Origin of the sequence: Brevundimonas sp. C43, from assembly GCF_030732185.1 — a bacterium.
GTDB lineage: Bacteria > Pseudomonadota > Alphaproteobacteria > Caulobacterales > Caulobacteraceae > Brevundimonas > Brevundimonas diminuta_C.
On the sequence record NZ_CP132231.1, the window covers coordinates 3,119,806 to 3,175,331 of the forward strand.

The window sequence follows — 55,526 nt, forward strand, 5'->3', positions numbered from 1 at the left end:
GGCCAAGACGGTGACGATCGGCCCGAACGTGCGCATTTCGGACGGCGGCACGGGCTTTGTCCTGACTACGCCCGAGGCGGTGGTCGATACCTCGACCGGAAACGTCACCGGTTCAAAGGGCGTTCAGGGTTCCGGCCCTATTGGAACCATCAACGCATCGTCCTATGCGATCTACGATCAGGGACAGCGCGTCGTGTTCGACGGCGCAGGCGACAACAAGGTGAAGGGCGTTCTGACGCCCAAGGGGTCAGGCGGATGATCGTAACGAAGATTTCGAAGACGTTGGCTGTCGTCGCTGCGGCCGCCGTTGTGGGCATGCCAGCGCTGGTGGACGCCCAGGCCCAGGCGACCAATCAGCCTGTCGCCTATGGCGCGGACTCGGTCGAATACGCCCCCAACCGCATCATCCTGCGCGGCCGGGCCGAGGCGACGCAGGGCGGCAATCGCTTTCGCGCCGACACCCTGACCCTGGTCAGCGGCGAGGGCGGCGATCTGCAACGCGCCGAGGCCAGCGGCACCGTCTATTTCGTGACGCCGGACCAATCGATGCGCGGCGACCGGGCCGTCTATAATCTGGGCAATGGCGAGATCGTGGTGACGGGCAATGTCATCCTGACCCAGGGCAAGAACGTCCTGACCGGCTCGCGCCTAGTCTACAACATCAACACCGAGACCGCCCGCATGGACGGCGCGCCGCGCGGTGCCGCCGGAAGCCGCGTGCAAGGCGTCTTCTATCCCAACTCGAACTGAGGCCGTCTGGCCGTCACGGACCTGAGCATTTGGCGCGCAAGGAACTGTCAGCCCTGAATCTGGACGAGCGGCCGCAACCGGCCGCCGTGACGCCCGCGGCTGCGGAAAAGGGCCTGCGGGTGATGAACCTGGCCCGGTCGTTCGGCCAGCGTCAGGTGGTTCGCGACGTGTCCCTGACGGTGCAGCGCGGCGAGGTCGCGGGCCTGCTGGGTCCCAACGGCGCCGGCAAGACCACCTGCTTTTATATGATCACCGGCCTGATCCCGCCGGATTCGGGCGCGATCTGGCTGGACGGCGAGAACATCACCGGCCAGCCGATGTATCAGCGCAGCCGCATGGGTCTGGGCTATCTGGCGCAGGAGGCCTCGATCTTTCGCGGCATGACGGTCGAGCAGAACGTCAAGGCTGTGGTCGAGCTGAACTATCCCCGTGACCAGATCCGCGCCGAGACCGACCGGCTGCTGAACGAACTGCACATCGACCATCTGCGCCATGCGCGGGCCACCGCGCTGTCGGGCGGCGAGCGTCGGCGGGTGGAGATCGCGCGGGCGCTGGCGGGCCGGCCGTCCTTCATGCTGCTGGACGAACCCTTCGCCGGCATCGACCCCCTGGCCATCGCCGACATCCGCACCGTGATCCGCTATCTGGCCAGCCAGGGCATCGGCGTGCTGATCACCGACCACAATGTGCGCGAGACCCTGGACATCACCGACCGGGTGTCGATCATCTCGAACGGCGCGGTGCTGTTCGAAGGCACGTCCGACGAGGCGATCCACGACGCCGAAGTGCGCCGGGTGTATCTGGGCGAAAACTACATCTGACGATTAGCGTCTCCTCCCTGCGAAGCGGGGAGGGGGACCGCGCGCAGCGTGGTGGAGGGGTTCTTTGAGTCCTACCGGCGCTAGCGATGCGCTGAAGACCCCTCCGTCACGGCGCTTGAAGGAAGCGCCGCGCCACCTTCCCATGAAATGGGGAGGAGACAAAAGCGCGTTCGTCTCGCGTTAACCGGTTCGGCGACATTCTGTCCCAGCAAGTTCCGGGCCACTCGGCGGACCGGTGGGAAGATTTCGGACGTGATCGGGCAAAGGTTAGAGGTCAGGCAGGGGCAGGGGCTGGTCATCACGCCCCAGCTGCAGCAGGCGATCAAGCTGCTGCAACTGTCGAACCTCGAGCTGGAGGACTTCGTCGAGGCCGAGCTGGAGCGCAATCCGCTGCTGCAACGCGAGGAGCCGGAGGGCGAGATGTCCGAGCCGGTCGAGCGTGTCGATGCGGCCTCGGATAGCGAAATGTCCTTCGGCGACGGGGTCGCGGACGCAGCTGCGTCTTCGATGGACGCCGGTTCCGACGACGTCTACGGCGACGCCGCGCCGGGCGAGCGCACCAGCGACCGGATGACCGACGAGGCCCAGCCGGGGCTGTCGGACTGGTCCAGCGCCGGCAAGGGCGGCCAGATGTTCGAAGGCGAGGGCGAGCGGCCTGACGCGCACGAGCTGACCCTGTGGGAACATCTTCAGGCCCAGGCGTCGAGCGCGGGCCTGTCGCCGGCCGACCACGGCATCGCCCTGACCCTGATCGATGCGACGGACGAGGGCGGCTATCTGCGCGGGGAACTGACCGAGTTCGCCGACCGGCTGGGCGTGCCGCTGGCGCGGATCGAGGCGGTGCTGGGCGTTTGCCACGGATTCGAGCCGACGGGGATCATGGCGCGGTCGGTGCCGGAATGCCTCAAGCTGCAGCTGATCGAGCGCAACAGGTTCGATCCGGCGATGTCGGCCCTGCTGGACAATCTGGGCCTGCTGGCCAAGCGTGACCTGGCCGGACTGCGCCGCGTCTGCGAGGTCGATGGCGAAGATCTGACCGACATGATCGCCGAACTGCGGGCGCTGACGCCGCGTCCGGGCGCAGGCTTCGGCGGCGAGCCGGCCCAGACGGTCGTGCCCGATGTGCATGTGCGGCCCGATCCCGCCGGCGGCTGGCGGGTCGAGCTGAACGCCGACACCCTGCCGCGCCTGTTGGTCGACAAACGCTATCACGGCCTGGTCCAGGCCGGCGCGCGATCGGATACCGAAAAGACCTTCGTCGCCGACTGCGCCGCCCAGGCCAACTGGCTGGTCAAGTCGCTGGATCAGCGGGCCAAGACCATTCTTAAGGTCTCATCCGAGATCGTGCGCCAGCAGGACGCCTTCCTGGCCTTCGGCGTCGAGTTTCTGAGGCCGCTCAATCTGAAGACTGTCGCCGACGCCATCGGGATGCACGAATCCACGGTCAGCCGCGTCACCTCGAACAAATATATCGCCACGCCGCGGGGCGTGTTCGAGCTGAAATTCTTCTTCACCGCCGCCATTCAGTCGGTTGACGGCGCGTCAACCCATTCGGCCGAAGCCGTCCGTCACAAGATCAAATCCATGATCGACGGCGAGGGGCTGGAGGGCGACGTTTTGTCCGACGACCGGATCGTGGAAATCCTGAAGGAAACGGGCATCGACATCGCGCGCCGCACCGTGGCCAAATACCGGGAAGCCTTGAGGATTCCGTCCTCGGTCGAGCGCCGGCGGATGATGAAGACGGGCTGACATCCACAGCCAAGCGTGACCACAAATCGGTGATCTGGATTGACACCAAATCGGGTCGGGCGCGTTCTATCGGCATGCAAGTCCAAGTCAGCGGCAAGCAAGTGGATGTCGGCGAAGCGTTAGGCTCGCGCATCTCCCAGGAACTCGAAGACGGGGTCGGAAAATACTTCGCCCGAGGCGGTGAAGACGCCGAGGTCGTGGTGTCCAAGGACGGCCACAACTTCAAGGTGGACTGTTGGGTCCGCCTCGCGTCGGGCCAGACCCTGGTGACGACCGGAATGGGCGGAGACGCCCACTCGGCCTTCACCGAGGCGCTGGATCGGCTCGAAAAGCGGGTTCGCCGCTACAAGCGCCGGCTCAAGGATCACCACATCGGACCCAAGGGTCTGTCGCCCGAGAAGACCGAAAACGCCGCCCGCGAAGTCGCACGCAGCATCGTGCTGCGTGATCCCGACAGCGTGGAAGACGATGTCTTCGGCGACACCGGCGAGAACGACGGCCCGCCGCCGGTGGGCATGGTCATCGCTGAGACCGAGCACGAAATCCGCACCATCACGGTCGGACGGGCCGTGCTGGAGCTGGACATGACAGGCTATCCGGTCGTGCTGTTCCGCAATGCGGCGCACGGCGGACTGGCGGTCGTCTATCGGCGTCCGGATGGCAATGTGGGATGGATCGATCCCGAACGGACGGCCAAGTCCAACGGTTCGGTGAACTAAGCCTCAGTTTGACTTCGGCGCGGTTGTCTCTAAACGGGCGGCCGCGCCGTTGTCTGCTGCGTGTATCGAGGTTGTGTAATGGACATCGGTGATCTGCTCGCGCCGAAGGGCGTCGTGCTGCGCAGCGGCGCGTCGTCCAAGCGACAGGCGCTTCACGCGCTGGCCGAGGCGGCGTCGCATGCGCTGGGTCTGGATGAAGCCCGCATCTTCGACGCCTTGATGGAACGCGAGACGCTGGGATCGACCGGGCTGGGGTCCGGGGTCGCCGTGCCGCACGCGCGTCTCACGGAGGTCGAGAAGGTGACGGCGGTGTTCGTGCGGCTGGATACGCCTGTGGCCTATGATGCGGTGGACGACCGGCCGGTCGATCTGATCGTCGGCCTGTTTGCGCCGCCCAAGGCGGGCGCCGAACATCTGCGCGCATTGGCGGCGGTTTCGCGCGCGCTACGGTCGCCCGAACTGCGGGAGCAACTGAGACAGGCGCGCACGACCGATGCGATCCGCGCCCTTTTCGTCAAGGACGCCACAGCCGCGACAGCGGCCTAATGTCGAAATGAAAGGCGGCGCCTGCGCGCCGCCATCCATCAGATCAGTGAACGGAAACCGGCTCCAGCTCGTGCGCCACGGCGGCGGCGAAGGCGGTGTCGCGATCGATCATGACCGCCAGACGCTCGCCATCGGCGCTGTGGACGGCATAGAGCATCTGGCCGGGATTCAGATCCACGTCCTTGATCTCGACCGCCTCTTCAAGCAGGTCCGAGGCCTTGATCTCGCGCACATACACCAGGTCGGGGGCGCCCAGTCCGGCAAAGTCTTCCTTGGTCATCGTCATCGGCGTCATTAGGACCGCCTCCTTCATATTTGACAACGCCCGGATCGCCGGGCGGTTCGAATGGCTGTGGTTTTCAGCCAGCCGTGATTGGAATACGTCGCACCTGACGCTCGGCCTCGGGCCGGATCAGATCGACGTGCAGCAGGCCATGCTCCAGCCGGGCGCCCTCGACCTCCAGCCCGTCGGCCAGGACGAAGTTTCGCACGAAGCCGCGCGCCGCGATGCCGCGATGCAGAAAGGCCTGTTCGCCCCTGCCCGCATCGTCGCGCTTGCCGGCGATGGTCAGCTGGCGGCCGTCCAGGGTGATGGCCAGTTCTTCGGGCGCGAACCCGGCGACGGCCAGGCTGATGCGGACGCCCGCATCGCCGATCTGTTCGACATTGTAGGGCGGATAGCTTTCCGCCGCGGCCTTGGCGGCGCGGTCGATCAGGGCGCGGGTGTGGTCGAAGCCCAGCAGAAAGGGGCTGTCGAACAGGAGGGTGCGCGTCGTCGTCATCTGGGGTCCTTGCGTCAGCGACCGAGCGGTCGGTCTCCCGCAATCGGCAAGACCGTCCGTCACAGATGAAGATGGGGGCTGGCGAGGGCGGGATCAACCGGCAGCGCCTGTGGGGTCAGTGGATGGCCTCGCCGTGCTGGGTATAGTCCAGCCCCTCGACCTCTTCGTCCTTGTTGACGCGCAGGCCCGTGGTGAACTTGCAGATCATCAGGACGACGAAGGTGCCGACGGCGCTCCAGGCGATGACGCCGACCAGGCCGACGGCCTGTTTCCACACGGTCGCCCCCTCCGACAGGGCGTTGACGGTCGTGGTGGCGAAGACGCCGGTCAGCAGGGCGCCGACGATGCCGCCCACGCCGTGCACGCCAAACGCGTCCAGACTGTCGTCGTACTTCAGCGCGTGCTTCAGCCAGACCGCGCCCGCATAGCAGGCCGGACCGCCGATCAGGCCGATGAAGAAGGCGCCCTTGGGATCGACGAAACCGGCGGCGGGGGTGATGGCGACCAGACCGCCGACGACGCCCGACAGCAGGCCCAAGAGGGTCGGGCGCTTGCGATCGAACCATTCGAGGGTCATCCAGCCCAGGGCTGCGCTGCCGGCGGCCACAATGGTGTTGAAGGCGGCGGTGGCGGCCAGCGCATCCGCCGCGCCCGCCGACCCCGCGTTGAAGCCCAGCCAGCCGACGAGCAGCAGGCCGGTGCCGATGGCGCTATAGACCAGGTTGGCGGGGGCCATGTTGTCGCGCCCGAAGCCGTGACGCGGCCCCAACACCAGGGCGCAGACCAGGCCGGCGATCCCGGCGTTGACGTGGACCACGGCCCCGCCTGCGAAATCTAGCACGCCCAGCCCGCCCAGATAGCCGCCGCCCCAGACCTGATGGCAGATCGGCGCATAAACGATCAGGTGCCACAGGCCAAAGAACAGCACGCTGGCCGAGAACTTCATCCGCTCGGCGAAGGCGCCGGCGATCAGGGCCGGGGTGATGATGGCGAAGGTCATCTGGAAGGCGACGAACAGCAGTTCGGGCAGGCCGGGCAGCAGGCTGTGGGCCGTCTGGGCCGTCACGCCGTTCAGGAAGGCCGCCTGCACCCCGCCGATGAAGCCATTGATCGCGTCCGGCCCCTTGCCGAACGACAGGCTGTAGCCGACCAGGAACCACAGGACCGAGACGATGGCGAAGGCGGCCGCCGACTGGGCGACGACGCTGATGATGTTCTTCTTCCTGACCATGCCGCCGTAAAACAGGGCCAGGCCCGGCAGGGTCATCAGCAGCACCAGCGCCGTCGAGGTCAGGATCCAGGCGGTCGCCGCCGTATCGATAACCAGCGGCGCCTGATGCGCCAGCAGGGCCGGGGCCGCCAGGGCCGGTGAGGCGAAGGCCGCCGCCCCGGCGACGAGCGTGACGGCGAGGGCGGCGGATCGGGTCATGGCGGCTTTCTACGGCAGGCGGTTCGGTGTCAGGCGGAGGTCTTCAGGCGTTCCGTGCGGGCGGCGATGTCGGTCAGGGGCACGATGCGGACGAAGCGTTTCAGGCTGTTGTCCCAATCCGCCAGCAGACGCCGCGCCAGGGGCGAGGCCGTCGCGGCCAGATGGGCCTCGATCAGGCCCTTCAGTCGATCGGCCGCCTGTGCGTCAATGTCGGTCACGCCCGCAAGGTCGCCGTTCAGGGCGCGCTCGGCATGGCCCGGCTGGTCCAGCACGAACAACTCGCCGCCGCTCATGCCCGCCGCCAGGTTCCAGCCGACCGACCCCAGGACGACCACGCGCCCGCCGGTCATATATTCGCAGCCGTGCGCGCCCAGTCCCTCGACCACGGCCTCGGCGCCGGAGTTCCTGACCGCAAACCGCTCGCCCGCCGCGCCGGCGACGAACAGCCGGCCGGAGGTCGCCCCATACAGGGTGGTGTTGCCGCAGATCAGCTGATCCTCGCGCCATTCGGGCGTGCGGATCGAGATTTCGGCGCCCGACAGCCCCTTGCCGACATAGTCGTTGGCCTCGCCCGTCAGATGCAGTTCCAGACCCTTGGCGGCGAAGGCGCCGAAGCTCTGGCCCGCGATGCCTTCCAGCCGCAGCTTCAGACGGCCCGCCGGGCCTTGCGCGCCGAAGCGGCGCACGATGGCCGAGGACAGGGCCGCGCCGACCGTGCGCTGGGTGTTGTTCAGCGGATAGGACAGCTCCAGCGTCTGGCCGCGATCCAGGAAGCGCACGGCGTCCTTCAGCACGGCGGCGTCCAGACTGTCGGCGATGGGCTTGCGGGTCGTTTTGTCGGCCCATTTGCCGGCCGCGCCCTCGTCCACCTGAACCAGCAGGGGGTTCAGGTCCAGGTCGTCCAGATGCGAGCCGCCGCGACGAACCTGACGCAGCAGGTCGGTGCGTCCGATGATCTCGTCCATCGTGCGTGCGCCGATGGAGGCCAGGATCTCGCGCGTCTCCTCGGCGATGAAGGTGAACAGATTCACCACCTTGTCAGGCGTGCCGGTGAACTTCTCGCGCAGCCGCTCATCCTGGGAGCAGACGCCGACGGGGCAGGTGTTCGAATGGCACTGACGCACCATCAGACAGCCCATGGCGATCAGGGCGGCGGTGCCGACGCCGTATTCCTCGGCCCCCAGCATGGCGGCGATGACCACGTCGCGACCGGTGCGGACCCCGCCGTCGGTCCTCAGCGTGACCGAGCCGCGCAGATTGTTCAGCGTCAGCACCTGATGGGCCTCGGCCAGGCCGATCTCCCACGGCAGGCCGGCGTGCTTGATCGAGGTCTGGGGCGAGGCGCCGGTGCCGCCGTTGTGGCCGGCGATCAGGATGGCGTCGGCGTTGGCCTTGGCCACGCCCGAGGCGATGGCGCCGATGCCCGATGCGGACACCAGTTTCACCGTCACCCGCGCATCGGGGTTGATGGCCTTCAGGTCGTAGATGAGCTGGGCCAGATCCTCGATCGAATAGATGTCGTGGTGCGGGGGCGGCGAGATCAGGGTCGTGCCGGGGACGGCGTGACGCATCCGGGCTATGAACTCGGTGACCTTGAAGCCGGGCAGCTGGCCGCCCTCGCCGGGCTTGGCGCCCTGCGCGACCTTGATCTCGATCTCGCGGCACTGGTTCAGATATTCGGCGGTGACGCCGAACCGGCCAGAGGCGACTTGCTTGACCGCCGAGTTGGCGTCGTCGCCGTTCGGACGCGGATGATAGCGTTCCGGATCTTCGCCGCCCTCGCCCGAGACGGAGCGGGCGCCGATGCGGTTCATGGCGATGTTCAGCGTCTCGTGCGCCTCGGGCCCCAGGGCGCCCAGCGACATGGCCTGGGTCAGGAAGCGGCGGCGGATGTCCGACACGCTTTCGACCTGGTCCAGCGGAATGGGCGTGCCTTCGCGGAAGTCCAGCAGGTCGCGCAGGGACAGATCGGCCTGGGCGCGGACGACCTCGGAGAACTGCTTGAAGCGGCGATAGTCGCCCCGGTTGCAGGCGTCCTGCAGCAGGTGGATTGTCCGGGCCTCGTGGGCGTGAGCCTCGCCGCCCGAACGGATCTTGAAGAAGCCGCCGATGGCCGGGGAGGGGACAGCCTCGCCCCAGGCGATCCGGTGCCGCTTCATCGCCGCCTGTTCCAGACCGGCCAGGCCGATGCCGGAGATGCGCGACGGGGCGCCGGGGAAGAACTCGGCCGTCAGGGCGCGCGACAGGCCCAGCACCTCGAACTCGCAGCCGCCGCGATAGGCGGAGATGACGCTGATCCCCTTGCGGGCCAGGGTCTTCAGCAGGCCCGCCTCGATGCCGGCCTTGTAGTTCAGACAGGCGTCGCGCAGCGTCAGGCCGGGATACAGACCCCGGTCCAGACGCTCCTGGAACAGGTCCTGGGCCAGCCAGGCGTTGACGGTGGTGGCGCCGACACCGACCAGCACGGCGAACCCGTGCGGGTCCAAGGTCTCGGCGGTGCGCACCACGATGGAGCAGTAGGAGCGCAGGCCCGCCTTGGTCAGGCGGCCGTGAACCCCGGCCGTGGCCAGGATCATCGGCGCGGCCAGGCGATCCGCCGAGCCGGCCTGGTCGGTCAGCACGATCAGGGCGGCCCCGTCGCGGGCGGCCGCCTCGGCCTCGTCCATGATGCGGTCCAGCGCGGCGCGCAGGGCCGCGCCCGCCTTGTAGGTTTTCTGGGCGTCGTCGGACGGCAGGGCGTAGCTGCAGTCGATGATCACGGTCGAACCGGCGCCGACCGTGTCGATCATCCGCTCGTACATGCCGTTGGTGAGGACGGGGCTGTCCAGCACGAAGACGTCAGTCTGGGCCTCTTCCTCGGCCAGGATGTTGCCCAGGTTCTTGAACCGGGTCTTCAGGCTCATGGCGCCCGCTTCGCGCAGCGGGTCGATGGGCGGATTGGTGACCTGGCTGAAGTTCTGGCGGAAATAGTGCGACAGCGGGCGCGGCAGGGCCGACAGCACCGCCGGCGGCGCGTCGTCGCCCATGGAGCCGACCGCCTCCTTGCCGTCGCGCACCAGGGCGTCCAGCAGCAGGTCCAGGTCCTCGCGGCTGTAGCCGGCGGCGATCTGGCGACGGGTCAGGGCCTCGCCCGAGGCCGAGCGCGGTTCGGGTCCAGGGCCGATGATCGGCTCCAGATCGACCATATTGTCCAGCCACGCCTTATAGGGGTGGGCGGCGGCCAGGGCGTCGACGGCCTCATGTTCGTCGTACAGACGGCCGTGCTTCATATCGACGGCGATCAGCTTGCCGGGGCCGATGTGCAGGCGGCGCTTCACCCGGCTCTCGGGGATCGGCACCAGACCGGCTTCCGAGCCCGCCATCAGCAGACCATCGACGGTCTCGACGGCGCGCAGGGGACGCAGGCCGTTGCGGTCCTTGCCCGCCACGATCCAGCGGCCGTCGGCGGCGCAGATGGCGGCCGGGCCGTCCCACGGCTCCATCACCGCATTGCAATAGGCGTAGAAGGCGCGGTGTTCGGGCGGCATGACCACGTCGTCCTTGGCCCAGGCCTCGGGGATCAGCAGGGTCTTGGCCATCGGCGCGGGGCGACCGGCGTGGACCAGCACCTCCATGACGTTGTCCAGGGCGGCGGAGTCCGATCCGCCCGGCTGGACCACCGGCTTGACCTCGCCGTCGCGGTCGCCAAAGGCGCCGGCCGCCATGCGGATCTCGTGCGACTTCATCCAGTTGAGGTTGCCCTTCAGCGTGTTGATCTCGCCGTTGTGGGCCATCATGCGGAAGGGCTGGGCCAGCTTCCATTCGGGGAAGGTGTTGGTCGAATAACGCTGGTGGAAGACCGCGTAGGCCGAGACGAAGCGCGGGTCCTCCAGATCGGGATACAGGTCGCCCAGCAGTTCGGCCCGCACCATGCCCTTGTAGGCGATGGAGCGCGCGGACAGGGTGCAGATATAGACGCCGGCCAAGTTCTCGGTCTTGACCGTCTTTTCGATGCGGCGGCGGCACAGATACAATTCGCGCTCCAGCGCCTCGCCGTCCAGCGGCCGGCCGGCGTCGTCCAGGGGCGGGGCCAGCATGATCTGTTCGATCTCGGGCCGGGTCGCGCCGGCCTTGGTCCCCACGACCGACAGGTCGATCGGTGTCTGGCGCCAGCCATAGATCCAGAAGCCGGCGCGCAGGGCCTCGGTCTCGACGATGGCGCGGGCGCGGTCCTGGGCGCCCAGGTCGGTGCGCGGCAGGAAGACCTGGCCGACGCAGATGGGCCCGGGACGCAGGGACTGGCCGATGGAGGCCACCTGTTCGGCGAAGAAGCCTTGGGGGAGTTCGGCCATGATGCCGGCGCCGTCGCCCGACAGGCCGTCGGGATCGACCGCGCCCCGGTGGGCCACGGCCTTCAGGCTGCGGATCGCATATTCGACCACGTCGCGGCGGGGGGTGCCGTCGATGGAGCAGACCAGGCCTACGCCGCAGGCGTCGCGTTCCGAACTGCGGTCATAGGCGTTGCCGGCTTCCAGCCGGTCGCGGGTGTCGTTGTACTTGTCTAACCAGGTCATGCCGCGACCTCCTCGGTGCGGGTCTTGAAGTAGCGGTCGATCTCGGCGGCGGCGTCCTGGCCTTCGCGGACGGCCCAGACGACCAGGGAGGCGCCGCGCACAGCGTCGCCGGCGGCGAAGACGCCGTGCAGGCTGGTGGCGAAACTTACCGAGCCAACCTTGATCGTGCCGTCGTCACGCAGGCGTAAGTTCGGCTCATGCGCCGCGAACGGCTCGGGCGAGAAGCCCAAGGCCTCGATGACGATGTCGGCCGGCACGTCGAAGTCGGCGCCGGGAACCGGCACGATGTCGCGACGCTGGCCGGGCAGGCCTTCCGTCAACTGCATACGCGCAGCGCGTACGCCCGTGACCTGGTCGCCTTGCGACAGCAGGGCCTTTGGTGCGGCCAGCCATTCGAAGACGACGCCTTCTTCCTCGGCGTTGACGACTTCGCGGGCCGAGCCCGGCATGTTCTCGCGATCACGACGATACAGGCAGGTGACGCTGGCTGCGCCTTGCCGGACGGCGGTGCGGACGCAGTCCATCGCGGTGTCGCCGCCGCCGATGACGACGACCCGCTTGCCGCGCGCCTCGTGCCATCCGTCCTGTTCGGCGTCGCCCAGGTCGCGCCGGTTCTGATGGGTCAGATAGGACAGGGCGGCGACGGTCGAATCCGGCCCGCGACCGGGCGCGGACAGGATGCGCGGCTGATAGACGCCCATGGCCAGCAGGACGACGTCGTGGCGGTCGCGCAGCTCCGTCAGGGTCACGTCCTTGCCGACCTCGCAGCCCAGCACGAACTGGACGCCGCCGTCGATCAATCGGTCCACGCGGCGCTGCACGACATGCTTTTCCAGCTTGAAGCCGGGGATGCCGTAGATCAGCAGCCCGCCGGCGCGGTCGTGGCGGTCATAGACCGTGACCTGATAGCCCTCGCAGCGCAGTCGGTCGGCGGCGGCCAGACCGGCCGGGCCGGCGCCGACGATGCCGACGGTTTCGCCGCGTTCGGCCGCCGGGCGGATCGGCTCGACCCAGCCGTTGGAGAAGGCCTGGTCGCCCAGCCAGGCCTCGACCGAGCCGATGGTCACGGCGTCCCAGCCGGACTGGTTCAATGTGCACGATCCTTCGCACAGCCGGTCCTGCGGGCAGATGCGGCCGCAGATTTCGGGCATGGTCGAGGTCAGGGACGCGACGCGCCAGGCCTCGCGCGGCTCGTTCTCGGCCGACAGGCGCAGCCAGTCGGGAATGTTGTTCTGAAGCGGGCAGGCGTTCTGGCAGAAAGGCACGCCGCAGTCGGTGCAGCGCGACGCCTGTTTCTCGGCCGTCTCGGTCGAGGGCGGAATCGTGATCTCGCCGAAACCGCGCGCGCGCAGTTCGGCTGAGGCCTTGGACAGGCGGCGAGGTTCGACGACGAATGTCCCGCCTTGCTTCAGGGTCTTATGCATATCTCGCATATGCCGCAAACGACGCGTTAGAGGCAAATATTATTGCCGCGCGGCGTTCTCAGCGAAACAAAAAGAATAAATCATCCAATCGGACGCGTTTCGTCGTCAAAACTTGCTGATGGTAGTCGTTTGCGCCGCAACAGGATTTTGTTCCAGGGGTGCGACAATAGGAACCGGCGCGGCCTCGAGGCGTTCGAAGGACTGATTTCAGCAGACCACAGAGAGTGCGCCCATGCCCCGATGGACAACCCCGACCGGCCTTGGGGGGTGGCTGACGTTGCTTCTTGGGGTCCTGCTGGCCGTGATCGGTTTGGTTCTGACGGTCGGCGGCGTTCAGCTCGCGATGCTGGGCGGATCCTGGTATTATCTGATCGCGGGCCTGGCGCTGATCGTGTCGGGCTTTTTGCTTGTCTATCGCGACGTGCGCGGGGCTTGGCTCTATGGCGCGGTATTCGTCGCCACTGTGATCTGGGCGCTGTGGGAAAAGGGCCTGAACGGCTGGGCCATGATCCCGCGCCTGGTCGGGCCGCTGGTGCTGATGTTCCTGGTGCTGGCGACCCTGCCGGTGTTGCGGTCGCGCGGCGGCGGCAAGACGGCAAGCTTCGGCGCGCTTGGTCTGGCGGTCCTGACGGTAGTGTTCGGCCTGGTGGTCGGACAGATCAACGCGCCCGGCGTCGATAGCCCAGTGCCCGGCGCGCGGGGACCGTTCGGCGATCCCGCCCTGATCAAGGCCGGCCTGGACTGGCCCGCCTATGGCGGATCGGACGCGGCCCAGCGCTATTCGCCGCTGAACCAGATCAACAAGACCAACGTCGGCCAGTTGCAGCGCGCCTGGACCTTCCGCACCGGCGATCTGCCTGGCGAACGGTTCGGCGCCGAGACCACGCCGCTGAAGATCGCCGACACCGTCTATCTCTGCTCGGGTCGCAACAAGATGTTCGCCCTGGACGCCAACACCGGCCGGCAGAAATGGGTCTATGATCCCAAGGTGGCGGACGATCAGATCCCCTACACCGCCGCCTGCCGGGGCGTGACCTATTACGCCGCGTCCAACGTCGATCAGGCCCAGCCCTGCGCGACGCGCATCATCGAAGGTACGCTGGACGGCCGGATCATCGCGGTCGATGCGCGCACCGGCGTGCCTTGCCCCGCCTTCGGAACCAACGGTGCCGTCAGCATCAAGGAAGGGATGGGCAATCCCTATCCCGGCATGGTTTCGATCACCTCGCCGCCCGTCGTCGTCCGCGGCGTCATCGTCACGGGCCATCAGGTTCTGGACGGCCAGAAACGCTGGAACGCATCGGGCGTGATCCAGGGCTATGACGTCGTCACGGGTCAGCTTCGCTTCGCCTGGGACATGATGCGTCCCGACATCACCACCGCCCCGCCGGCCGGTCAGACCTATACGCCGGGCACACCGAACATGTGGACGACGGCGACGGGCGACGAAGCCCTGGGCCTGGTCTATCTGCCGATGGGCAACTCGGCCGCCGACTACTATTCCTCGCTGCGGCGGCCCCAGGAGAACCAGTATTCCAGCGCCCTGGTCGCGCTGGACGTCACGACCGGCAAGCCGCGCTGGAGCTATCAGACCGTTCGCCGCGACGTCTGGGACTATGACCTGGGTTCGCAGGTGACGCTGGTCGACATGCCGACCGCAGGGGGCGTGACGCCTGCGGTGATCCTGCCGTCCAAGCGCGGCGAAATCTTCGTGCTGGATCGCCGCACGGGCCAGCCCCTGCACGGCGTTCAGGATCGTCCGGCGCCGCGCGGCGGCGTCGAACCGGCGCAGCGCGCGGCGACCCAGCCCTATTCGCTGTTCAACACCCTGGCCAAGCCTGAGCTGCGCGAAGTCGACATGTGGGGCATGTCGCCGATCGATCAGATGATCTGCCGCATCCAGTTCAAGAAGGCGTCGTATCAGGGCCAGTTTACGCCCCCGACCGCCGACCGTCGCTTCATCGAATATCCGGGCTACAACGGGGGTTCGGACTGGGGCAGCGTGGCGCTGGACCCGCGTCGCGGCGTGATCATCGCCAACTATAACGACATGCCCAACTACAACCGTCTGGTGCCGCGCGCCGAGGCGAACAAGCTGGGCTGGTTCCCCCGCGACGACCCTCGCTATCAGGAAGAAACGACCGGCGAGGGCGCCAAGGCCGAGGGCGCGGGCGATCCGCAGATGGGCGTGCCCTATGCGATCGACGTCAACGCCGGTTGGCGGATGCCCTTCACCGGCCTGCTGTGCAAGGAGCCTCCGTACGGCGGCATCCGGGCCATCGATGTCCAGAGCGGCAAGACCCTGTGGGATCGTCCGTTCGGCACGGCGCGCAAGAACGGGCCGTTCGGCATCCCCTCGATGCTGCCGCTGGAGATCGGTACGCCGAACAACGGCGGGTCGGTGGTCACGGCCGGTGGCCTGATCTTCATCGCCGCAGCGACCGACGACCTGATCCGCGCCATCGATATCGACACGGGCAAGACCGTCTGGTCCGATGTCCTGCCCGCCGGCGGCCAGGCGAACCCGATGATCTACGAACAGAACGGCCGCCAGTATCTGGTGATCGTGGCGGCGGGCCATCACTTCATGGAAACGCCGGAGGGCGATTACGTGATTGCTTATGCGCTGCCGCAGCGCGGCTGAGGTGACGCACTAATCTTGCTCTTTTCGGGAGAGGCGTGCCGGCAAGCGTGTGGAGGCGGCTCGGAAACGAGCCGCCTTTCGCTCGTGGTCAGGGCCTGATCTGGCCCTGGCCGCGCACCACATATTTGTAGGTGGTCAGTTGCTCGGCGCCGACCGGCCCGCGTGCGTGGAGGCGGTTGGTGGAGATGCCGATTTCGCCGCCGAAGCCGAACTCGCCGCCGTCGGCGAACTGGGTCGAGGCGTTGATCAGGACGATGGCGCTGTCGATCTTGGCCGCGAACCGTTCGGCGGCTTCGGCGTCGGTTGTGACGATGGCCTCGGTGTGGCCCGAGCCGTAGCGGGCGATGTGGTCGGTCGCGGCCTCCAGATCGCCCACGACGCGGACGGCGAGGATGGGGGCCAGATATTCGGTGGTCCAGTCGGCCTCGGTCGCGGGCGTCATGCCGGGCACAAGGGCTTGCGCCTCGGCGTCGCCGCGCAGTTCGCAGCCGGCGGCGATCAGGTCGGCGGCGACGGGGGGCAGCAGGAGCTGGGCCGCCGCCCGGTCCACCAGCAGGGTCTCGGTGGCGCCGCAGACCGAGACGCGGCGCATCTTGGCGTTCAGGACGATGGCGCGGGCGGTCTCAAGATCGGCGGCCTCATGCAGATAGGTGTGGTTCAGGCCTTCCAGATGGCTGAGCACGGCCGTTCGCGCCTCGGCCTGGACGCGGGCAACCAGGCTCTTGCCGCCGCGCGGGACGATGACGTCGATGGCGCCGTCCAGCCCGGTCAGCATCAGACCGACGGCCTCGCGGTCGGGGGTGTCGACCAGCTGCACCGCATCGGCGGGCAGTCCGGCCTCGGCCAGGGCTTCGGCGATCAGGGCGGCGATGGCCAGCGACGATTGCAGACAGTCCGAGCCGCAGCGCAGGATGGCGGCATTGCCCGAGCGGATGCACAGGGCGGCGGCGTCGGCGGTGACGTTGGGCCGGCTTTCGTAAATTACGCCCAGCACGCCGATGGGGGTGCGGACGCGGGCGATGTCCAGGCCGTTGGCGGGCGTCCAGCGTTCGGTCTCGACGCCCAGCGGATCGGGCACGGCGGCGATGGTCGCCACCGCCTCGGCCATGCCGGCGATACGGGCGGGGCTCAACGACAGCCGATCGATCAGGGCCTCGGTCATGCCGTTGGCGCGAGCGGCCTCCACGTCGCGCGCGTTGGCGGCGAGCAGGGCGGGTTCGGCGGCCGTCAGCTTTGCCGACAGGATTTCCAACGCGCGGGTGCGGGCGGCGGCGGGGGCTTCGCGCAACAGCACGGCGGCGGCGCGGGCGCGCTGGCCTAGGTCGAGCATTCGGGTCTTCAGGTCGGTCATCGGTCGTCCAGCACCATGTCGTCGCGGTGGATCAGCACCGAGGCCCCGCGATAGCCCAGCAGGGTCTCGATCTCGTCCGAGCGGCGGCCGCGAAGGCGCGCGGCCTCGTCGGCGGCGTAGGCGGCCAGGCCCACCCCGACAGCGCGACCGTTCGGGTCGATCAGACGCACGCAGTCGCCCTTTTCAAAACCTCCCGAGACGGCCGTGACCCCGGCCGGCAGCAGGCTCTTGCCCGCCTTCAGCGCCGTGACGGCCCCGGCGTCCAGCGTCAGGGTTCCGGTTGGCGACAGGCTGCCGGCGATCCACTGCTTATAGGCGGCCATCGGCCCGTCGGGGGCGGCGATCAGGGTGGCGCGGGCGCCGCCGCGGATGGCGCTGAGCGGCGACAGGGTCTGGCCCGAGGCGATAATGGTGGCGCAACCGGCCGAGCGCGCGATCTGGGCCGCCGCCAGCTTGGTCGCCATGCCGCCGGTTCCGACGCCGGCCTCGGCGTTGGCGCCGCCGCCCATGGCCAGGATGTCGGGGCTCAGCGTCTCGATCAGGGGCAGATGGGCGGCGTTCGGATCACGGCGCGGATCGGCGGTATAGAGGCCGTCCACGTCCGACAGCAGGATCAGCAGATCCGCTCGCGCCAGCTGGGCCGTGCGCGCCGCCAGCCGGTCGTTGTCGCCGTAACGGATTTCCTCGGTCGCCACCGTGTCGTTCTCGTTGACGATGGGTATGACGCCGTGGGTCAACAAGGCCTCGACGGTCGCGCGGGCATTCAGCCACCGCCTGCGGCGTTCGGTGTCGTCGCGCGTCAGCAGAACCTGGCCCGCGATCAGGCCGTGCGGGTCCAGCGCCCCGGACCAGGCGGCCATCAGCAGCGACTGTCCAACCGAGGCCGCCGCCTGCTTGTCCTCCAGCCGTGCGCCCAGCGCGGGCAACCGGCCCCGGCCCAGGGCGATCGAGCCGGACGAGACGACGATGACCTCGCGCCCCTCGGCCTTCAGCGCCGCCAGATCCGAGGCGACGGCGGCCAGCCAGTCGCGCGTCGGCTGGCGCGTGGCCGCGTCGATCAGCAGGGAGGATCCGATCTTGACCACGAACCGCCGGGCGGCGCCCAGCGCCGACGCAGCGTTCGGGCCGACGGGGAGGGCGGCGCGCTGGGACATGAAGCTTTCTCTAACGCCACGGTTCGGGCTTGTCTCTTGCCGTGTCTCGCCGCAATGCAGACGGATGATGGAATCCCTTTCCCCCATCGCCGCAGGCGGTCTGGGCAGTCTGGCGGCGGGCATGATGACGGCGGTGGGCGCCGTGCCGCTGCTGTTTTTCCGCAAGGCGGGGGTGCAGACCCAGAGCGCGCTGCTGGGTTTCGCCGCCGGGGTCATGCTGGCGGCCTCCTTTTTCTCGCTTATCATTCCGGGCGTGGACGTGCTGCAGGCGGGCGGGGCCAGCCAGGCGGCGGCGGCCGGCGTCATGGGGGCGGCGGTGCTGATCGGGGCGACGGTGATCGGACTGATGAACCGGTTCGCGCCGGTAGACATGCTGGCCATCGGGCCGGCGGGATCGCGCGACCTGTCGCGGCGCATCTGGCTGTTCATCATCGCCATCACCCTGCACAACTTCCCCGAGGGCGCGGCGGTGGGCGTCAGCTTCGGCGGCGGCGACATGCATCAAGGGCTGTCCACGGCGCTCGGCATCGGCATCCAGAACATGCCCGAGGGTCTGGCGGTGTCGGCGGCGATGGCGACCCTGGGATACGGCCGCTGGCCGGCGTTCGCCGCGGCCCTGGCTTCGGGCCTGGTCGAGCCGGTCGGCGGCCTGATCGGCGCCAGCGTGGTCGATCTCTTGCCCGGCGCCCTGCCGTGGGGGCTGGGCCTGGCGGCCGGAGCCATGATCTATGTCGTCACCGCCGAGATCATTCCCGAGACCCGCGAGAAGTCCAAGGGCGAGGGGTCGATGATCGGCCTGATGATCGGCCTGGTCGGAATGATGTTCCTGGACATCGCCCTGGGATGACGCGGGCGAAACGCGGCGTGACCGCGCAGCGGGGCGTTACATCGATTTACATGGCGGGCGGGGGTTGAAGCCGTCGGGGCCGAGAGGCTAGGCCTCTCGCTTCGCTGCTCGATTGTCCCCCGAAAGGAGCGCCAGCCTAAATGACGCGACCTCTCAAGCCTGCGGCTTCCCGTAGAAATTTCTTGTCTGGCCTGGGGCTTTTGGCCCTGATGGGCGCCGGAGTGTTCCCCATGCCTGTATCCGCCCAAGCGTCCCGCACCGTCGCCCGTCACCGCCAGAAGATCGAGGATCTGATCGCGGCCATGACGGTCGAGGAGAAGGCGGGCCAGCTGAACCTGCTGGCCGATCCGTTCCGCTGGATGCCGACGGCGGTGAACCCGCTGGACGGCACGGGTGATCCCGCGCGCGTCACCGCCCTGATCCGCGAAGGCAAGGTCGGCAGCCTGTTCAACGGCATCGGCGCCGAGGCGGGCCGTCGCATCCAGCGCGTCGCGATGGAGGAAAGCCGGCTGAAAATCCCGCTGCTGTTCGCGGCGGACGTGATCCACGGCCTGTCGACCATCTTCCCGGTGCCCCTGGCCGAGGCGGCGGCCTTCGACACCGAACTGGCGCGGCGCACGGCGCGGGCCGCGGCGGTCGAGACGGCGGCCTCGGCCGTTCACCAGACCTACGCCCCCATGGTGGACGTGGCGCGCGACCAGCGTTGGGGCCGTAACGTCGAGGGCGCGGGCGAGGATGTTCTGCTGAACAACCTGCTGGCCGCCGCCCGCGTGCGCGGCTTCCAAGGTGAAAAGGGTCTGGACGACCGTGACGCGGTCCTGGCCACCGCCAAACACATGGCCGCCTATTCCGCCGCCGTCGGCGGGGTCGAATACAACACCACCGACATGAGCGAGCAGACGCTCCGCGGGGTCTTCCTTCCGCCGTTCAAGGCCTCGGTGGACGCCGGCGCCCTGTCGATCATGAGCGCCTTCAACGACGTCAACGGCGTGCCGGCGTCGGGCAGCCGCAAGCTGCTGACCGACATCCTGCGCGGCGAATGGGGCTTCGAGGGTTTCGTCGTCTCCGACTACACCTCAGAGCAGGAGCTGGTGGCCCACGGCTTCGCCGAGGACGGCCGCGACGCCGCCCGCCTGGCCTTCAATGCCGGGGTCGATGTGTCGATGGTGTCGGGTCTGTATCTGGAACATCTGCCCAGCCTGGTCGCCTCTGGCGAGGTGTCGATGGCGCGGCTGGACGAGGCGGTGCGCCGCGTCCTGAACACCAAGGCGGCGCTGGGCCTGTTCGACGACCCCTATCGCGGCACCGATCCGGTGCGTGAAAAGGCGGTGGTCGGGTCGCGCGAGCACGTCGAACTGTCGCGCGAGGCGGGCCGCAAGTCGGTCGTGCTGCTGAAGAATGACAACGGCCTGCTGCCGCTGAAGAAGAGCCAGAAGATCGCCCTGGTCGGCCCGTTCGCCGACGACGTGGACAATGTCTGGGGGCCGTGGACCATCTGGGGCGCGCCCGAGCGCCGCGTTTCGCTGGAGGCAGGCTTCCGCGCGGCCATGAGCGATCCGCAGAACCTGACCCTCGCACGCGGTTCGGGCGTCGAGACGCCGCTGGACGGCGGGATCGAACAGGCCGTCGCGGCCGCCCGCGACGCCGAGGTCATCGTCCTGGCCATCGGCGAAGCGACCAACATGTCGGGCGAGGCCCAGTCGCGCACCGAGATCGTGGTGCCCGCCCCGCAGGTCGCCCTGGTCGACGCCATGGCGGCGCTGGGCAAGCCCATGGTCATCCTGCTGAGGAACGGCCGGGCGCTTGCGCTGGAAGGCAATGTGAAGAACGCCCAGGCCATCGTCGTGACCTGGTTCCTGGGCGAACAGATGGGCCATGCCGTCGCCGACGTCCTGTTCGGCGATCACGGCCCGTCGGCGCGCCTGCCGGTCAGCTTCCCGCACAAGTCGGGCCAGCAGCCCTATTCCTACGACCGCAAGACCACCGGCCGCCCGGCAAATCCCGATCTGGCGAGCGAGGAATACAAGGCCCGCTATCGCGAGACGACCAATACGGCGCTGTATCCCTTCGGCTACGGCCTGACCTATGGCGCGATCAGCTATGGGCCGGTCGAGATGGAGAGCGACAAGCTGGCCTGGGCCGGCACGCTGGACCTGGCCGTGACCGTGACCAACACCGGGTCGCATCCGGCCGAGGAGCTGGTGCAGCTCTATATCCACGACCGGGTCGCCAGCCTGACCCAGCCGGGCCGATTGCTGAAGGACTTCAAGCGCGTGTCGCTGAAACCGGGGCAAAGCGCCAAGGTGACCTTCACCCTGAACGCCCGCCAACTGGGCTTCATCGGCGCGGACGAGACCTGGCGCATCGAGCCCGGTCTGTTCGACGTCTGGCTGGCGCCGCACGCCCAGGGCGGGGCGAAGGCGACGTTCCAGCTGATCGGTCCGGCGTCCATCACCGACGGGCGGTGACGCGCGCCAAGTTGACGGGGCAGGCGGCAGGGCTTAACGACGCCGCCGTTTGCCTTCGGCCTTCGTATCGGCCGGATTCGATTTTAGGAGCGCGCCCATGACGACGAAGATTCTTCCGGGCGCCACCGGCGTTCTCGCGCTCGCAGACGGCACGATCCTGCAGGGCGTCGGCGTGGGCGCCGTCGGCTCGGCTCTGGGCGAGGTGGTCTTCAACACCGCCATGACCGGCTATCAGGAAATCCTGACCGACCCGTCCTATATGAGCCAGATCCTGGCCTTCACCTTCCCGCACGTCGGCAATGTGGGGACCAATGTCGAAGACATCGAGCAGATGGGCGGCGGGTCCGACACATCGGCGCGCGGCGCCATCTTCCGCGACGTTCCGACCGATCCGGCCAACTATCGCTCGGACGCCAGTTTTGACGACTGGATGAAGCGGCGCGGCGTGGTGGGTCTGGCCGGCGTCGACACCCGCGCCCTGACCAAGATCATCCGCGACAAGGGCGCGCCCCACGCCGTCATCGCCCACGACCCGGACGGAAACTTCGACCTCGAGGCGCTAGTCGCCCAGGCCAGGGGCTGGACCGGGCTGGTCGGTCTGGACCTGGCCAAGCCCGCCTCGACCTTGCAGGCGTTCGAATGGAACGAGGGCCTGTGGGACTGGCCGGAAGGGCACCCCAAGACCGATGGCCGCAAGGACGTGGTGGTCATCGATTACGGCGTGAAGCGCAACATCCTGCGCGCCCTGGCCTCGACCGGCGCGCGCATCACCGTGGTCCCGGCGACGACGACGGCGGAAGAGGTTCTGGCCCGCAATCCCGACGGCGTGGTCCTGTCGAACGGTCCGGGCGATCCGGCCGCGACGGGCGAATACGCCGTGCCTGAAATCCAGAAGCTGGTCGCCAGCGGCAAGCCGTTGATGGGCATCTGCCTGGGCCACCAGATGCTGGCCCTGGCCCTGGGCGCCAAGACGGTGAAGATGGATCAGGGCCACCACGGCGCCAACCATCCGGTCAAGGATCTGACCACCGGCAAGGTCGAGATCGTGTCGATGAACCACGGCTTCACCGTCGATCGCGACAGCCTGCCCGACGCGGTGACCGAGACCCACGTCAGCCTGTTCGACGGCACCAATTGCGGCATCGCCGTCAAGGACAAGCCGATCTTCAGCGTCCAACACCACCCCGAGGCCTCGCCCGGGCCGACCGACAGCCTTTATCTGTTCGACCGGTTCGCCGATCTGATGGGCGATCGCTGACGCCATGAAACAGGGGGCGGTTCGGTCGGACTATCTGGACTGGCTGGCCGAGGCGTTCGAGGTCGCTCGCCGGTTTACGCCCCTGCCGGACGGCGATGTCGTCGTCGGCTACGCCACCGGATACGACGCGGACGATATCGCGCCCTTCGTCCTGTCGCTGCGGGCCGTGTTTGAGGGTCCTGTGGCCCTCGTCGTCGACGCTGAACCGGCTCTGCGCGCCTTTCTGGCCCAGCATCGGGTGACCGCCGTCGATGCGCCGGTCTGGCGCGGATGGGCGCCACATCCGGTGATGCAGCGGTTCGTGGCCTTCGCCGGTCTTCTGGGCGATCGGTCAGGCGTCGCTCTGGCCTGCGACGTGCGCGACGTGATCTTCCAGGCGCCGCCCTTCGATCCGGCGCCCGAGAGCCTTGAGGCCTATGTCGAGGCCGAGACGCCGCTGGCCGATCACGCCTTCAACATGAAATATCTGCGCGCCCTGTTCGGCGAGGCGCAGGCGCGGCGGCTGGCCGACAAGGCCTGTCTGTGCGTCGGCACCATCGTCGGGCCCCGCGCCGAGGTCTCGCGCCTTTCCCGGCTGATCCTGTCGCTGGCGGCGACGCCGCGATCCGAGATCGGCGGGGCGTTCGGCGCCGATCAGGCGGCCTTCAACATGGCGATCCATCAGGGTCTGACGGCGATGAGCGTGCGCCCCAACTACGGGCGCGTGGCGACCCTGGGCCTGACGCCCGGCGAGACACTGAGGTTCGAAGGCGGCAAGGTCGTCAATCCCGACGCCAGCGTCAGCCCCATCGTCCATCAGCATGATCGCCATCCGCATCTTGAAGCGCCGGTCCATGCGCTGTGGGGTGGCGGGCTGGAGCTGCGTCGGCGGGTAAGGCCCAAGTCGGCGGGGCAGAAGTTCGAAAAGCTGAAAGCCTCGCTGCGCCGCCGGATGCCCGAACTGCGCTGAGCCGGCTGTGCCACGCCCAGGCGCTGGCGACGATGGAGGCCAGGTCCGACTGGCGTGGCGCAAAGCCCAGCGCCTGACGCGCCAGAGTGATGTCTGACACAAGATGCGGCGGGTCGCCTGCGCGGCGCGCTCCGGCCACATCGGGCACACGAAGGCCGCTGTGGCTCGCGATAGCGTCCAGCACCTGCCGCACAGAATGGCCTCGGCTGGCCCCCAGATTACAGGCGAAGAAGCCGCGTCGATCGCCGAGCAGTTGGCTCAAGGCGGCGAGATGGCCCTGGGCCAGGTCGCAGACGTGGACATAGTCGCGCACCGCTGTGCCGTCGGGCGTCGGATAGTCGGTCCCATGAACGGCGAAATCGTCGATCCAGCCGCGCAAGGCCATCATAGCGCGCGGGATCAGATGGGTCTCGACCGGCCGATCTTCGCCGATCAGGCCTGACGCCGAGGCGCCGCTGGCGTTGAAATAACGCAGCGCGACAACGTTCAGCCCGTGCGCGGCGCTGGCGTCCGACAGAATCTGTTCGCAGCCCAGTTTGGAGCGGCCATAGGGGGTGACGGGCGCCAGCGGCGTCGCCTCGGTGATCGGATCGCCGCCGGGATCGCCATAGACGGCGCAGGTGCTGGAAAAGACCAGCTTGTTCACGCCCGCCGCACGCATCCCGCCCAACAGGCCGAACAGACCGCCGACATTGTTGCGGTAGTAGTCCAGCGGCGCGCGCACCGATTCCGGGACCACGGACGAGCCGGCGAAATGCATGACGGCGCAGATGTCGTGGGCGATCAGGGTGTGGCGCACCTTGTCGGCGTCCCAGACATCGCCCTCGACCAGCGGCCCCCAGCGCACGAAACGGCGACGGCCGGTCGACAGGTTGTCATAGGTGACGGGCCGATAGCCGGCAGCCGCCAGGGCCTCGCACACATGGGCGCCGATATAGCCCGCGCCGCCCGTGACCAGGATCGCCTTCGCAGATGTCAGCGCCGATCCGACTTCGCCCATCCGCACTTGTCGGATACCGAGGGTCGATAAATCAACCCCAAATCACCGCCATGGGTATTCAGAGGTGCGAAGCGACTGTCAGGGGATCGGCGAGAAACTGCGTTCTTCGCGCAGGGCGCTGGCTTTCCGGACGGCGATCGGTGCGGCATGCAGCCAGTAGTCGGCGTCTTCGAGACGCTGCTCTCTGCGGCGCTCCAGTCCGCGCAGGCGGCGCAGGGCGGCGTTCTGGAGAAGGCGCGCGTGCAGGGCGCGGGGCGACAGTTCGGCAATGGCGGGAGAGCCGGGGACGGCGACGGCGTCGGGGCCTTTGGGCTCCACCGCCGGGCGGGCGATGGCGATAAACATGGTGATCTCGGTGCAGGAGGGAGAGGCGCTTCTGCGCCGAGCTAACGATGGGTTAACCACAGTCCCTGTGGATAGTTCCTGAGTGCGTCCGAAAAAAGTCCGTGAATCGAAAGACTTACTGCCCGTTTCCGGACAAAATGGTTACCAAAATCTTAATCCGGGATCGGAGTGTTCGCTCGACGATGTTCGGGAAGGGCGCTGCAAAGGCGCCGCCGGTGGCAGTCCCTAGGGGAGTCGAACCCCTCTTTTCAGGTTGAAAACCTGACGTCCTAACCGATAGACGAAGGGACCGCGGCCGGGGCGGCGCATTTGCCCCGGTTCGGCTCCTCCTGCAAGCAAAAAGTTACGCGGCCGCGGCGGTTGCGGGCACGAGGGCGTCCAGCGCCGGGAACAGGTCGGCGATCAGATCCTCGACATGCTCCAGACCCACCGACAGGCGCACCAAACCATCGCCGATGCCGGCCGTGGCGCGCTGTTCCGGCGTCATGGCGGCGTGGGTCATGGTGGCCGGGTGGGCGATCAGGCTTTCAACGCCGCCCAGCGATTCCGCCAGGGTGAAGATCTCCAGCGTCTCGACCAGATCGCGCACGGCGTCCGTGCCGCCTTGCAGTTCGAAGCTGAGCATGGCTCCGGGGCCGGCCTGCTGGGCCGCGACCAGGGCGTGGTTGGGGTGCGACTTCAGGCCGGGATAGTGGACGGCCTTGACCGCCGGGTGGGCGGTCAGCTTTTCGGCGATCTTGCCCGCCGTGGCCTGTTGCCGCTCGATGCGCGCGAACAGTGTGCGCACGCCGCGCAGGGTCAGGTAGGCGTCGAAGGGCGAGCCGGTCACGCCGGTGCAGTTGGCCCACCAGGCCAGGGTCTGGTGATCCTCGGCGTCGGCCGAGATGACGGCGCCGCCGACCACGTCGGAATGGCCGTTGATGAACTTGGTCGTCGAGTGGACCACGAAATCGGCGCCCAGCTTGATCGGGTTCTGCAGCGCCGGCGACAGGAAGGTGTTGTCGCAGACAACCTTGGCGCCCGCCGCATGGGCGCGGGTGCAGATGTCGGCGACATCGACCAGACGCAGCAGCGGATTGGAGGGGGTCTCGACCAGCACCAGCTTGGGCTTCAGCGCTAGGGCGGCCTCGAAGGCGACGGGATCGCCCTGATCGACCAGCAGCAGTTCGAAATGTCCTTTCTTCGCGCGGGCGTTCAGCAGGCGACAGGTGCCGCCGTAACAATCGTGCGGCGCGATCAGCAGATCGCCCGGCTCCAGCAGGGTCAAAGGCAGGTCGACCGCCGCCATGCCGGTGGCGGTGATGACGCAGCCGGCGCCGCCCTCCAGCTCGGTCAGGGTCTCGGCCAGCACATCGCGGGTCGGATTGCCCGAACGGCTGTAGTCGTATTTCCGCTTCTGATCGAAGCCGGCGAAGGAATAGTTGGATGACAGATACAGCGGCGGCATGACCGCGCCGTGGGCCGTGTCCGTATCCACGCCCGTGCGGGCGGCGATGGTGTGCGGATTGGCGATACGGGTCATGCTTTGATGTCCTTCAAGGCGGCGCGGAGGATGTCGCCGACGAAGGCGTCCTCCTTCAGAAAGGCGTCGTGGCCATAGAGCGAGGGCGCCTCGACGAAGCGCCACAGGGTCGGCAACCGCGCGGCCAGTTCGCGGATGTCGTCGATCGGCACCAGCCGGTCGGAGGTAAAGCCGATCAGGGTGACGGGGGTCGTGATGGCTTCCGGCGTCACGCTGTGGCGGTCCAGGGAATCGGACATCGACAGCCAGCGGGCCGGGGTGGTGTGGGTGCGGTAGGCCTGGCCCCGTGCCGTCAGATAGTCGCAGACGGGATAGGCGCCGCCGACGGCCGCGGGCGCGGTGGTGTCGAAGCGGTCGTCGAACTCCTCGGCCGTGCGATAGGTGGTCATGGCCAGTTCGCGGGCCAGGGCGACGCCTTCCTCGGGACGGCCGGCGGCGACGGCGAACTGCAGGATGCGGCGCTGGATGCCGCGCCAGGCGGTGGCCTGGGGATGGGCGCGGTGGGCGGCCGACACGATGATCAGCTGCTCGGCCCAGTCGGGGAACAGTTCGGCGAAGGCCAGGCCGACCATGCCGCCGTACGAGCAGCCGACGAAGGCGGCGACGCGCTCGATCTTCAGGTGGTTCAGCACCAGGGCCAGCAGGCGGGCCTGGTCCTGGGTGGTGATGGTGACGGCCTTGTCCAGAAACTCGGCGCCGGGGGCGAAATCGACGGCCAGAACTTGCAGGCGGCTCAGGTCGATAGGCCCGCGCACCGAAACGGCGCCAGACCACCAGCCCAGGCCGTTGGTCTCCGTCCGGTGGACGAAGCGTCCCGCCGAGATGCCGCCGGCGACCACGACGACGGGGGCGCCGATCCGGCCGTGCAGGCGGCCGACGATATTGGGCTGGTTCAGCTTTTCGCCCGAGGCGAGGCGGAAGTCGGCGGGAATGGGAACGATGACGTCGCGGGCGCCGCCGCGCTCACGCGTCGGTTCGCGGTCAGGGGTGATGGCTGTCGCGCGGCGACAGTCGGGGTCTTCGAGCAGGGTGGTTTCGGCCAGTGTCATCGTCGTTCCGCATCGTTCTCGCTCAGCAAGTCTCGATGCGGTGACAGAGCGTGGAGCGTCGTCTTGTCGATGCTCCACTCATCTCTCGCGACCCCGAAGGACCCCGCAGGAGTTGGCACCGTTTCGAGCTGTGAGACCCGATGGTTGCCCCAGCGTCAAAGGGCCTAATCCCTCGGCTGGTCTTGATGAGTGACTTTACGTTGATGATCCGGGCGGCGCCGGTCAAGCGAAAAATTCAACCTCATTGACGGCGTGTGTCGACTGCACAGGGGTGAAAACGCACCATAAGTGCCTTGTCGTGAAAAAATCATCCACGGCGACTTGACAGGGCGGGGGTCGTCCGATCACCCTAGCATCAGATTTCAACCGGACCTGCCCTGTGCAACAGCGCTCGCTCATCGCCGAAGTTTCGACCGTCGCCGGCCTCGCCGCGACGCGTTTCGGCATGATCCTCGGCGGCACGATTATCGGCGGTACCACCGGCACCACCACCATGCCCGAACGGGCGGGACGAGTTTAGCGCGCCGAACCCCGGCAACCGCAGAACCCGAACCCCGCCCGGTCCGCCAGGCGGGGTTTTTTCTTTTCAACCCACCCCATCCCGATCTTTCCCGAGAACCCCGATGTCCGCCCAACTCGCCGTCGTAGAAAAATCCGAAAGCCTCGATCCCAGCAGTCAGCCTTCACCAGGCTTGGTCGGGCCAGAGGTGGTGGTGTTGAAGTTCGGCTCGTCCATCCTGCGCAGCCCGGCGGAGGCGCCGCTGGTCGCCTCGGCCGTCTACGGCCATGTGCGGGCGGGCCGAAAGGTGGTGGCGGTGGTCTCGGCCTTCGGCGGGGCGACGGACCGGTTGCTGGGCGAGGCGCGGGCGCTGGGCCTGGCCCATTCCAACGACCTGCTGCCCGGCTACGTCGCCCTGGGCGAGGAGAAGTCAGCGGCGCTCGTGGCCATCGCTTGCGACCGGATCGGTCTGGACGCCTGCGCCCTGTCGGTGCGCGAACTGGGCATCGTGGCGGAGGGTGAGCCGGAGCATTCGCGCCCCTGCGGCCTGCGCCCCGACCATCTGAAACAGGCGCTGGATCGGCACGAGGTGGTGGTGGTGCCCGGGTTCGGCGCGGTGCGGCCGGACGGCAAGGTGGCCCTGCTGGGACGCGGCGGATCGGACCTGACGGCGGTGTTCCTCGCAGCCGAGTTGGGGCTGAAGAAGGTGCGATTGGTCAAGGACGTGGACGGCCTTTACGACCACGACCCCAACGACAAGACGGCCCCGGCCCTGCGCTATCGCCGCGCCTCTTGGGACGTGGCGCGCAAGCTGGGCGGCGCCTTGGTCCAGCACGACGCCATCGACCTGGGTGAAAGCCGCGGGGTCGAGATCGAGGTGGCGGCGCTGGATCGCGCCGACGGCACGGTCATCGGCGACAAGTCGGCGCCGCCTGGCCCCGCGCCCGCCCTGCCGCCGCTGAAGGTCGCGGTCGCTGGATGCGGCGTGGTCGGCGGCGGCGTGCTGGGCAAGCTGCTCAATGATCCCCGCTACGAGGTCGTGGGCGTGCTGGTGCGCAATCCGAAGAAGGCGCGCGACGTGGACTGTCCGGCCTCGCTGTTCACTGCCAACCCGGCGGACCTGTGGGCCAAAAAGCCCGACATCGTGCTGGAGGCCCTGTCGGAAGGCGAGGCGGGCCATGCCGTGATCCGCGCCGCGCTCGAGGCCGGATGCGATGTCGCCAGCGCCAACAAACAGGCGGTCAGCCGCGATCCGGGCGGCCTTCAGGCCCTGGCGGAAGCCAATGGCCGACGCATCTTCTGGTCGGCCTCGGTCGGGGGCGGATCGCCGATGATCGAGACGGTGCGCGCGGCCCGCGCGGCTGGCGAGGTGGTCGGGTTCGAGGCGGTGCTGAACGGCACGGTCAACTTCATGCTGGAGCGGCTGGGTGACGGCGCGGCCTTCAACGAAGCCCTGGCGGACGCCCGCGCGGCGGGCTTTGCCGAGGAGGATCCGTCCTCGGATCTGGAAGGTCTGGATGCGGCGGCCAAGGTGCGGCTGCTGTGCCATGAAGCGTTCGGCCGTTCGCCCGACGGCGAGGTGCCGCGCGATCACCTGACGGAAACGACCTCAGCCGCAGGCGGGGTGCGCCAGATCGGCGCGGCTCATCTGAAGGACGGGGTGATCCGCCCGTCGGTGTCGCTGAACGCCGACCATGGCGACCCGTTGTTCTCGACCCTGCGCGGCGAGGGCAATGCGTTGAAGGTCTACGGCGCCGACGGCCGCGTGTGGCGCTGCCGGGGCCGGGGCGCCGGGCGTTGGGCCACGACCGAGAGCATCTTGGCGGACCTGGCCGAGATCGTGCGTGCACGGCGCGCCGATGCGGGCCTAAACTAAGGCCATGGCCGTCTTCACCCCTGTTTCCATCGCCGACTCCAAGAGGTTCCTGGCCGGCTACGACATCGGCGAGGTAGTCGATCTGACGGCCATCGCCGAGGGGGTGGAGAACACCAACTATCGGCTGGACACGACGCGCGGCCGGTTCGTGCTGACCCTGTTCGAGGGGCGGACGGACGAGGCGTCGCTGCCCTTCTGCCTGGGGCTGACGGCGCATCTGGCGGCGCGCGGCTTTCCTTGCCCGACGCCGATCGAGGACCGGTCGGGAGCCTGGCTAGGACGACTGAACGGCCGGGCGGCGGCGGTGATCGAATGGAAGACCGGCGCCTGGCTGCGCACGCCGTCATCGGCCGATCAGGCGACGGCGGGCGCGGTGCTGGCGCAGCTTCATCTGACGGCGGCTGATTTTGATCTGGAACGCACCAATCCGGTCGGGCCGGCCATGTGGCGTCGGCTGGCCGATCGGTGCGTCGAGGGAGAAGGGCGGGCGTCCGACGCGGATCGCGCACTGCTGAGACAGGTCCAGGCGACGCTGGCGCGCTTGGGCGATCCCTTTACGACCGATCTGCCGGGCGGGGCGATCCATGCCGACTATTTCCCCGACAATGTGCTGTTCCAGGACTGCGCCGTTTCGGCGGTCATTGACTTCTATTTCGGCTGCACCGGCGCCTTCGCCTATGACCTCGCCATCGCCCTGTCGGCCTGGGGTTTCGACGCCGAGGGGCGGGCGATGCCGGACGCCCTGGCGGCGTTCCAGCGCGGCTATGAGTCCGTGCGGCCGCTGAACGCCGCCGAGCGAGCGGCCTTGCCGCGCCTGGGCGAAGCTGCGGCCCTGCGGTTCACCGTGACACGGCTGCATGACCGCATTTTCCACGATCCCGCCAATCTGGTGATGCCCAAGGATCCGGCGGTCTTCCTGCGTCGGATGGACCACTGGCGCGCGACCGAACCGGCCTGAGGCGCCTGCGCGGCTTCGTCGCTGGAACCGAAAGCTTGGCCGGGATTTTGATGGTGCAACGGCGAAGTCCGCCGCTCCCCGAGGACGAAGATCATGACTGACGAAACCATCAACGGCGCCGCCTCGCAGGCGCAAGGTAAGTTCCAAAAAGGCGTCGGCAAGCTGGTCGGCGACCAGAAGATGCAGGTCGAAGGCGCCTATAACGACGCCAAGGGCCGCTCGCTGGAAACCTTCGGCAAGGCGATGGATTCGGTCGATCGCCTGGTCGAAAAGGTCCCCGCCGACTACCGCGACAAGGCCCGCACCGTCGCCGCCGAGGCGCGCAAGCGTCCGCTGGTCACGACCTTGTCGGTCGCCGGCGTCGGCCTGCTCCTGCTGCGCGCCCTGACCGGCGGCGGTCGTCGCTAAGGCGTTTAGTGGCGGCCTGAAAAGGCCGCCACGGCGTCACGCGCCGCGTCCATCGTCCCATCGACGATCGTCAACCGCTCGGGCTTGTCGCCTAGGGCGGCGATGACGTTTGCGGGTTCGGGTTCGAAGCCCAGGACGTTCGAGACGAAGTCGCCGAACTTGGACGGATGGGCGGTGGACAGGGCGACGACGGGGCCTTTCGAGCGGTCCTGGCGACGCGCGGCGGCCAGCGCCACGGCCGTATGCGGGCAGATGACTCGGCCCCAGGCCTCATGAGCGTGGGCGATCTCTGCGCGCGTCTCGTCCTCGTCGATGGAGACCGCCGAGACCTGGTTGCGCAGGGCGGTCAGTAGGTCCGGATCGAAGGCGATGGCGCCGTCGCGGGCGAAGGTTTCGAACACGGTGCGCGTCGCCTCGGCGTCGCGGCCCGTCGCCTCGAACACCAGCCGCTCGAAGTTGGACGGCGCCTGCACATCCATGGACACGCTGCCGCTTTCGACCGCCGGACGGCGTGAATAGAGGCCGTCGTTGAGGGCGCGGGCCAGGGCGTCGTTCTGGTTCACGGCGGCGACGAAGCCGTTGGACGGCATGCCCATTTTCGTAGCGGCGATGCCGGCGAAGGCGTCGCCGAAATTGCCGGTCGGCACGACGAAGGTCGCGGCCTCGCCCAGTTGAGCGGTCGCGGAGACATAGTAGGGGATCTGGCCGGCCAGCCGCGCCCAGTTGATCGAATTGACCGAGGACAGCCGGCCGCGTTCGCGCAGGGCCTCGTCGGCCAGCAGGCCCTTCACCAGGCGCTGGCAGTCGTCGAAATCACCACGCACGGCCAGGTTCACGACATTGTCGGCCTCGACCGTCGTCATCTGTTTGCGCTGAACCGGCGATACGCGGTCCAGAGGGTGCAGCACGACCAGATCGACCGACTTGGCGCCGGCGAAGGCGCGCACGGCGGCGGCGCCGGTGTCGCCCGAGGTGGCGGTCAGAATGGTCAGGCGCTCGCCCGAGGCGGCCAGGGCCTCGTCCGTCAGGCTGGCGACCAGCTGCATCGCCAGGTCCTTGAAGGCGGCGGTCGGGCCGTGGAACAGCTCCAGCACGAACAGGCCCGGCTCCAGCTCGACCAGAGGCGTAACCAGCGGATGGTCGAACCCGGCGGTCAGTCGGTCCAGTGCGCGGTACAGCGCGCCGTCGGGCAGCGCGTCGCCAATGAAGGGGGCGATGGCTTGCAGCGCGATGGACTTGTAGTCGGCCTTTCCGGTCCAGGTTTCGGGCGACAGGCTGGGCCAGGCGGTCGGCATATAGAGGCCGCCGTCAGGCGCGATGCCGCGCAGCAGGGCGTCGGTGAAATCCGTTTCGGGCGATTGGCCTCGGGTCGAGACGTAGCGGGCGCTGGAGGTGCTCATGACGTCGATGGTCGTAGCCAGACGGGGCGGCGGCGTCACCCGCTTTCTGGATGATTTTGTCGGGTTTTCGCGGGCTGTGGCCCGACAATCCGCGTCCGGGCGTAGAAGCGGGGGTTCAGGCGCATATTTTTGCCGCCTCATGTGCAATGTCGTCGGTCCTGCAAGAGGGGTTGCGACATCGCCCCGCTGGCGCGGATCGCCGCGACGGTCCATGTCAGGGACCATGAGACGACGCGATCTTCTGATCCGGCTGGGGCTGGTCGCCGGCGGCGTGGGCGGGGCCTGGTGGCTGCGCGACCATGTGGTCTGGCGCGGGCCGACGGTCGCCTTCGCGGCGAACGGCTCCAGCGGCTGGCTGCCCTATGCCGAACCGCGCGCGCCGACCCCGACGGTCGAGGTGGCGGTGAACGGACAGCCGGTGCGGGCCCTGATCGATTCGGGGGCGCAGTATTCGGTCATCGATCGGTCGCTGGTCGAGCGGCTGGGCCTGACCAGCGTCTTCAACATCCCGATGGTGGCTTACGGCGTCGGCGGCGACGCCCAGGTCGGACGCGGGACAACGCTGGATGTGGCGATCGGCGGCTTGCGACTGACCGGATTGCGCGCGGCGATCCTCGGCCTGGGGCCGCTGGCCGGCGATCAGGGATTGGGTGCGGCGCTGATCCTGGGGCAGGACGTGCTGCGCGAACTGGTGCTGGAGCTGGACACGGCCGAGCATCGGGTCCGGTTCCTGCCGCGCGAGGGCTGGACGCCGCCGTCGTCGCTGAAGCCCGTTCCGGTGACGCGGGCCGGCAAGGCCCTGCAGGCGGGCATCACCCTGGAAGGGGCGACGGTCAATGCGGTGATCGACACCGGCGCCTCGGCCGTGCTGGCCGTCACGCGCGAGACGGCCGAGGCCGCCGGACTGCTGGACGGGCGCGAACGCACGCCGGGTCAAAGCATCGTCCTTGGCGGCATGGTGCGCGCCGAGACCGTCGTCGTGCGTACCCTGACCATCGGCGACGAACTGTATCGTCAGGCGACGGTCGCCATCTATGACGACGTCGCGGTGCCGGGCTTCCCCAAGGCCCTGATCGGCATGGCCGCGTTCGAGAACCGACGGCTTGCGCTGGACCTGGGCGGCCCCGGCCTGTTCGTCGAACGGCCGATGGAGATCACGGTCGGCTAGGCGATCAGCCCGCCAGAGCCGTCCCCACCACGGCCCTGGCCTCGGCCTGGACGGTCGCCAGGTGGTCGGGGCCGAGGAAGGATTCGGCGTAGATCTTGTAGACGTCCTCGGTGCCCGAGGGGCGGGCGGCGAACCAGGCGTCGGCGGTGACGACCTTCAGCCCGCCGATGGCCTCGCCGTTGCCGGGGGCCTTCGTCAGGATGTCGGTGATCGGCTGGTCGGCCAGGGTGGTCGCGGTCACGTCCGAGGGGCTGAGGGCGGCAAGCCGGGCCTTTTCGGTGCGATTGGCCGGAGCATCGACGCGGGCATAGGCGGGGGCGCCGTATCGGTCGGTCAGGCCGGCGTAGAGCTCGCTGGCGCTGCTTCCCGTGCAGGCCTGGATCTCGGCGGCCAGCAGGCACAGGAGGATGCCGTCCTTGTCGGTCGTCCAGACCGTGCCGTCGTGGCGCAGGAAGGAGGCCCCGGCCGATTCCTCGCCGCCGAAACCGACGGTTCCGTCCAAGAGGCCGGGCACGAAATGTTTGAAGCCGACGGGGACTTCCAGCAGGCGGCGACCCAGGCCGGAGACGACCCGGTCGATCATGGACGACGAGACGAGGGTCTTGCCCACCGCGACGTCCGCGCCCCAGCCGGGGCGGTTGTCGAACAGATAGGCTATGGCGGCGGCCAGGAAATGGTTGGGGTTCATCAGGCCCGCATCGGGGGTGACGATGCCGTGGCGATCCGCGTCGGCGTCGTTGCCGAAGGCGACGTCATAGGCCGAGCCGCCCTTCATCATGCCGATCAGACCGGCCATGGCGCTGGGCGAGGAGCAGTCCATACGGATCTTGCCGTCGGCGTCCAGCGGCATGAAGGCCCAGCGCGGATCGACGGCGTCATTGACGACGGTCAGGTTCAGTCGGTGGCGCTCAGTGATCTCGCCCCAATAGGCGACGGCCGCGCCGCCAAGCGGATCGGCGCCGATGCGGACGCCGGCGTTGCGGATGGCGTCCAGGTCCAGAACGCTGGGCAAATCGTCGATATAGGCGGCGAGGTAGTCGAACCGACCCGCCGCCGCATGCGCCTGGGCGAAGGGAATGCGGCGCACCTCGGTCAGGCCGCGTTCGATCAGCTGGTTGGCGCGCTCGGCGATGGCGGATGTGGCCTCGCCGCCGGCCGGGCCGCCGGAGGGGGGATTATATTTGATGCCGCCGTCGCGGGGCGGATTGTGCGACGGGGTGATCAGGACGCCGTCCGCCTGGCGGCTGTTAGACCGGTTGTGGGTCAGGATGGCGTGCGAAACGGCCGGCGTGGGGGTGAAGCCGTCGCGGGCGTCGATCAGCACCTCGACCCCGTTGGCGATCAGCACCTCCAGCGTCGTGCGGAAGGCGGGCTCCGACAGGCCGTGGGTGTCGCGACCGAGGAACAGCGGGCCATCAACGCCCTGGGCCGCGCGGTATTCGGCGATCGCCTGGGCGATGGCCAGGATGTGCGCCTGGTTGAAGGCGCCGTCCAGGCTGGATCCCCGGTGGCCCGAGGTGCCGAAGACGACCCGCTGCTGAGGATCGCCCATGTCGGGCCGGGTCGTCTCATAGGCGCCGAGCAGGGCGTCGAGATCGATCAGGTCTTCGGGGCGTGCGGTCGTGCCGGCGCGTTCATGCATCGTCAGTCAATCAATCGTTCTGAAGGGGCGCGGCGATCAGGCGCCGCTGAATGTGTCGCATGAGGCCGGATCGCCAGACTGATAGCCGCGCTGCAGCCATTCGACCCGTTGCGCAGAAGAGCCGTGGGTGAAGCTCTCGGGAGAGACGCGGCCGCCGCTGCGCCGTTGCAGGGTGTCGTCGCCGATGGCCTGAGCGGTCTTCATGCCTTCCTCGATGTCGCCGGGCTCAAGTGCGACCTGACCATTCGAGACGGCCGAGGCGTTCCGGGCCCAGACGCCGGCGTAGCAGTCGGCCTGAAGCTCCAGCGCCACAGAATACTGATTGGCTTCGGCCTGACCGGCGGCGCGCTGCTGGGCCTGGCGAACCTGATCCGAGGTGCCGGTCAGGGTCTGGACGTGATGGCCGAACTCGTGGGCGATGACATAGGCGCGGGCGAAGTCGGCGCCTGAGGCACCAAGCTGGTTTTCCATCTCCTGCCAGAAGCCGAGGTCCAGATAGACCGTCTTGTCGGTCGGGCAGTAGAAGGGACCCATGGCCGACTGACCATAGCCGCAGCCGGTGGGCGTGCCCTGTTCGTACAGGCGAACTTGGGGGGGCTGATACCCTTGCAGCTTCGTGGCCCAGACCTGATCGATATTGGTGCGGACGACATCGACGAACCGGCCAGCCTCATCTTCGGGCGTCCCGACCTTGCCCTGCTGCTCCGAAGCGCCGAGGCCGCCAAACTGGCTGGCGATTTGCGTTGTGGTCGAAGGATCAATCCCGAACACGAGGTAACCGATGATGGCCAGGACGCCCACGCCCAGGCCGCCGCCTGCAATGGCGCCGCCGCCCATGCCGCGTCGGTCCTCAATACGACCGCTCGTTTCTCCGCCCTTCCAACGCATCTCGTATCCCTCCGCCCGATCCTGGTTAAGCTAGGCAGGAACGCGGGTGCAAGGGAAGGGATGCGTCAGTTCGGACGCTTCATTGGGGGCGGGCAAGCCAGTTGTCGATCTGGCTCATGCCTTGGGCTGTCTGCTGGCGGCGTTCGGCGGCGGACTGGCGCAGGGTCCGCTCCTGCTCGGGGCTGTAGAGCGGGCGGGGCGGCAAGGACTGGCTGACGGTCGATTCGCGTGCGCCTTCGATGGCGCGCAGGCGAAGCTGGGTCTCGATCTGCTGTTGACGCGCCTGGTCCGCATTCGACTGCGCCTGTGAACGCAGGCGGTCGTTCTCATAGCGGTGCTGGTCGGCGATGGCGGCGGGGACGCCCCCCGGATAGGCGCCGTAGGTGCGGCCGGCCTGCGGATAGGTCTGGGCCAAGGCCGGCGTAGCGGCAGCGGCCAACAGGGCGGTCAGGGTCAGGAGCGATCGCATGGATACGATGTGGGGACGCGGGTCATCGTCGCCAAGCGGAGCCGCAACCCTTCGAGTTTCTGTGGGTTCATCCCGCCGAACCCCCCTCACGAACGGAGCATTCCTCATGGCCCAATCCCTTTCCGGCAAGACCGTCGCCATCCTGGCGACCGACGGCGTCGAGCTGGTCGAACTGAATGAACCGATGAAGGCGCTGAAGGATGCGGGCGCGGTGGTCGAGATCGTGTCGCTGAAGGCCGGCGAATTCCAGGGCTTCGACCATCTGACGCCGGGCGACAAGATCACGGCCGACAAGGCGGTGGCGGCGGTGGATGCCTCGACCTATTCCGCCCTGCTGTTGCCGGGCGGCGTCGCCAACCCGGACCTGCTGCGCGCGGACGAGGACGCAGTGAAGTTCGTTCGGGCCTTCTTCGACGCCGGCAAGCCGGTCGCCGCCATCTGTCACGCGCCCTGGCTGCTGATCGAGGCGGGCGTGGTCGAGGGGCGCACGATGACCTCATTCGAAAGCATCCGCACCGACCTGAAGAACGCCGGGGCCAATGTGGTCAATGAGGCGGTGGTGGTGGATCAGGGCCTGGTGACCAGCCGCTGCCCGGACGACATTCCCGCCTTCAACGCCAAGATGATCGAGGAATTCGCCGAAGGCCGCCACGAGGGCCAGGCCGCCGCTTAAAAAGGCCGCCGCCTAAGGCATCGCCCAGACGGAGGACCGCTTGATCTCCTGGTCCTCCAGCTCGCGCGACGTCGGGACGCGGTACTCGGCCAGAAAATCCAGGCCCGTGCGTGGGAAATAGGTGCGTCCCGGATCGCCGATCAGGACCCGCGTTCCCCTGGCGCGGGCCTGGGCCAGCCAAGACAGAACGGCGTCAGTCATTGGGCGCTCGTAGCAGATGTCGCCTGCGCAGATGACGTCCACATCCGGCGAGGCGGTGTCCAGCAGATTGGTCTGGGTGAAGTCCAGCGTCACGCCGTTCGCCGCCGCATTGGCGGCGACGGCGGCCTGACAGAAGGGATCGATGTCGGCGCACAGGACATGGGTCGCCCCAGCCTTCATCGCCGCCACGCCGACCAGGCCCGAACCGGCGGCGAAGTCCAAGACGCGCTTACCGGCGATCTCCTGCGGATGATCCAGCAGATACCGGCTCAGCGCCTGTCCGCCGGCCCAGGCGAAGGCCCAGAAGGGCGGCGGCACGCCCATTTCGCCCAGTTCTTCTTCCGTCAGCCGCCAGATTGGCGTGATCTCGTCGGCCAGCCACAAAGAGATCTCGGGCGCGTGCGGCACGGGCTGAAGCCGGGTGTTGTCACGGATGAAGGCGGCGGGATCGAGGACGGTCATTCCGGCTGGCACGTAACAGCCTTCAGCACGCTGGCATAGCCGGGCGCGACCTCCATGGCCTCGGCTTGCGGCTTCGTATGAATGGCGCGGTGCAGGCGCGGCAGCTTCCAGCAGGGCACATGCATGAACAGGTGGTGCTCGGCGTGAAAGTTGACCCAGTAGGGCGCGATGAAGGCGCGTTCCCACAGGCTGGCCCTGGTGGTGCGGGCGGCGCGAAAGGGATCGGTCGACGAACCCTCGACGCAGGCGTGTTCGGCAATGTTTCTCAGACGCGTCACCATCGGAAACCACGTCGCCATCGGCAGCAGCCACAACACGAAAAAGGCCCACCAAGCGCCGGCGGCGATGAAGCCCGCCAGCAGGACCACGTTGAAGGCGAGGAAGGGCAGGACGGATCGGCCCGTTACGATCGCCTCATAGTCATGGGCGCCATCATCTCGGGGGCTGCTCGAGCGCGCCTGGGCCAGCGGCAGCAGCACCCGCTGCTTGAAGAAGGTCTGGCCCGTCAGGTCGCGGACCAGCTTGCGGCGCAACGAGGCCGGGCTGACGGGAAAGGGCGCCGACAGCATCAGATCGGGATCCTCGGCCTGCTGGGCGAAGCGATGATGCGTCAGATGATAGGGGCGATAGGCCTTCAAGCTGGCGCCGATCGGCACGGCGCATAGCCAGTGGCCAAGAAAATCGTTCAGCCGGTTCGACCTCGACAGCCCGCCATGCGCCGCTTCGTGCATCAGAATGGCCAGACCCAGCTGACGCGTGCCGACGACCATGATGCACAGCGGGATCAGCCATGGCATCAGCACGCCAACGAGAACAGCCAGCGCGATCACGGCCCAGCAGTGGCCCACCAGCAGCGGGCCGACCCTGGCCGAGCGCATCTGAAACGGCGCCCATTCCTGAGGCGTGAACAGGGCCGACGGGGCGATGCGTGGGGCGGCGGACATGAGGCGAGTCTAGCCCCGTAAGCCCCTCCGGAAAAGCAACGGGAAAATGTTCGGCGCGCCTGACAAAAAGTCAGGTTGACATGACATTCGTCTGGTGTCAGGTTGTCCTTACAGAGGGAGACAAGACATGATGAAAGCATGGAATAGCGGCACACCGGCCTATCGACGCTATCTTATCCGCACGATGGCGTTCACAGCCCCATACGTCGCGATTTGCGTGGCGATGATGACCACAGACGCCTTCGATGATCTGATGGGCAAGCCGGCGGCCTGGATCTTGGCGGCGGCGGTGGCTGCGCCGGTGATCGGTCAGATCTGGGCGACCTTGGCGCTGATGCGCGAGAGCGACGAGTTCGTGCGCGGCGTCACCGCCAAACAGTTCATCGTCGCCGCAGGACTGGCGATGGCCGTCGCCGCCTTCTGGGGCTTCGGCGAGAGTTTCGCCGGGGCGCCGCATATGCAGACCTGGCTGATCGTGCCGGTGTTCTGGGCGCTTTATGGAGTCGTTTCGCCCTTCATCCGGAGCAGCCGATGAAGAACCGTCTGAAGCTTCTACGCGTCGAGCGCGGCTGGACCCAGGAACAGATGGGCCAGGCGCTGGGGGTCTCGCGCCAGGCGGTGATCGCCCTGGAGACCGAGCGGCACGATCCGTCACTGGACCTCGCTTACCGGATCGCCGCCGTGTTCGAGCGGCCGGTCGAAGAGATTTTCGAGAACCCGCACGCGGGCTGATCGAAAAGTCAGAATAACCTTACAATTGGAGACTGTGATGTCGAACTTCATTCGCCCTTGCCGGGGCGTCTTCGCCCCGTCGCGCCTTGCCGTCATCCTGGGCGTCGTAATCGCCTGCGCTGTGGCCAGCGATCAGGCCCGCGCCCAAGCCGCGCCCCCTGTGGCGTCCGCCGCCGCGCCCTTCACCTCCGACCGGCTTTCGGTCGAGGTGGTGGGCCAAGGCCCTGACGTGATCCTGATCCCCGGACTGGCGTCTTCGCGTGAAGTGTGGCGCGCGACAGCGGATCGGCTGAAGGCGACGCACCGCGTGCATCTGGTGCAGTTGGCAGGATTCGCCGGCGAACCCTGGACGCACGGCGACGGCGCCTTCGTCCAGCCCGAGGTGGATGAACTGGCGCGCTACATCCGCCAGGCGCGGCTGGATCGGCCCGCGGTGATCGGCCATTCGATGGGCGGTCTGAGCGGACTTCTGCTGGCGCAACAGCAGCCGAATCTGGTCGGGCGGGTGATGACCGTCGACTCGCTGCCCTTCTACAGCGCCATGTTCGGCCCGACCGCGACGGCAGAGAGCGCAAAGCCTTTCGCGGATCAGGCGGCCAGCATGATCCTGTCAGCGGACACGTCGAGCTACCGCACCCAGCAGGAGGCGACGGCGCAGGGCCTGTCGCGCACCCCGTCGGAACAGGCGCGGATCGTGGCGTGGTCGCTGGCGACCGACCGCCATGCAATGGCCTCGGCGATGAAGGATGTGATGACCACCGATGCGCGGCCGGGGCTGGCGGACATGACGACGCCGGTGACGGCGCTTTACGCCGCCGATGCAGACGGCGGGGCGCCGGCGGCGATGGCCGATGCGATGTGGACGCGAGAGTATGCGGCCTTGCCCGGCGTGACCCTGATCCGCGTCGATGGCTCGCGACACTTCATCATGGCCGATCAGCCCGAGCGGTTCGCCGCACTGATCGACGCGTTTCTGGCGAAGTGAGCCTTGAAGATCCTCCCCCGGAAACGGGGGAGGATTGGTTCAGCCGTTCTTCGGCGTCACATCGCCGGCCTTGACCGGGGCGCCGTCGAACTGGTCGGCGTAGGCGGGTTTGAGCAGGGCGCGGAAGACGCTCTGCGGCAGGGCGATCCAGTAGGGGCCGTCCGAATAGGGGCCGATCTGGTACGGCCCCATCAGGAAGGTCACGCCGCCCGCCTTGCCCGGCGTCGCGCCCGGCGTCAGCACGAACGGGGTCGAGACGGCCTTGGGGCAGGTCCACATCTTGCCGTCCAGGGTCGCGGCCTCCGAGCCCGGCGAGCGGGCCTGTTTGGCGGCGTTGGCGGCGGCGCACAGGGCCTTGTCCAGAACCGACAGGTCGGCGCCCGGCCGGAACAGGTCGCCGAAGCCCAGCCGCTTGTTGGTCGTCTTGTCCCAGATCACGGCGTCGAAGCTGGTGTTGGGATGGGCGCCGCCGGTGAACTCGAAATCGGTTCGGGCCAGGCTGACCAGCTTGCCGGTCTCGGCGCCGGGCGCGAAGGCGATGGTCTTTTCATAAGGATTCGGGCCGCCGCCGGCCTCGCTGAGATCGGCCTGGGCGCCTTCCTCGAACTGCTTCAGGTCGCGCACGGTGTCGGCATAGAGGGCGGCGTGCAGGGCGGGCGTGGTCTTGATCGCCTGCGGCAGGGTCAGTTTGACGGCGGCATAGGGTGTCTTGCTGTCATAGCCGACGGGGGTATTCGACACGGCCGGCGCAGCGACTGGAGCCGGCGCGGCCGGCGTCTGGACCTTGTCTTCCTTGCGCTGGCAGGCGGCCAGAGACGCGCAAAGCGTGACGGCGACAGCGGCGGACAACAGCAGGGTGCGGGCGGTGCGCGACATGGGAAACTCCATCATCGGGGGATCACAGGGAGATCGAGCCAAGAGCGATGGCGGCCAGCAGGATGACGCCGGCCTCGCGATTGGACTTGAACAGTTTCAGCGCCAGGGCACCGTCGTTGCGGTCCAGCCGGATGACCTGACACGCCAGGTGGACGGCGTAGATCACCAGGCAGAGCCCGAAAAGCGGCCCAAGTCCCGCGGCGAGGCCGGTCAGGGCGGCCAGGATTACGGTCAGACCATAGAAGACCGCCACACCCGGCCGCACGGCCGAGGCCAGGCGACGGGCCGAGGATTTCACCCCGATCATGGCGTCGTCCTCGATGTCCTGAAGCGCATAGAGGGTGTCGTAGCCCAGCGTCCAGAAGACGCCGCCGATCCACAGCAGGACGGCGGGAAGATAGGCCTGCCACGCCAGGGCGATCGCATGGTCGCTGCTGCCGGCGGGTGACCACAGGAATGGCCGGAACTCGCCGGCGAGATCGGCGGGCAGCACCAAGGCGGCAGCCGCCAGCGGCAGGGCGGCGGCGAACCCCATCAGGGCGCCCCAGTTGAAGGTCAGGCCCAGCCAGGCCTGGGGCCACCAGGTGATCCGCTTCATGAAGGGATAGGCCGCGACCAGCACCAGCGACCCGACGCCCAGCCCGATGGCGACGGTCGGCAGAGTCAACAGGATCAAAAGGCTGCTCAGGCTGCATCCCACCACGAAGGCCCAGGCCTGTTTGACACTGATCCGGCCCGACGGAATGGGGCGCTGGGCCGTGCGGGCGACCTGAGCGTCGAAATCCCGATCGACGATATCGTTGAAGGCGCACCCCGCCGCTCGCATCAGACAAGCGCCGATGCCGAAACCAATAAACACCCACAGATCATAGAGATCTGGCGCCTGCCGATACTGCGCCAAAGCCAGGGCGATCCCCTGCCAGCCGGGCAGCAGCAACAGCCAGATGCCGATGGGCCGGTCGAACCGACCCAGCTTCAACCACGGCTTCAGCCCCTCCGGCGCATGCCGATCGACCCAGTTGGCGCCGGCGTCGGGGAGGGGAGCGAAAGTCATGCGGCTGACTTAGCGCGAAGGGGACGAGGGGTGAAGGCGTCGCCCCCCGTTTCGAAGGATGGCGCATGAAAAAGGGGCTGGTGGATCAGCCCCTTTCCACGCTGATCGGTGCGACCGTCAGTCCTGATAGACGTCGCCGGAGCCGGAGACGGTGCTATTCAGGTTGGCGGGGCGGGTGGCCAGGGCCACGTCGCCGGAGCCGGCGATGGCGACCTTGACGTCGCCGGTCGGGGCGATGCGGGCGTCGCCGGAGCCGGCGATGTCCACCCAGGCGTCGCGGGTCGCCAGGTCGCCCAGGGACGCATCGCCCGAGCCGGCGATGTCCAGCTTCAGCTCGTCGGTGCGGCCCGAGGCGGTGACCTCGGCCGAGCCGGCGATATCGACCGTCAGCGACGGCTGGTCATAGCCGGTGATCTGAAGATCGCCCGAGCCCTTGGTGTTGAAGCGGTTCACCCTGGGCGCGGTGATGACGACCTTCAGTTCGTCGCGCTCGGACCGGGCGGAGAAGTTGCCGTTGCTCCAGCCGAACACGACCCGTTCGTCGCCGTCGCCAAGATCGAGGCGGCCGTCGACCAGACGGACCCGGTCGGTCAGACCCTTGGGTCCGGTGATGACGACGGTGTTGGCGTCGCCCTGGACATAGTCGACGTCGATGCTGGAATCGACGGTCAGGGTCTCGCCACCGGTCCAGGCGAGGGTGCGTGTGGTGAGGGGACCGAGGTCGTCGGTCCCGCCGCCCTTGACCCGCTCGAAGCGGATGGTCTCGCCGTCCTGGTCCTTGATGGTCCAGGCCCAGCCGTGGCGCTGAAGGTCGTGGCCGCCGATCGCCAGCGCGCCGCCGACGGTGACCAGGCACAGCACCAGGGCGGCGCCGGCGATGATGAACAGGGTGCGGATCATGCCAAAGCTCCCGAGGTCGAGGTGGATTGAACGCTGGTCGGCTCAAGCGCCGGCTTCAGCAGGCGGTAGTGCAGGCGAGCGAACCAGACGACGCCATTGACCAGCCAGATGGTGAAGATGGTCAGCAGGGCGCCGATGAAGACGGCGCCGGCCATCAGGCCCAGCCCCATCAGGATCGCCGCAAACGGCCCGCCGGGGAAGCCGGCGAAGGGGCCCGCGACCATGATCACGCCGCCGCCTATGAACAGGCCGATGGCGGCGAGGAAGAAGCCGAATACGGTCCCGATCACGCCCATCAGCAGGGGTAGCAGGATCAGGATGTCCAGCGCCCCCAGGCCCAGGACCGCAAAGACGGCGCCGGCGGCGGCGGAGGGGTTCTTCTCCTGATGCCAGCGTTGGATGCCGGCTTCCGCTTTCAGTTCGCGAGCTAGGCGGACCGGATCGCCGAGCGCGGAGGCGACCTCGGCCTCGGTGCGGCCGGCGGCGATGCCGTCGTCGAAGTGGGTCTGATAGTCGGCTATGATGTCGTTGGCGGTCGTGGTCGGCAGGCCGACGAGGCCTTCCTTCAGACGATCGATGAATTCGGCGCGCGTCATTGAGCGGCTCCCTGATCGGCGTCGTTCGCCACGATGGCGTCGACGGCCTTGGTGAAGGCGGACCATTCGGCAGTCTGGGCGGCGAGGGCCCCCCGGCCCGCTTCGGTCAGTCGGTAGTATTTGCGTGACGGCCCGGCGGAGGATTCGACCAGATAGGTCTCGACCTGTCCTTCGGACTGCATGCGGCGCATCAGGGGGTAGATCGTGCCTTCCCCCATATCGATCGCGTCCGACAGACGGCTGGCGATCTCGTAGGCGTAGCTGTCCGCCCGGTTCAGAAGGGCCAGGACGCAAAGTCCCAACACGCCCTTCTTCAGCTGTATCTCGATAGTTTCTGGCACCTCGGCTCTCCCGTTGATGACCATTGACTACGACAAGGTATCTTGTGACGCAAGGTAGCTATCGAAACATGACAGCGATTTAATCGAGGCCGGCTGAAGGCGGCTTTGCGGCCTGAGCGCCGTTGATCGCTTGGCAAGCCGAAAGCGATCCGATAGGTGACCGAGAACGCCGGGCGTGGGAATCGCGCCAGCGTGATCTCTTGCGAGCCATTCGCAAGTATCTGCTGCATAACGGTTTTATGGGGAAGTCTCATATGGGGATGGGCAAGCGAGCCCAAGGGACGTTGAAGAAGGCCGCGACTTGCGCGTCCTCCATCGTTCTGGGCGCCGGACTGGCGATGTTCGCTGCGGCGCCGACGTGGGCGCAGGACCTGATGGGTCAGCCGACCCCGGGCGGCATCACGCTGCAACCGGCGGCGTCGCCGCTGAAGCATGATGCGCACTTCTTCCACGACGTGATCCTGATGCCGATCATCACGGCCATCACCCTGCTGGTGCTGGGCCTGCTGGCGTGGATCGTGTTCCGCTACAACAAGAAGGCCAATCCGACGCCCGCGCGCTGGAGCCACAACACCACGATCGAGATCATCTGGACGGTGCTGCCGGTGCTGATCCTGGTCTTCATCTCGCTGTTCTCGTTCCGCCTGCTGTTCGCCTATCACGACATGCCGTCGCCGGACGTGACGGTGAAGGTGACCGGCAACCAGTGGAACTGGGCCTATGAATATCCGGACCAGGGCGTCGCGGAATACATCTCCAACATGCTCCCGGAAGAGGAAGCCAAGGCCAAGGGCGTGCCCTATCGCCTGGCCGCGACCGAGCCGATGGTCGTGCCGGTCGGCAAGACGGTGCAACTGGTCATTACCGCCTCGGACGTCATCCACGCCGTCGCCCTGCCGGCGTTCGGCCTGAAGACCGACGCCGTTCCCGGCCGCATCAACACCACCTGGTTCAAGGCCGAGCGCACCGGTGTCTTCTATGGCCAGTGCTCGGAACTGTGCGGCGTCGACCACGCCTTCATGCCGCTGGAAATCCGGGTCGTGACCCAGGCCCAGTTCGAACAGTGGATCGCCTCCAAGGGCGGCTCGATGACGCCGAAGGTCGCCGCGCCCGCCGCAGCCGCCGCACCGGCCGCAGCCGCGCCTGCGCCCGCCGCCGACGCTGCGACCCCGGTCGCCGCCCCCGTCGGCGCCACCGCCGACCAACCCGTTCCCGCCGCGGCGTCCGCCGCGCCGGCCGCCCAGTAAGAGGCGAACAGAGACACATGGCTGACGCTACCGTAACCCGCGACGCGACCCACATCGGTCACGCTCACGACGATCACCATCACGACCACAAGCTGGGCTTCTTCACCCGCTGGTTCCTGTCCACCAACCACAAGGACATCGGCACCCTGTATCTGATGTTCGCCATCATGGCGGGCATCGTGGGCGGCGCCCTGTCGGGTCTGATCCGCTGGGAACTGGCCGAGCCGGGCATCCAGATCTTCAAGGAAGGCTCGTCGATCCAGCTGCTGGGTCTCGTGGAGCAGTCCAAGCACGGCTACAACGCCGTCGTCACGGCCCACGCCCTGATCATGATCTTCTTCATGGTCATGCCCGCCATGATCGGCGGCTTCGGCAACTGGTTCGTGCCGATCATGATCGGCGCGCCGGACATGGCCTTCCCGCGCATGAACAACATTTCGTTCTGGCTGCTGGTCGCCGCCTGGTGCCTGCTGATCCTGTCGATGTTCACCGACGGCGGACCGGGCAAGGGCTTCGGCGGAGGCTGGACGGCCTATCCGCCGCTGTCGACCACGGGCCACGTCGGCCCCGCTTTCGACCTGGCCATCTTCGCCCTGCACGTCGCGGGCGCCAGCTCGATCCTGGGCGCCATCAACTTCATCACCACCATCCTGAACATGCGTGCGCCGGGCATGACGCTTCACCGGATGCCGCTGTTCGCCTGGTCGGTGCTGATCACCGCCTTCCTGCTGTTGCTGTCGCTGCCCGTGCTGGCCGGCGCCATCACCATGCTGCTGACGGACCGCAACTTCCACACCCACTTCTTCGATCCCGCCGGCGGCGGCGACCCGATCATGTACCAGCACCTGTTCTGGTTCTTCGGTCACCCGGAAGTGTATATCCTGATCCTGCCGGGCTTCGGCATCATCAGCCACATCGTCTCGACCTTCAGCCGCAAGCCGGTGTTCGGATATCTGGCCATGGCCTACGCCATGGTGGCCATCGGCTTCGTCGGCTTCATCGTGTGGGCGCACCACATGTACACGGTCGGCATGAGCATCAATCTGCGCGCCTATTTCATCGCCGCCACCATGATCATCGCGGTGCCGACGGGCGTGAAGATCTTCAGCTGGATCGCCACCATGTGGGGCGGGTCCATCAGCTTCAAGACGCCCATGCTTTGGGCGATCGGCTTCATCTTCCTGTTCACCGTCGGCGGCGTGACCGGCGTGGTCCTGTCGAACGCCGGCATCGATTACAGCCTGCACGACACCTACTATGTCGTGGCGCACTTCCACTATGTGCTGTCGCTGGGCGCCGTCTTCGCCATCTTCGCGGGCTTCTACTACTGGTTCGAGAAGATGTTCGGGGTGAAGTACAATGAGTTCCTGGGCGCGACCCACTTCTGGATCATGTTCGTGGGCGTGAACCTGGTGTTCTTCCCGCAGCACTTCCTGGGTCTGCAGGGTATGCCGCGTCGCTACATCGACTATCCGGAAGCCTTCACCCTGTGGAACCACGTCTCGTCGATCGGCTATGCCGTCACCGTCGTCGGCGTGATCGTCTTCCTGATCATGCTGGTCGAAGCGGCGATCCGTCGTCGTCCGGGCGTCGCCAACCCGTGGGGCGAAGGCGCCACGACCCTGGAGTGGACCCTGTCCTCGCCGCCCCCGGCCCACCAGTTCAACGAACTGCCGGTCATCAAGGCGGAAGAGCACTAAGCCTTTCCAGAGATATGAAATCGAAGGCCGCTCTTTCCGTCGGAAGGGGCGGCCTTCTTCATTTGGGTATGCTATGCGGCCCTCACCGATGACCGAAGTTCAGACCCGCCCCGCCATCTCGACCGCCCAGCCGGAGGATTTCTTCCAGCTGCTGAAGCCGCGCGTGATGTCGCTGGTGGTGTTCACCGCCGCGACCGGGCTGATCGTCGCGCCCGGATCGGTCAATCCGCTGGTCGCGGCCATCGCCATCCTGTGCATCGCCGTGGGCGCCGGGGCGGCCGGGGCGCTGAACATGGCGCTGGAAGGCGAGACCGACGCCCTGATGCGGCGCACGCGCGGCCGGCCGGTCGCTGCGGGACGCGTCCGCAAGAACGACGCCATGGCCTTCGGCGTCATCCTGAGCCTGTTTTCGGTCATGCTGCTGGGGATGAATGCGAACTGGCTGGCGGCGGGTCTGCTGGCCATGACCATCGTCTATTACGCCGGCTTCTACACCCTGCTGCTAAAGCGCCGGACGCCCCAGAACATCGTCATCGGCGGGGCGGCGGGCGCCTTTCCGCCCGTGATTGGCTGGGCGGCGGCGACGGGCCATGCGCCGTGGCAGGCGTGGCTGCTGTTTCTGATCATCTTCCTGTGGACCCCGCCGCACAGCTGGGCGCTGGCGCTGTATTCGGCCGGCGACTACGCCAAGGCGGGCATTCCGATGATGCCGGTGGCGCGCGGGGCCAAGTCCACGCGGTTGCAGATCCTGCTCTACACCCTGGTCTTCGTGCCGGTCGCGATCGCCCCGGCCTTCGCGGACCTGGGCGGGATCGTCTATCTGGTCGTGTCGGTCGCGGGCGGCCTGGGCTTCCTCGGCCTTGCGGTGCGTCTCTATCGCTCGCGCGCGGGTGACGAGCCGGACAAGGCCGAGGCCGTGGGACGCGAAGCCGCATTGTATGACGTCAAGGTCCAGGCCAAACCGGCGCGGGACCTGTTCGCCTTTTCCATCCTCTATCTGATGGCGCTGTTCTCGGCGCTGCTGGTCGAGGCTCTGTCCGGTCTGGGAGCGTAAAACCATGCGTCTGACGCCTGAGGAACTTCGCGCGCGCAAGCGTCGCAACGTCTGGATCGCCTCGGCGCTGGTGGCCTTCATCGTGCTGGTGTTCGCCACCACGGTGCTGCGCCTGCAACAGAACCAGGCGGCCGAGCGGGCGCTGGCCACGGCGGTGGAGACGTCCCAGCCATGAAGGCGGGCCGCAAGAATCTGATCGCCATCATCTGCGTCTTCGGCGTGATGGGCATGACCGGGGCGGCGTTTGCGGCGGTGCCGCTCTATCGGATGTTCTGTCAGGTGACGGGCTTCGGCGGCACGACGATGAAGGCCGACAAGGCCTCCGACACGGTGCTGGACGAGACGGTGATGGTGCGGTTCGACACCAATGTGCGTGGCGTGCCGATGACCTTCCGCGCAGAGCAGTCGACTCAGCGGGTGCGGATCGGCGAAACGGGGCTGGCCTATTTCGACGTGACCAACACCTCGGACAAGCCGATCCAGGTGCGCGCCAGCTACAATGTCTCGCCCGAGCAGACGGGGCCGTATTTCCAGAAGCTGCAATGCTTCTGCTTCACCGACCAGACGCTGGCGGCAGGCGAGACGCGCCAGTTCCCGGTCCAGTATTTCATCGCCCCCGAACTGGCCACGGACCGTGAGGCCAAGGGCGCGCGCGACATTACCCTGAGCTACACCTTCTATCCGTCCGTGGACGCCCCCAAAGCCTGATGGCCAAGCCGGGCGTGGACTTTCCCGGCGTCGGCTGCGGCCTGGTGATCCAGCGCGCCGACGGGCGGGTCTTGCTGTGCAAACGGCTGAAGGCGCCCGAGGCCGGGTTCTGGAACATCGTCGGCGGCAAGGTCGACCTGATGGAACGCTCCATCGACGCCGCGCGCCGCGAGGCCGAGGAGGAGAGCGGCCTGACGATCGGCGCGGTCGATTTCCTGTGCCTGGCCGAAGAGATCATTCCCGCCGACGGCCAGCATTGGGTGTCGCTGATCTATGTCACCCGGGACTTCGCCGGCGAGCCGACGCTGACCGAGCCGGACAAGCTGTCGGAGATCGGCTGGTTCGCGCTGGACGACCTGCCCCAGCCGCTGTCGGCCTTTTCGGTCAAGGCGTTCGCGGCGATGAACGTCTGATCGCGCGGCGCCGTTCGCGTCGGCGCGCGTTTCCTCTCCAGGTGCACGCTGCACGCGGAGACGGAGACGGGATTTGCGCGGTCTGGATTTCACCAACTGGCACAGTCTGCTGCTGACCCTGGTCGGATTGGCGCTCGTGACGCTGATCGGCATGGGCATCCGGCTGGTGATGATGTTCACCATCCAGCAGCGGCGCGAGCGGATGAACCGCCAGATCAACGAACGGCTGAAGACCCTGATCGCCGCCTACAAGGTTCTGGGCGGGTCGTTCACCGGCGACCTGACCGTCGATCCGACGCACAAGCGCGACCTGAGCCGCCGTAACCTTTCGCAAGGCGAGGCGGGACTGGATCTGAGCGCCGAGGCGACGGCGGGGTCGGAGCGGACCCGGCGGATCCGCGACGCGGTCGAGGCCAGTCTGGCGGATATCATTCTGCTGGGCACCGAGGAGCAGGTGCGGCTGGCGCAGCAGGCGGCGCGCGAACTGGTCGCCGGGCGGCCGGTGCGGACGCATGATCTGGTCGTTTCGCTGCGCGACTTCATCCGCCACGCGCTGGACCTGGCGCCCGTGCCGACCGGACCGGACATGCCCTTGCAAGGCCCGACGCGCCCGTCCTCGAACGGAGGCCGCGGCTCAGGCGCCGGTGCTACGGGCGGCCGTGGCGGGGGCGGGGGCGGCATGGGCGGCGGGATGGGCGCTGGCGTGGGGGGAGGGGGAATGGGCATGGGCGGCACCTTGGCCGACAGTGCGGACGACCCCGTCGATCCCATGGCCCGCAGGGGCTGAGCCCCGTCCGCATGCCCGAACAAGGCGGAAAGACGGCGTGGCTCTGGCGTCGGGGAAAATCGAACGCTATAGCCGCTATAACAACCGACTCTGGCCGACGAAGAGACGCGATTCATGGCTGACGCCCACGCCACTCCGCAGCACGACTACCACTTGGTGGCGCCCAGCCCCTGGCCGCTGGTGTCCTCGGTCGCTGCGACCATCATGTTCATCGGCGCGGTGATCTGGATGAAGGGCCTGGCCCCTGCAGACGGCGGCCCGATCGCCGCCAACTTCCTGGCCGAAGGCAAGCCGGGCGTCTTCTTCGCCGGTCTGGCGGGCGTGCTGATCTCGGCGTTCTGCTGGTGGGCGGACGTCATCAAGGAATCCAAGGCCGGCGACCATACGCCGGTCGTGTCGCTGGGCCTGCGCTACGGCATGATCCTGTTCATCGCGTCGGAGGTGATGTTCTTCGTCGCCTTCTTCTGGATGTTCTTCGACATGGCCCTGTTCCATGAATCGCGGGCCCTGACGCCGGAAGTCGGCACCTGGGCCGATACCGCCAAGGCCTGGTCGACCTGGCCGCCGAAGGGCGTCGAGGTCCTGTCGCCGTGGCAACTGCCGCTGCTGAACACCGTGACCCTGCTGCTCTCAGGCTGCACCGTCACCTGGGCCCACCACGCGATCCAGGTCGGCGACCGCAAGGGCGCCAAGATCGCCCTGATCATCACCGTGGCCCTGGGCGTGCTGTTCACCTGCGTCCAGGCCTATGAGTACAACCACATCCTGCACGAGAAGCTGTTCTTCAACGAAGAGGCCGTGAACTCGGGCCTGTACGGCTCGATCTTCTTCATGGCGACGGGCTTCCACGGCTTCCACGTCCTGATCGGCACCATCTTCCTGGCGGTCTGCCTGATCCGCCTGCTGAAGGGCGACTTCACCCCGCAGAAGCATTTCGGCTTCGAGGCGGCCGCCTGGTACTGGCACTTCGTGGACGTGGTCTGGCTGTTCCTGTTCGCCTTCGTCTATGTCGTCTTCGGTTGATCCAAGACGGTCCTGAAGACATCGCAGCGGCGCGGGACGAGCCATCGTTCCGCGCCGTGGTCGTTTCCGATACGCCGGTTCGCTGGGCGCTTTGGGGGCGTTGTCCCCGGTGCGGCCAGGGCGCGCTGTTCGCAGGCTTTCTGAAGGTGGCGCCCGGCTGCACGGCCTGCGGTCTGAACTATTCCACCATCCAGACGGGCGACGGCCCCGCCAGCTTCATCATGCAGATCGCCGGCTTCATCGTCGGCTTTTCGGCCCTGTTCGTCGAAATCAAATACCATCCGCCCATGTGGGTGCATCTGATCGTCTGGCTGCCGCTGGTGGTCGCCCTGTCGCTGGCCCTGATGCGGCCGGGGCGGGGACTGATGATCGGGCTGCAATATCGGAACCAGCGATGAAGCGTTTCCCGTGGATCCTGACCGTGCTGACGGTGCTGGGCCTGATCCTGCTGATCGGGCTGGGCGTGTGGCAGGTCGAGCGTCTGAAGTGGAAGGAAGGGCTGATCGCGGCGGCCGATGCGGCGGCGGCGAAACCACCCGCGCCGCTGGAGCAGGTGTTGGCGGAAGGGGATCTGGAGTTCAGGAAGGCGTTGATCGTCTGTCCCGGCCTGGCCAGCGCGCCCTTCGTCGAGCTTCAGAGCATCCATGACGGCGAGGCCGGGGTGCGGCTGATCTCGGCGTGCAAGCCGGCGGGCGCGGATTTCACCCTGCTGGTCGATCGCGGCTTCGTCGGCGACGGCGTGACGGCGCGTCCGCGCGTGGTCGAAACCACCCTGCCGCTCGTCATGGTCGGAGAGTTCCGCACCTTCGACAAGCCGGGCGCCATGAGCCCTGCGCCGCGCGACGGCCGCTTCTACGCGCGCGACACGGCGGAGATGGCCAGGGCGCTGAACGTCTCCGGGCCGGTGCGACCCGAGGCCGTGTTCGCCATCACCGCCGTCAATCCCGAGTTCCCGGCGCTAAGGCCGTCCGCGCCGCCTGCGGCCTTTTCCAACAATCATTTCGGTTACGCCCTGACGTGGTTCGGACTGGCGATCGCGCTTGCGGGTTTCTATGTGGCCCTGCTTCGCCGTCGCATCAAGAAAGACGGTCCTCAAGCAGCCGCGCCTCGCGTGCGCGGCGATAGGAAAGACTAAAGTCCTGACTTCCCTGCACACCCTGTCCAACGGCGTTCGCGTCATCTGCGATCCGATGCCGGGGCTGAAGACCCTGGCCGTCGTCGTCACCGTCAAGGGCGGGGCGCGGTGGGAGCCGCTGGATCGCTCCGGCTGGTCGCACCTGCTGGAGCATCTGGTGTTCAAGGGCGCCGGCGACATGGCCGCGCGCGAGATCGTCGAGCGGATCGAGGCTGAGGGCGGCACGATCAACGCCTCTACCGGCTATGAGCGGACCAGTTTCGAGGTGCGGGGGCTGGACGGCTCGCTGCCGCTGGCCATGCAGGTGCTGTCGGACCTGGTGTTTCGCCCCACGCTGGACCCAGCCGAGATCGAGCGCGAGAAGGACGTGGTGGCCCAGGAGATCGCCGAGGCCTTCGACACGCCCGACGACCATGTGTTCGAGATGGTGCAGACGCGCGCCTTCGCCAAACAACCGCTGGGCCGTCCCATCCTGGGCTCGGTCGCCAGCTTGAAGCCGGCCGACAAGGCGTCGGTCGAGGCGTGGCGCGCGCGGCTGTATTCGCCCGACCGGATGGTGGTGTCGGTCTCAGGCGCGGTGGACGAGACCGAACTGCTGGCCCTGGCCGAGCGCTGGTTCGGCGATGCGGTCGCGACGCCGGCCGATGCGCCCGCGCCGGCCGCCTTCGTCGGCGGCCATGCCAGGCTGACGCGCAAGATCGAACAGGCCAATCTGGTGTTCCAGCTGCCCGCCCTGTCCGCGACCGATCCGGCGCTGTCGGCCATGCGGCTGTTCGGCGAGATCCTGGGCGGCGGCATGGCGTCGCGCCTGTTCCAAAGCGCGCGCGAGGAGCGGGGCCTGGCCTACGCCATCGACGCCTATCAGGAGCCGTACGAGGATACGGGCGTGCTGGGCATCTACGCCGGGGCGGCGGCGGATCGGGCGAAGGAACTGGCCGAGGTTTCGGCGGCCGAGGTGCGGGCCCTGGCCGAGGTCGGGCCGACCGAAAAGGAGCTGTCGCGGGCCAAGGCGGTGATGAAGGCCGGCCTATGGATGTCGGACGAAAACCCGATGAGTCGGGCCGGGCGCAACGCCGCACAAACCCTGATCTTCGGCGCCCCGCGCGCCAGCCTGTCGATGACCGAACAACTGGAAGCCCAGACGATCGAGGACGTGCGCGCCGTCGGCGGCCGGGTGCTGGCGTCAGGCCAGGCGGCCAGCGCCGTCCTGGGCCCGAAGTCGGCCGCACCAGTAGGCGAAGCGTTCGCGGCGGCCTTGTTCGCGGGTTAGGTTTTTGGAGCTTGACGTTCAGCGCTGCGACCAAGGCTGCGCGACTGCTTGGCGCTTTCTCATGGGCAATGCGAGCAGCTGAGGCTTAGCGCCAAGCGGTGACAAACTGTCGAAGCCGCACTGCATAATAATCATTGCTGCTATTGGTGTGACCGAGGCTTGGCTTTGAATGCCAAGACTGGCTGGAGGCGGGCATCGTCATCCGAATTATCGTAGGTTGGCGAAGGCATTTTCTTCGCCTCCAAAGCTTGCGCAACTGACAAAGCGCGCCTGCCTTCAGCGGTTCTGGTTGAGGGACTTGGCAGCCCGTAGACTGAGAAGTCAGTCACGTCGCAGTGCGCGACTATCCTAGCAACCCAATCGAGAGACGACACCGTCGTTCGATCAAGATTGGTTCGGCCCTGGTAGAACCTAAGATTAGCTAGGCCATCGCTGCATGTCGGTGGAGGGAGAGCGACCTTGGGATTCGTGGTGCATCCAGCCACTATAAACAATGCGACGATGGCGAAGCGTTTCATGATGATTACTTCGTATTTCGTGATCAATCGACCGTAGCGTCAGACGTTTCCCACTGACAATATAACAACTTAAGCGTCGCTCTATCATACTAGCAGACCCACTCTGCCTCGGCGAACGCTTGGGCTTGAGTAGGGGGCGTGTACCCTACGATGAGTGAGCCAGCGAAAACAGCTGACATCATTGCGACTTTTACAATGCTCATTGCAGTCTCCTCCAATGCCGGTCATGGCATTTCAGCGCTATGCCAACAAAGAAGATCGCGCAAAAGTAGCGAGCCTATATCGTATGACGTGTTTCGCTCGCGTGGCGAGCGTCCGTTTTCGGTGGTGAAGCATGAGGCTGAAAGCCACCCCTAACAGCCCGTCGTATTTCTGCTTTCCGCGCAGGCGGACGGCTAACGGATAGAACGGAACATCCGACCGCCGGGATCGGTTATGCTGGCGCTTGAACCCGTCCAGCCCGGAGACCTTTCATGACCGTCCGGGTCGCCCTGATCGTCGGCAGCCTGCGCAAAGGCTCCTATTCGCGCGCCATCGGCATGGAGATGAAGGCTTTGGCCGAGCCGGGGCTGGAGATCGAGCCGGTCGAGATCGGCGACCTGCCGCTCTATGATCCCGACCTGGAGACCGACAATCCGCCGCCGGCCTGGGAGCGGTTCCGCGAGGAGGTGGCGACGACCGAGGCGGTGCTGTTCGTTACGCCCGAATACAATCGCTCCATTCCCGGCGCGCTGAAAAACGCCCTGGACGTCGGCTCGCGCCCCTACGGCCACAGCATCTGGCAGGGCAAGCCCGCCGCCATCGTCAGCGTCTCGCCCGGCGCCGTCGCGGCCTTCGGCGCCAACCACCACCTGCGCCAGCCGCTGGTGTTCCTGAACATGCCGACCATGCAGCAGCCCGAGGCCTATATCGGCAATGTCGCCGACCTGCTGGACGAGAACGGAAAGCTGAAGAAGGACGACACCAAGGCCTTCCTGAAAAGCTTCACCGACGCCTTCGCCGCCTGGATCGACAAGACGAAGGCGTGAGACCGTTTTACGCTGTCGGAATGACGGGGTGGAATCAATGAATGACTCAGAGCGGAAGCGATGGGGCAGCCCCTTACGAAAGCGGGCCTTCTACGCCGCTCTCGCAGCCCTGTTTCTGGTCGCCATAATAAGTCTCGCGCGAGCGGTCATCTGACGCTTCCCATCTCTGGTGCAGAGACCGTCTTCAACCGTTAGCAGATGTTCGAAA

General features: G+C 67.5%; 53 protein-coding genes, 1 tRNA gene, 1 pseudogene and 1 riboswitch (1 of these 56 running past the window's edge). Of the genes and pseudogenes, 32 read left to right on the plus strand and 23 right to left on the minus strand.

What is annotated here, in order from left to right:
• From lptC to ptsN, 6 genes are all read left to right on the plus strand, one after another.
• A protein-coding gene (lptC, locus tag Q9R14_RS15660; protein WP_045809723.1) for an LPS export ABC transporter periplasmic protein LptC crosses the window boundary here: on the plus strand, positions 1-259 show its 3' end. 401 nt of this gene lie to the left of the window's left edge; the window shows 259 of its 660 coding nt (coding positions 402-660); its start codon lies beyond the left edge, outside the window; it ends in the stop codon at positions 257-259.
• Complete coding sequence (locus Q9R14_RS15665) at positions 256-750, plus strand: LptA/OstA family protein (protein WP_045809724.1); 495 nt, start codon at positions 256-258, stop codon at positions 748-750. The genes lptC and Q9R14_RS15665 overlap by 4 nt, the downstream gene beginning before the upstream one ends.
• Before the next feature lie 29 nt (positions 751-779).
• Positions 780-1,571: an LPS export ABC transporter ATP-binding protein gene (lptB, locus tag Q9R14_RS15670; RefSeq protein ID WP_306002983.1), complete on the plus strand. Its 792-nt coding sequence runs from the start codon at positions 780-782 to the stop codon at positions 1,569-1,571.
• A 252-nt stretch (positions 1,572-1,823) separates the two neighbouring features.
• Entirely contained in the window at positions 1,824-3,323 is a 1,500-nt protein-coding gene (gene rpoN / locus Q9R14_RS15675; RefSeq protein ID WP_306002984.1) for an RNA polymerase factor sigma-54, read from the plus strand.
• Between the two features lie 74 nt (positions 3,324-3,397).
• Positions 3,398-4,042 carry a ribosome hibernation-promoting factor, HPF/YfiA family gene (gene hpf / locus Q9R14_RS15680; protein WP_055754032.1) on the plus strand — a complete coding sequence of 215 codons (645 nt, stop codon included), beginning with the start codon at positions 3,398-3,400 and terminating at the stop codon, positions 4,040-4,042.
• 78 nt (positions 4,043-4,120) lie between these two features.
• A complete protein-coding gene (gene ptsN / locus Q9R14_RS15685) occupies positions 4,121-4,588 on the plus strand; it encodes a PTS IIA-like nitrogen regulatory protein PtsN (RefSeq protein ID WP_039244754.1) in 468 nt (155 codons plus the stop codon).
• Positions 4,589-4,631: 43 nt separating this feature from the next.
• Here the strand turns inward: ptsN and Q9R14_RS15690 are convergent, their stop codons facing one another.
• The 5 genes from Q9R14_RS15690 to Q9R14_RS15710 all read right to left on the minus strand — a co-directional run bounded on the left by Q9R14_RS15690 (position 4,632) and on the right by Q9R14_RS15710 (position 12,776).
• Positions 4,632-4,883 (minus strand): DUF1150 domain-containing protein, encoded by a 252-nt coding sequence (locus tag Q9R14_RS15690; protein ID WP_017506777.1) that lies wholly within the window; start codon positions 4,881-4,883, stop codon positions 4,632-4,634.
• Between the two features lie 64 nt (positions 4,884-4,947).
• Positions 4,948-5,370 (minus strand): Hsp20 family protein, encoded by a 423-nt coding sequence (locus Q9R14_RS15695; RefSeq protein ID WP_137722377.1) that lies wholly within the window; start codon positions 5,368-5,370, stop codon positions 4,948-4,950.
• Positions 5,371-5,485: 115 nt separating this feature from the next.
• A complete protein-coding gene (locus Q9R14_RS15700; RefSeq protein ID WP_306002985.1) occupies positions 5,486-6,799 on the minus strand; it encodes an ammonium transporter in 1,314 nt (437 codons plus the stop codon).
• 29 nt (positions 6,800-6,828) lie between these two features.
• On the minus strand, positions 6,829-11,352 hold the full coding sequence (gene gltB / locus Q9R14_RS15705; protein ID WP_306002986.1) for a glutamate synthase large subunit: 4,524 nt from the start codon (positions 11,350-11,352) through the stop codon (positions 6,829-6,831).
• Entirely contained in the window at positions 11,349-12,776 is a 1,428-nt protein-coding gene (locus Q9R14_RS15710) for an NAD(P)-dependent oxidoreductase (RefSeq protein ID WP_306002987.1), read from the minus strand. Before Q9R14_RS15710 ends, gltB begins: the two co-directional genes overlap by 4 nt.
• A 232-nt stretch (positions 12,777-13,008) precedes the next feature.
• Between Q9R14_RS15710 and Q9R14_RS15715 the strand changes: the two genes are divergently transcribed.
• Positions 13,009-15,420, plus strand: coding sequence for a membrane-bound PQQ-dependent dehydrogenase, glucose/quinate/shikimate family (locus tag Q9R14_RS15715; RefSeq protein WP_306002988.1), 2,412 nt, complete (start codon positions 13,009-13,011; stop codon positions 15,418-15,420).
• Positions 15,421-15,508: 88 nt separating this feature from the next.
• Here the strand turns inward: Q9R14_RS15715 and Q9R14_RS15720 are convergent, their stop codons facing one another.
• A complete protein-coding gene (locus tag Q9R14_RS15720; protein ID WP_306002989.1) occupies positions 15,509-16,771 on the minus strand; it encodes a glutamate-5-semialdehyde dehydrogenase in 1,263 nt (420 codons plus the stop codon).
• Complete coding sequence (gene proB, locus Q9R14_RS15725) at positions 16,768-17,925, minus strand: glutamate 5-kinase (protein WP_306002990.1); 1,158 nt, start codon at positions 17,923-17,925, stop codon at positions 16,768-16,770. Before proB ends, Q9R14_RS15720 begins: the two co-directional genes overlap by 4 nt.
• A gap of 67 nt (positions 17,926-17,992) precedes the next feature.
• Between proB and Q9R14_RS15730 the strand changes: the two genes are divergently transcribed.
• From Q9R14_RS15730 to Q9R14_RS15745, 4 genes are all read left to right on the plus strand, one after another.
• Positions 17,993-18,772 (plus strand): ZIP family metal transporter, encoded by a 780-nt coding sequence (locus Q9R14_RS15730; protein WP_045809883.1) that lies wholly within the window; start codon positions 17,993-17,995, stop codon positions 18,770-18,772.
• 230 nt (positions 18,773-19,002) lie between these two features.
• Positions 19,003-21,240, plus strand: coding sequence for a glycoside hydrolase family 3 N-terminal domain-containing protein (locus Q9R14_RS15735; protein ID WP_295184522.1), 2,238 nt, complete (start codon positions 19,003-19,005; stop codon positions 21,238-21,240).
• A 97-nt stretch (positions 21,241-21,337) separates the two neighbouring features.
• On the plus strand, positions 21,338-22,498 hold the full coding sequence (carA, locus tag Q9R14_RS15740; protein ID WP_306002991.1) for a glutamine-hydrolyzing carbamoyl-phosphate synthase small subunit: 1,161 nt from the start codon (positions 21,338-21,340) through the stop codon (positions 22,496-22,498).
• Between the two features lie 4 nt (positions 22,499-22,502).
• Positions 22,503-23,447: a hypothetical protein gene (locus Q9R14_RS15745; protein ID WP_306002992.1), complete on the plus strand. Its 945-nt coding sequence runs from the start codon at positions 22,503-22,505 to the stop codon at positions 23,445-23,447.
• Between the two features lie 10 nt (positions 23,448-23,457).
• Here Q9R14_RS15745 and galE read toward each other — a convergent pair.
• From galE to Q9R14_RS15770, 5 genes and pseudogenes are all read right to left on the minus strand, one after another.
• A pseudogene (gene galE, locus Q9R14_RS15750) lies at positions 23,458-24,447 on the minus strand (UDP-glucose 4-epimerase GalE); the annotation flags it as partial.
• A gap of 78 nt (positions 24,448-24,525) precedes the next feature.
• Positions 24,526-24,792 (minus strand): hypothetical protein, encoded by a 267-nt coding sequence (locus Q9R14_RS15755; RefSeq protein ID WP_039244738.1) that lies wholly within the window; start codon positions 24,790-24,792, stop codon positions 24,526-24,528.
• Between the two features lie 216 nt (positions 24,793-25,008).
• Positions 25,009-25,083 (minus strand) — tRNA-Glu (locus Q9R14_RS15760).
• Positions 25,084-25,135: 52 nt separating this feature from the next.
• Entirely contained in the window at positions 25,136-26,314 is a 1,179-nt protein-coding gene (gene metB / locus Q9R14_RS15765) for a cystathionine gamma-synthase (protein WP_306002993.1), read from the minus strand.
• Positions 26,311-27,363, minus strand: coding sequence for a homoserine O-succinyltransferase (locus tag Q9R14_RS15770; RefSeq protein ID WP_306002994.1), 1,053 nt, complete (start codon positions 27,361-27,363; stop codon positions 26,311-26,313). Before Q9R14_RS15770 ends, metB begins: the two co-directional genes overlap by 4 nt.
• A gap of 75 nt (positions 27,364-27,438) precedes the next feature.
• Positions 27,439-27,555: riboswitch (SAM riboswitch) on the minus strand.
• A gap of 187 nt (positions 27,556-27,742) precedes the next feature.
• Between Q9R14_RS15770 and Q9R14_RS15775 the strand changes: the two genes are divergently transcribed.
• The 4 genes from Q9R14_RS15775 (at position 27,743) to Q9R14_RS15790 (ending at position 31,104) form a co-directional block, all read left to right on the plus strand.
• Positions 27,743-27,883, plus strand: coding sequence for a hypothetical protein (locus tag Q9R14_RS15775; protein ID WP_017505697.1), 141 nt, complete (start codon positions 27,743-27,745; stop codon positions 27,881-27,883).
• A 103-nt stretch (positions 27,884-27,986) separates the two neighbouring features.
• Complete coding sequence (locus Q9R14_RS15780) at positions 27,987-29,738, plus strand: Gfo/Idh/MocA family oxidoreductase (protein ID WP_306002995.1); 1,752 nt, start codon at positions 27,987-27,989, stop codon at positions 29,736-29,738.
• Positions 29,739-29,742: 4 nt separating this feature from the next.
• Positions 29,743-30,696, plus strand: coding sequence for a homoserine kinase (gene thrB, locus Q9R14_RS15785; protein WP_306002996.1), 954 nt, complete (start codon positions 29,743-29,745; stop codon positions 30,694-30,696).
• Between the two features lie 93 nt (positions 30,697-30,789).
• Positions 30,790-31,104: a CsbD family protein gene (locus tag Q9R14_RS15790; RefSeq protein WP_039244733.1), complete on the plus strand. Its 315-nt coding sequence runs from the start codon at positions 30,790-30,792 to the stop codon at positions 31,102-31,104.
• A 5-nt stretch (positions 31,105-31,109) separates the two neighbouring features.
• Here Q9R14_RS15790 and thrC read toward each other — a convergent pair whose 3' ends face one another.
• Positions 31,110-32,543: a threonine synthase gene (gene thrC, locus Q9R14_RS15795; RefSeq protein WP_306002997.1), complete on the minus strand. Its 1,434-nt coding sequence runs from the start codon at positions 32,541-32,543 to the stop codon at positions 31,110-31,112.
• A 184-nt stretch (positions 32,544-32,727) separates the two neighbouring features.
• Here thrC and Q9R14_RS15800 point away from each other — a divergent pair, with 184 nt between their 5' ends.
• Complete coding sequence (locus tag Q9R14_RS15800) at positions 32,728-33,672, plus strand: retropepsin-like aspartic protease (RefSeq protein WP_306002998.1); 945 nt, start codon at positions 32,728-32,730, stop codon at positions 33,670-33,672.
• A gap of 4 nt (positions 33,673-33,676) precedes the next feature.
• Here the strand turns inward: Q9R14_RS15800 and pgm are convergent, their stop codons facing one another.
• From pgm to Q9R14_RS15815, 3 genes are all read right to left on the minus strand, one after another.
• Positions 33,677-35,314 (minus strand): phosphoglucomutase (alpha-D-glucose-1,6-bisphosphate-dependent), encoded by a 1,638-nt coding sequence (gene pgm / locus Q9R14_RS15805; RefSeq protein WP_306002999.1) that lies wholly within the window; start codon positions 35,312-35,314, stop codon positions 33,677-33,679.
• A 36-nt stretch (positions 35,315-35,350) separates the two neighbouring features.
• Entirely contained in the window at positions 35,351-36,202 is an 852-nt protein-coding gene (locus Q9R14_RS15810) for a neutral zinc metallopeptidase (protein WP_306003000.1), read from the minus strand.
• Between the two features lie 79 nt (positions 36,203-36,281).
• Entirely contained in the window at positions 36,282-36,671 is a 390-nt protein-coding gene (locus tag Q9R14_RS15815) for a hypothetical protein (RefSeq protein ID WP_306003001.1), read from the minus strand.
• Between the two features lie 106 nt (positions 36,672-36,777).
• Between Q9R14_RS15815 and Q9R14_RS15820 the strand changes: the two genes are divergently transcribed.
• The gene (locus Q9R14_RS15820; RefSeq protein ID WP_306003002.1) at positions 36,778-37,344 is read left to right on the plus strand and encodes a type 1 glutamine amidotransferase domain-containing protein; all 567 of its coding nucleotides are present in this window, start codon (positions 36,778-36,780) and stop codon (positions 37,342-37,344) included.
• Between the two features lie 12 nt (positions 37,345-37,356).
• Here the strand turns inward: Q9R14_RS15820 and Q9R14_RS15825 are convergent, their stop codons facing one another.
• The gene (locus tag Q9R14_RS15825) at positions 37,357-38,007 is read right to left on the minus strand and encodes a methyltransferase (RefSeq protein ID WP_306003003.1); all 651 of its coding nucleotides are present in this window, start codon (positions 38,005-38,007) and stop codon (positions 37,357-37,359) included.
• Entirely contained in the window at positions 38,004-38,951 is a 948-nt protein-coding gene (locus tag Q9R14_RS15830; protein WP_306003004.1) for a fatty acid desaturase family protein, read from the minus strand. Before Q9R14_RS15830 ends, Q9R14_RS15825 begins: the two co-directional genes overlap by 4 nt.
• A 127-nt stretch (positions 38,952-39,078) precedes the next feature.
• Between Q9R14_RS15830 and Q9R14_RS15835 the strand changes: the two genes are divergently transcribed.
• Genes Q9R14_RS15835 through Q9R14_RS15845 form a run of 3 tightly spaced genes read left to right on the plus strand, consistent with a single transcriptional unit; the run spans position 39,079 to position 40,668 of the window.
• Positions 39,079-39,486, plus strand: coding sequence for a hypothetical protein (locus tag Q9R14_RS15835; protein WP_306003005.1), 408 nt, complete (start codon positions 39,079-39,081; stop codon positions 39,484-39,486).
• Positions 39,483-39,683, plus strand: a complete 201-nt coding sequence (locus Q9R14_RS15840) for a helix-turn-helix transcriptional regulator (protein WP_039244155.1) — start codon at positions 39,483-39,485, stop codon at positions 39,681-39,683. The genes Q9R14_RS15835 and Q9R14_RS15840 overlap by 4 nt, the downstream gene beginning before the upstream one ends.
• Positions 39,684-39,720: 37 nt before the next feature.
• On the plus strand, positions 39,721-40,668 hold the full coding sequence (locus tag Q9R14_RS15845) for an alpha/beta hydrolase (protein ID WP_306003006.1): 948 nt from the start codon (positions 39,721-39,723) through the stop codon (positions 40,666-40,668).
• A gap of 39 nt (positions 40,669-40,707) precedes the next feature.
• On the opposite strand, the gene Q9R14_RS15850 is transcribed toward Q9R14_RS15845, so the two are convergent.
• From Q9R14_RS15850 to Q9R14_RS15870, 5 genes are all read right to left on the minus strand, one after another.
• Entirely contained in the window at positions 40,708-41,544 is an 837-nt protein-coding gene (locus Q9R14_RS15850) for a DUF3298 domain-containing protein (protein WP_306003007.1), read from the minus strand.
• A gap of 22 nt (positions 41,545-41,566) precedes the next feature.
• Positions 41,567-42,598: a UbiA family prenyltransferase gene (locus Q9R14_RS15855; RefSeq protein WP_306003008.1), complete on the minus strand. Its 1,032-nt coding sequence runs from the start codon at positions 42,596-42,598 to the stop codon at positions 41,567-41,569.
• A 117-nt stretch (positions 42,599-42,715) separates the two neighbouring features.
• Positions 42,716-43,498 (minus strand): GIN domain-containing protein, encoded by a 783-nt coding sequence (locus Q9R14_RS15860; protein WP_306003009.1) that lies wholly within the window; start codon positions 43,496-43,498, stop codon positions 42,716-42,718.
• Positions 43,495-44,094, minus strand: a complete 600-nt coding sequence (locus Q9R14_RS15865) for a DUF1700 domain-containing protein (protein ID WP_306003010.1) — start codon at positions 44,092-44,094, stop codon at positions 43,495-43,497. The genes Q9R14_RS15860 and Q9R14_RS15865 overlap by 4 nt, the downstream gene beginning before the upstream one ends.
• Entirely contained in the window at positions 44,091-44,435 is a 345-nt protein-coding gene (locus Q9R14_RS15870) for a PadR family transcriptional regulator (RefSeq protein ID WP_039244893.1), read from the minus strand. The genes Q9R14_RS15865 and Q9R14_RS15870 overlap by 4 nt, the downstream gene beginning before the upstream one ends.
• Before the next feature lie 254 nt (positions 44,436-44,689).
• Here Q9R14_RS15870 and coxB point away from each other — a divergent pair, with 254 nt between their 5' ends.
• The 12 genes from coxB to Q9R14_RS15930 all read left to right on the plus strand — a co-directional run bounded on the left by coxB (position 44,690) and on the right by Q9R14_RS15930 (position 55,318).
• A complete protein-coding gene (coxB, locus tag Q9R14_RS15875; protein ID WP_371929735.1) occupies positions 44,690-45,682 on the plus strand; it encodes a cytochrome c oxidase subunit II in 993 nt (330 codons plus the stop codon).
• 17 nt (positions 45,683-45,699) lie between these two features.
• Positions 45,700-47,382, plus strand: coding sequence for a cytochrome c oxidase subunit I (ctaD, locus tag Q9R14_RS15880; protein WP_017505719.1), 1,683 nt, complete (start codon positions 45,700-45,702; stop codon positions 47,380-47,382).
• An 88-nt stretch (positions 47,383-47,470) separates the two neighbouring features.
• The gene (cyoE, locus tag Q9R14_RS15885) at positions 47,471-48,436 is read left to right on the plus strand and encodes a heme o synthase (protein ID WP_306003011.1); all 966 of its coding nucleotides are present in this window, start codon (positions 47,471-47,473) and stop codon (positions 48,434-48,436) included.
• A gap of 4 nt (positions 48,437-48,440) precedes the next feature.
• Positions 48,441-48,611, plus strand: coding sequence for a hypothetical protein (locus Q9R14_RS15890; RefSeq protein ID WP_017505721.1), 171 nt, complete (start codon positions 48,441-48,443; stop codon positions 48,609-48,611).
• On the plus strand, positions 48,608-49,144 hold the full coding sequence (locus Q9R14_RS15895) for a cytochrome c oxidase assembly protein (RefSeq protein WP_017505722.1): 537 nt from the start codon (positions 48,608-48,610) through the stop codon (positions 49,142-49,144). Before Q9R14_RS15890 ends, Q9R14_RS15895 begins: the two co-directional genes overlap by 4 nt.
• A complete protein-coding gene (locus Q9R14_RS15900) occupies positions 49,144-49,557 on the plus strand; it encodes an NUDIX domain-containing protein (RefSeq protein WP_306003012.1) in 414 nt (137 codons plus the stop codon). Before Q9R14_RS15895 ends, Q9R14_RS15900 begins: the two co-directional genes overlap by 1 nt.
• Before the next feature lie 73 nt (positions 49,558-49,630).
• Complete coding sequence (locus Q9R14_RS15905) at positions 49,631-50,344, plus strand: hypothetical protein (RefSeq protein WP_306003013.1); 714 nt, start codon at positions 49,631-49,633, stop codon at positions 50,342-50,344.
• A 114-nt stretch (positions 50,345-50,458) separates the two neighbouring features.
• Complete coding sequence (locus Q9R14_RS15910; protein WP_055806286.1) at positions 50,459-51,367, plus strand: cytochrome c oxidase subunit 3; 909 nt, start codon at positions 50,459-50,461, stop codon at positions 51,365-51,367.
• The gene (locus Q9R14_RS15915; RefSeq protein WP_306003014.1) at positions 51,364-51,765 is read left to right on the plus strand and encodes a DUF983 domain-containing protein; all 402 of its coding nucleotides are present in this window, start codon (positions 51,364-51,366) and stop codon (positions 51,763-51,765) included. Before Q9R14_RS15910 ends, Q9R14_RS15915 begins: the two co-directional genes overlap by 4 nt.
• On the plus strand, positions 51,762-52,502 hold the full coding sequence (locus Q9R14_RS15920) for an SURF1 family protein (RefSeq protein ID WP_306003015.1): 741 nt from the start codon (positions 51,762-51,764) through the stop codon (positions 52,500-52,502). Before Q9R14_RS15915 ends, Q9R14_RS15920 begins: the two co-directional genes overlap by 4 nt.
• A 55-nt stretch (positions 52,503-52,557) precedes the next feature.
• Positions 52,558-53,772: a pitrilysin family protein gene (locus Q9R14_RS15925; protein ID WP_306003016.1), complete on the plus strand. Its 1,215-nt coding sequence runs from the start codon at positions 52,558-52,560 to the stop codon at positions 53,770-53,772.
• A gap of 991 nt (positions 53,773-54,763) precedes the next feature.
• Complete coding sequence (locus Q9R14_RS15930; protein WP_306003017.1) at positions 54,764-55,318, plus strand: NAD(P)H-dependent oxidoreductase; 555 nt, start codon at positions 54,764-54,766, stop codon at positions 55,316-55,318.
• The last annotated feature ends 208 nt before the right edge of the window (positions 55,319-55,526 follow it).

Coding starts and splice junctions, on each gene's coding strand:
- Q9R14_RS15710 (WP_306002987.1), bottom strand. CDS start 12,776: ATGCATAAGACCCTGAAGCAAGGCGGGACATTCGTCGTCGAACCTCGC.
- coxB (WP_371929735.1), top strand. CDS start 44,690: ATGGGGATGGGCAAGCGAGCCCAAGGGACGTTGAAGAAGGCCGCGACT.
- hpf (WP_055754032.1), top strand. CDS start 3,398: ATGCAAGTCCAAGTCAGCGGCAAGCAAGTGGATGTCGGCGAAGCGTTA.
- Q9R14_RS15855 (WP_306003008.1), bottom strand. CDS start 42,598: ATGACTTTCGCTCCCCTCCCCGACGCCGGCGCCAACTGGGTCGATCGG.
- Q9R14_RS15720 (WP_306002989.1), bottom strand. CDS start 16,771: ATGACCGACCTGAAGACCCGAATGCTCGACCTAGGCCAGCGCGCCCGC.
- Q9R14_RS15700 (WP_306002985.1), bottom strand. CDS start 6,799: ATGACCCGATCCGCCGCCCTCGCCGTCACGCTCGTCGCCGGGGCGGCG.
- metB (WP_306002993.1), bottom strand. CDS start 26,314: ATGACCCGTATCGCCAATCCGCACACCATCGCCGCCCGCACGGGCGTG.
- Q9R14_RS15770 (WP_306002994.1), bottom strand. CDS start 27,363: ATGACACTGGCCGAAACCACCCTGCTCGAAGACCCCGACTGTCGCCGC.
- Q9R14_RS15690 (WP_017506777.1), bottom strand. CDS start 4,883: ATGACGCCGATGACGATGACCAAGGAAGACTTTGCCGGACTGGGCGCC.
- Q9R14_RS15820 (WP_306003002.1), top strand. CDS start 36,778: ATGGCCCAATCCCTTTCCGGCAAGACCGTCGCCATCCTGGCGACCGAC.
- Q9R14_RS15735 (WP_295184522.1), top strand. CDS start 19,003: ATGCCTGTATCCGCCCAAGCGTCCCGCACCGTCGCCCGTCACCGCCAG.
- Q9R14_RS15825 (WP_306003003.1), bottom strand. CDS start 38,007: ATGACCGTCCTCGATCCCGCCGCCTTCATCCGTGACAACACCCGGCTT.
- Q9R14_RS15715 (WP_306002988.1), top strand. CDS start 13,009: ATGCCCCGATGGACAACCCCGACCGGCCTTGGGGGGTGGCTGACGTTG.
- ptsN (WP_039244754.1), top strand. CDS start 4,121: ATGGACATCGGTGATCTGCTCGCGCCGAAGGGCGTCGTGCTGCGCAGC.
- Q9R14_RS15840 (WP_039244155.1), top strand. CDS start 39,483: ATGAAGAACCGTCTGAAGCTTCTACGCGTCGAGCGCGGCTGGACCCAG.
- Q9R14_RS15925 (WP_306003016.1), top strand. CDS start 52,558: ATGCCGGGGCTGAAGACCCTGGCCGTCGTCGTCACCGTCAAGGGCGGG.
- pgm (WP_306002999.1), bottom strand. CDS start 35,314: ATGCATGAACGCGCCGGCACGACCGCACGCCCCGAAGACCTGATCGAT.
- Q9R14_RS15930 (WP_306003017.1), top strand. CDS start 54,764: ATGACCGTCCGGGTCGCCCTGATCGTCGGCAGCCTGCGCAAAGGCTCC.
- Q9R14_RS15850 (WP_306003007.1), bottom strand. CDS start 41,544: ATGTCGCGCACCGCCCGCACCCTGCTGTTGTCCGCCGCTGTCGCCGTC.
- Q9R14_RS15920 (WP_306003015.1), top strand. CDS start 51,762: ATGAAGCGTTTCCCGTGGATCCTGACCGTGCTGACGGTGCTGGGCCTG.
- Q9R14_RS15695 (WP_137722377.1), bottom strand. CDS start 5,370: ATGACGACGACGCGCACCCTCCTGTTCGACAGCCCCTTTCTGCTGGGC.
- Q9R14_RS15745 (WP_306002992.1), top strand. CDS start 22,503: ATGAAACAGGGGGCGGTTCGGTCGGACTATCTGGACTGGCTGGCCGAG.
- Q9R14_RS15900 (WP_306003012.1), top strand. CDS start 49,144: ATGGCCAAGCCGGGCGTGGACTTTCCCGGCGTCGGCTGCGGCCTGGTG.
- Q9R14_RS15755 (WP_039244738.1), bottom strand. CDS start 24,792: ATGTTTATCGCCATCGCCCGCCCGGCGGTGGAGCCCAAAGGCCCCGAC.
- cyoE (WP_306003011.1), top strand. CDS start 47,471: ATGACCGAAGTTCAGACCCGCCCCGCCATCTCGACCGCCCAGCCGGAG.
- carA (WP_306002991.1), top strand. CDS start 21,338: ATGACGACGAAGATTCTTCCGGGCGCCACCGGCGTTCTCGCGCTCGCA.
- Q9R14_RS15780 (WP_306002995.1), top strand. CDS start 27,987: ATGTCCGCCCAACTCGCCGTCGTAGAAAAATCCGAAAGCCTCGATCCC.
- Q9R14_RS15730 (WP_045809883.1), top strand. CDS start 17,993: ATGGAATCCCTTTCCCCCATCGCCGCAGGCGGTCTGGGCAGTCTGGCG.
- Q9R14_RS15845 (WP_306003006.1), top strand. CDS start 39,721: ATGTCGAACTTCATTCGCCCTTGCCGGGGCGTCTTCGCCCCGTCGCGC.
- Q9R14_RS15830 (WP_306003004.1), bottom strand. CDS start 38,951: ATGTCCGCCGCCCCACGCATCGCCCCGTCGGCCCTGTTCACGCCTCAG.
- Q9R14_RS15800 (WP_306002998.1), top strand. CDS start 32,728: ATGAGACGACGCGATCTTCTGATCCGGCTGGGGCTGGTCGCCGGCGGC.
- Q9R14_RS15895 (WP_017505722.1), top strand. CDS start 48,608: ATGAAGGCGGGCCGCAAGAATCTGATCGCCATCATCTGCGTCTTCGGC.
- Q9R14_RS15790 (WP_039244733.1), top strand. CDS start 30,790: ATGACTGACGAAACCATCAACGGCGCCGCCTCGCAGGCGCAAGGTAAG.
- Q9R14_RS15835 (WP_306003005.1), top strand. CDS start 39,079: ATGATGAAAGCATGGAATAGCGGCACACCGGCCTATCGACGCTATCTT.
- Q9R14_RS15890 (WP_017505721.1), top strand. CDS start 48,441: ATGCGTCTGACGCCTGAGGAACTTCGCGCGCGCAAGCGTCGCAACGTC.
- thrB (WP_306002996.1), top strand. CDS start 29,743: ATGGCCGTCTTCACCCCTGTTTCCATCGCCGACTCCAAGAGGTTCCTG.
- Q9R14_RS15815 (WP_306003001.1), bottom strand. CDS start 36,671: ATGCGATCGCTCCTGACCCTGACCGCCCTGTTGGCCGCTGCCGCTACG.
- Q9R14_RS15865 (WP_306003010.1), bottom strand. CDS start 44,094: ATGACGCGCGCCGAATTCATCGATCGTCTGAAGGAAGGCCTCGTCGGC.
- gltB (WP_306002986.1), bottom strand. CDS start 11,352: ATGACCTGGTTAGACAAGTACAACGACACCCGCGACCGGCTGGAAGCC.
- ctaD (WP_017505719.1), top strand. CDS start 45,700: ATGGCTGACGCTACCGTAACCCGCGACGCGACCCACATCGGTCACGCT.
- Q9R14_RS15665 (WP_045809724.1), top strand. CDS start 256: ATGATCGTAACGAAGATTTCGAAGACGTTGGCTGTCGTCGCTGCGGCC.
- Q9R14_RS15860 (WP_306003009.1), bottom strand. CDS start 43,498: ATGATCCGCACCCTGTTCATCATCGCCGGCGCCGCCCTGGTGCTGTGC.
- Q9R14_RS15910 (WP_055806286.1), top strand. CDS start 50,459: ATGGCTGACGCCCACGCCACTCCGCAGCACGACTACCACTTGGTGGCG.
- Q9R14_RS15810 (WP_306003000.1), bottom strand. CDS start 36,202: ATGCGTTGGAAGGGCGGAGAAACGAGCGGTCGTATTGAGGACCGACGC.
- proB (WP_306002990.1), bottom strand. CDS start 17,925: ATGTCCCAGCGCGCCGCCCTCCCCGTCGGCCCGAACGCTGCGTCGGCG.